Origin of the sequence: Desulforegula conservatrix Mb1Pa (genome assembly GCF_000426225.1) — a bacterium.
Lineage (GTDB): Bacteria > Desulfobacterota > Desulfobacteria > Desulfobacterales > Desulforegulaceae > Desulforegula > Desulforegula conservatrix.
In genome coordinates this window covers 1-57,671 of sequence record NZ_AUEY01000013.1, presented here as the reverse complement: position 1 = coordinate 57,671, position 57,671 = coordinate 1, and the positions used below count along the sequence as shown (strand labels likewise).

54 protein-coding genes and 2 tRNA genes (1 of these 56 running past the window's edge) are annotated in these 57,671 nt (G+C 42.7%); 15 read left to right on the top strand and 41 right to left on the bottom strand.

Annotation, left to right across the window (positions count from 1 at the left end):
• Positions 1–2,028: the 5' portion of a DNA internalization-related competence protein ComEC/Rec2 gene (locus K245_RS0107230; protein WP_232223807.1), read on the bottom strand. Its footprint begins 303 nt before the window's first position; 2,028 of the gene's 2,331 nt are visible here — the first part of the coding sequence; the start codon lies at positions 2,026–2,028; its stop codon lies beyond the left edge, outside the window.
• On the opposite strand from K245_RS0107230, the gene K245_RS28030 reads away from it, so the two are divergent.
• Entirely contained in the window at positions 1,991–2,191 is a 201-nt protein-coding gene (locus K245_RS28030; protein ID WP_027358748.1) for a hypothetical protein, read from the top strand. The genes K245_RS0107230 and K245_RS28030 overlap by 38 nt on opposite strands.
• A 442-nt stretch (positions 2,192–2,633) precedes the next feature.
• Here K245_RS28030 and murA read toward each other — a convergent pair whose 3' ends face one another.
• Genes murA through K245_RS23500 form a run of 3 tightly spaced genes read right to left on the bottom strand, consistent with a single transcriptional unit; the run spans position 2,634 to position 6,349 of the window.
• Entirely contained in the window at positions 2,634–3,893 is a 1,260-nt protein-coding gene (gene murA, locus K245_RS0107220; protein ID WP_027358747.1) for a UDP-N-acetylglucosamine 1-carboxyvinyltransferase, read from the bottom strand.
• Between the two features lie 28 nt (positions 3,894–3,921).
• Positions 3,922–4,941, bottom strand: coding sequence for a c-type cytochrome biogenesis protein CcsB (ccsB, locus tag K245_RS23505; RefSeq protein WP_035276711.1), 1,020 nt, complete (start codon positions 4,939–4,941; stop codon positions 3,922–3,924).
• Positions 4,942–4,987: 46 nt separating this feature from the next.
• Positions 4,988–6,349 (bottom strand): cytochrome c biogenesis protein ResB, encoded by a 1,362-nt coding sequence (locus tag K245_RS23500; RefSeq protein WP_051283956.1) that lies wholly within the window; start codon positions 6,347–6,349, stop codon positions 4,988–4,990.
• 1,136 nt (positions 6,350–7,485) lie between these two features.
• On the opposite strand from K245_RS23500, the gene K245_RS0107200 reads away from it, so the two are divergent.
• From K245_RS0107200 to K245_RS0107190, 3 genes are all read left to right on the top strand, one after another.
• Positions 7,486–8,772 (top strand): Nramp family divalent metal transporter, encoded by a 1,287-nt coding sequence (locus K245_RS0107200; protein WP_027358746.1) that lies wholly within the window; start codon positions 7,486–7,488, stop codon positions 8,770–8,772.
• A 2-nt stretch (positions 8,773–8,774) separates the two neighbouring features.
• The gene (locus K245_RS0107195; RefSeq protein ID WP_027358745.1) at positions 8,775–9,683 is read left to right on the top strand and encodes a universal stress protein; all 909 of its coding nucleotides are present in this window, start codon (positions 8,775–8,777) and stop codon (positions 9,681–9,683) included.
• A 71-nt stretch (positions 9,684–9,754) separates the two neighbouring features.
• Complete coding sequence (locus K245_RS0107190; RefSeq protein WP_027358744.1) at positions 9,755–10,600, top strand: hypothetical protein; 846 nt, start codon at positions 9,755–9,757, stop codon at positions 10,598–10,600.
• A gap of 211 nt (positions 10,601–10,811) precedes the next feature.
• Here K245_RS0107190 and K245_RS0107185 read toward each other — a convergent pair whose 3' ends face one another.
• From K245_RS0107185 to K245_RS0107140, 8 genes are all read right to left on the bottom strand, one after another.
• On the bottom strand, positions 10,812–11,993 hold the full coding sequence (locus K245_RS0107185; protein WP_027358743.1) for a BaiN/RdsA family NAD(P)/FAD-dependent oxidoreductase: 1,182 nt from the start codon (positions 11,991–11,993) through the stop codon (positions 10,812–10,814).
• A 286-nt stretch (positions 11,994–12,279) separates the two neighbouring features.
• Positions 12,280–12,732 carry a hypothetical protein gene (locus K245_RS0107175; protein WP_027358741.1) on the bottom strand — a complete coding sequence of 151 codons (453 nt, stop codon included), beginning with the start codon at positions 12,730–12,732 and terminating at the stop codon, positions 12,280–12,282.
• Positions 12,733–13,125: 393 nt separating this feature from the next.
• Complete coding sequence (gene cobA / locus K245_RS0107165) at positions 13,126–14,652, bottom strand: uroporphyrinogen-III C-methyltransferase (RefSeq protein ID WP_027358739.1); 1,527 nt, start codon at positions 14,650–14,652, stop codon at positions 13,126–13,128.
• On the bottom strand, positions 14,649–15,578 hold the full coding sequence (gene hemC / locus K245_RS0107160) for a hydroxymethylbilane synthase (protein WP_027358738.1): 930 nt from the start codon (positions 15,576–15,578) through the stop codon (positions 14,649–14,651). Before hemC ends, cobA begins: the two co-directional genes overlap by 4 nt.
• A complete protein-coding gene (locus K245_RS0107155) occupies positions 15,578–15,820 on the bottom strand; it encodes an FmdB family zinc ribbon protein (protein WP_027358737.1) in 243 nt (80 codons plus the stop codon). The genes hemC and K245_RS0107155 overlap by 1 nt, the downstream gene beginning before the upstream one ends.
• A 339-nt stretch (positions 15,821–16,159) precedes the next feature.
• On the bottom strand, positions 16,160–17,458 hold the full coding sequence (locus K245_RS0107150) for a tetratricopeptide repeat protein (protein WP_027358736.1): 1,299 nt from the start codon (positions 17,456–17,458) through the stop codon (positions 16,160–16,162).
• Positions 17,451–18,890, bottom strand: coding sequence for an L-seryl-tRNA(Sec) selenium transferase (gene selA / locus K245_RS0107145; protein ID WP_027358735.1), 1,440 nt, complete (start codon positions 18,888–18,890; stop codon positions 17,451–17,453). The genes K245_RS0107150 and selA overlap by 8 nt, the downstream gene beginning before the upstream one ends.
• A 19-nt stretch (positions 18,891–18,909) precedes the next feature.
• Positions 18,910–20,259, bottom strand: a complete 1,350-nt coding sequence (locus K245_RS0107140; RefSeq protein ID WP_027358734.1) for an HDOD domain-containing protein — start codon at positions 20,257–20,259, stop codon at positions 18,910–18,912.
• A 224-nt stretch (positions 20,260–20,483) separates the two neighbouring features.
• On the opposite strand from K245_RS0107140, the gene pyrF reads away from it, so the two are divergent.
• Both pyrF and K245_RS0107125 read left to right on the top strand, forming a co-directional pair.
• The gene (gene pyrF, locus K245_RS0107130) at positions 20,484–21,194 is read left to right on the top strand and encodes an orotidine-5'-phosphate decarboxylase (RefSeq protein WP_027358733.1); all 711 of its coding nucleotides are present in this window, start codon (positions 20,484–20,486) and stop codon (positions 21,192–21,194) included.
• Positions 21,195–21,376: 182 nt separating this feature from the next.
• Positions 21,377–22,075: a DUF1344 domain-containing protein gene (locus K245_RS0107125; protein ID WP_027358732.1), complete on the top strand. Its 699-nt coding sequence runs from the start codon at positions 21,377–21,379 to the stop codon at positions 22,073–22,075.
• A gap of 512 nt (positions 22,076–22,587) precedes the next feature.
• Here K245_RS0107125 and K245_RS0107120 read toward each other — a convergent pair.
• From K245_RS0107120 to K245_RS0107090, 7 genes are all read right to left on the bottom strand, one after another.
• Positions 22,588–23,817 (bottom strand): aspartate kinase, encoded by a 1,230-nt coding sequence (locus tag K245_RS0107120; RefSeq protein ID WP_027358731.1) that lies wholly within the window; start codon positions 23,815–23,817, stop codon positions 22,588–22,590.
• Positions 23,808–24,341: a tRNA (adenosine(37)-N6)-threonylcarbamoyltransferase complex ATPase subunit type 1 TsaE gene (gene tsaE / locus K245_RS23495; protein WP_051283955.1), complete on the bottom strand. Its 534-nt coding sequence runs from the start codon at positions 24,339–24,341 to the stop codon at positions 23,808–23,810. The genes K245_RS0107120 and tsaE overlap by 10 nt, the downstream gene beginning before the upstream one ends.
• A complete protein-coding gene (locus K245_RS23490; RefSeq protein ID WP_051283954.1) occupies positions 24,342–25,955 on the bottom strand; it encodes a bifunctional ADP-dependent NAD(P)H-hydrate dehydratase/NAD(P)H-hydrate epimerase in 1,614 nt (537 codons plus the stop codon).
• 1 nt (position 25,956) lies between these two features.
• Positions 25,957–26,676: a pyridoxine 5'-phosphate synthase gene (locus K245_RS0107105; RefSeq protein WP_027358730.1), complete on the bottom strand. Its 720-nt coding sequence runs from the start codon at positions 26,674–26,676 to the stop codon at positions 25,957–25,959.
• Between the two features lie 357 nt (positions 26,677–27,033).
• Entirely contained in the window at positions 27,034–27,411 is a 378-nt protein-coding gene (gene ybeY / locus K245_RS23485; RefSeq protein WP_232223806.1) for an rRNA maturation RNase YbeY, read from the bottom strand.
• Positions 27,398–29,779 (bottom strand): HD family phosphohydrolase, encoded by a 2,382-nt coding sequence (locus K245_RS23480; RefSeq protein ID WP_035276708.1) that lies wholly within the window; start codon positions 29,777–29,779, stop codon positions 27,398–27,400. Before K245_RS23480 ends, ybeY begins: the two co-directional genes overlap by 14 nt.
• A 25-nt stretch (positions 29,780–29,804) precedes the next feature.
• On the bottom strand, positions 29,805–30,806 hold the full coding sequence (locus K245_RS0107090; RefSeq protein WP_027358729.1) for a PhoH family protein: 1,002 nt from the start codon (positions 30,804–30,806) through the stop codon (positions 29,805–29,807).
• Positions 30,807–31,143: 337 nt separating this feature from the next.
• Here K245_RS0107090 and K245_RS0107080 point away from each other — a divergent pair, with 337 nt between their 5' ends.
• The 4 genes from K245_RS0107080 to hisF are packed head-to-tail and all read left to right on the top strand — an operon-like array spanning position 31,144 to position 33,876.
• On the top strand, positions 31,144–31,683 hold the full coding sequence (locus K245_RS0107080) for a CvpA family protein (protein WP_051283952.1): 540 nt from the start codon (positions 31,144–31,146) through the stop codon (positions 31,681–31,683).
• Positions 31,662–32,462 (top strand): nucleoside triphosphate pyrophosphohydrolase, encoded by an 801-nt coding sequence (gene mazG / locus K245_RS0107075; protein ID WP_027358727.1) that lies wholly within the window; start codon positions 31,662–31,664, stop codon positions 32,460–32,462. Before K245_RS0107080 ends, mazG begins: the two co-directional genes overlap by 22 nt.
• 11 nt (positions 32,463–32,473) lie before the next feature.
• Complete coding sequence (hisH, locus tag K245_RS0107070; RefSeq protein ID WP_027358726.1) at positions 32,474–33,103, top strand: imidazole glycerol phosphate synthase subunit HisH; 630 nt, start codon at positions 32,474–32,476, stop codon at positions 33,101–33,103.
• Entirely contained in the window at positions 33,097–33,876 is a 780-nt protein-coding gene (gene hisF, locus K245_RS0107065) for an imidazole glycerol phosphate synthase subunit HisF (RefSeq protein ID WP_027358725.1), read from the top strand. The genes hisH and hisF overlap by 7 nt, the downstream gene beginning before the upstream one ends.
• A gap of 149 nt (positions 33,877–34,025) precedes the next feature.
• Here hisF and K245_RS0107060 read toward each other — a convergent pair whose 3' ends face one another.
• The 22 genes from K245_RS0107060 to kdsA form a co-directional block, all read right to left on the bottom strand.
• Positions 34,026–34,508: a hypothetical protein gene (locus K245_RS0107060; protein WP_027358724.1), complete on the bottom strand. Its 483-nt coding sequence runs from the start codon at positions 34,506–34,508 to the stop codon at positions 34,026–34,028.
• A gap of 175 nt (positions 34,509–34,683) precedes the next feature.
• A complete protein-coding gene (locus tag K245_RS0107055; protein WP_027358723.1) occupies positions 34,684–35,004 on the bottom strand; it encodes a flagellar biosynthesis anti-sigma factor FlgM in 321 nt (106 codons plus the stop codon).
• 10 nt (positions 35,005–35,014) lie between these two features.
• Entirely contained in the window at positions 35,015–35,443 is a 429-nt protein-coding gene (locus K245_RS0107050; RefSeq protein WP_027358722.1) for a DVU0524 family FlgM-associated protein, read from the bottom strand.
• Between the two features lie 227 nt (positions 35,444–35,670).
• Positions 35,671–36,204, bottom strand: coding sequence for an NUDIX hydrolase (locus K245_RS0107045; protein ID WP_051283951.1), 534 nt, complete (start codon positions 36,202–36,204; stop codon positions 35,671–35,673).
• A complete protein-coding gene (locus K245_RS0107040) occupies positions 36,194–37,477 on the bottom strand; it encodes a class II fructose-bisphosphate aldolase (protein ID WP_027358720.1) in 1,284 nt (427 codons plus the stop codon). The genes K245_RS0107045 and K245_RS0107040 overlap by 11 nt, the downstream gene beginning before the upstream one ends.
• A gap of 214 nt (positions 37,478–37,691) precedes the next feature.
• A complete protein-coding gene (locus K245_RS26455; RefSeq protein WP_198013847.1) occupies positions 37,692–39,665 on the bottom strand; it encodes a PAS domain-containing sensor histidine kinase in 1,974 nt (657 codons plus the stop codon).
• A 914-nt stretch (positions 39,666–40,579) separates the two neighbouring features.
• Positions 40,580–40,664, bottom strand: a tRNA-Leu gene (locus K245_RS0107025).
• Between the two features lie 112 nt (positions 40,665–40,776).
• Positions 40,777–40,861, bottom strand: a tRNA-Leu gene (locus K245_RS0107020).
• Between the two features lie 5 nt (positions 40,862–40,866).
• Positions 40,867–41,310, bottom strand: coding sequence for a preprotein translocase subunit SecG (secG, locus tag K245_RS27175; protein ID WP_232223805.1), 444 nt, complete (start codon positions 41,308–41,310; stop codon positions 40,867–40,869).
• Positions 41,307–42,074 carry a triose-phosphate isomerase gene (gene tpiA / locus K245_RS0107010; RefSeq protein ID WP_027358718.1) on the bottom strand — a complete coding sequence of 256 codons (768 nt, stop codon included), beginning with the start codon at positions 42,072–42,074 and terminating at the stop codon, positions 41,307–41,309. Before tpiA ends, secG begins: the two co-directional genes overlap by 4 nt.
• Positions 42,075–42,091: 17 nt before the next feature.
• Positions 42,092–43,096, bottom strand: a complete 1,005-nt coding sequence (gene gap / locus K245_RS0107005) for a type I glyceraldehyde-3-phosphate dehydrogenase (RefSeq protein WP_027358717.1) — start codon at positions 43,094–43,096, stop codon at positions 42,092–42,094.
• 47 nt (positions 43,097–43,143) lie between these two features.
• Positions 43,144–43,602, bottom strand: a complete 459-nt coding sequence (gene rimI / locus K245_RS0107000; RefSeq protein WP_027358716.1) for a ribosomal protein S18-alanine N-acetyltransferase — start codon at positions 43,600–43,602, stop codon at positions 43,144–43,146.
• 1 nt (position 43,603) lies between these two features.
• Complete coding sequence (locus K245_RS0106995; protein ID WP_027358715.1) at positions 43,604–44,020, bottom strand: PTS sugar transporter subunit IIA; 417 nt, start codon at positions 44,018–44,020, stop codon at positions 43,604–43,606.
• A gap of 42 nt (positions 44,021–44,062) precedes the next feature.
• Positions 44,063–44,944, bottom strand: coding sequence for an RNase adapter RapZ (gene rapZ / locus K245_RS0106990; protein ID WP_027358714.1), 882 nt, complete (start codon positions 44,942–44,944; stop codon positions 44,063–44,065).
• Positions 44,945–44,961: 17 nt separating this feature from the next.
• Positions 44,962–45,420, bottom strand: coding sequence for a PTS sugar transporter subunit IIA (locus tag K245_RS0106985; protein WP_027358713.1), 459 nt, complete (start codon positions 45,418–45,420; stop codon positions 44,962–44,964).
• Between the two features lie 167 nt (positions 45,421–45,587).
• Complete coding sequence (gene hpf / locus K245_RS0106980) at positions 45,588–45,953, bottom strand: ribosome hibernation-promoting factor, HPF/YfiA family (protein ID WP_027358712.1); 366 nt, start codon at positions 45,951–45,953, stop codon at positions 45,588–45,590.
• A gap of 11 nt (positions 45,954–45,964) precedes the next feature.
• Positions 45,965–47,413 (bottom strand): RNA polymerase factor sigma-54, encoded by a 1,449-nt coding sequence (rpoN, locus tag K245_RS0106975; protein ID WP_332248658.1) that lies wholly within the window; start codon positions 47,411–47,413, stop codon positions 45,965–45,967.
• 9 nt (positions 47,414–47,422) lie between these two features.
• Positions 47,423–48,145 (bottom strand): LPS export ABC transporter ATP-binding protein, encoded by a 723-nt coding sequence (gene lptB, locus K245_RS0106970; RefSeq protein WP_027358710.1) that lies wholly within the window; start codon positions 48,143–48,145, stop codon positions 47,423–47,425.
• 4 nt (positions 48,146–48,149) lie between these two features.
• On the bottom strand, positions 48,150–48,716 hold the full coding sequence (locus K245_RS0106965; RefSeq protein WP_027358709.1) for an LptA/OstA family protein: 567 nt from the start codon (positions 48,714–48,716) through the stop codon (positions 48,150–48,152).
• Positions 48,691–49,275 (bottom strand): LPS export ABC transporter periplasmic protein LptC, encoded by a 585-nt coding sequence (gene lptC, locus K245_RS0106960; RefSeq protein WP_027358708.1) that lies wholly within the window; start codon positions 49,273–49,275, stop codon positions 48,691–48,693. The genes K245_RS0106965 and lptC overlap by 26 nt, the downstream gene beginning before the upstream one ends.
• 228 nt (positions 49,276–49,503) lie before the next feature.
• A complete protein-coding gene (locus K245_RS0106955) occupies positions 49,504–50,019 on the bottom strand; it encodes a KdsC family phosphatase (RefSeq protein ID WP_027358707.1) in 516 nt (171 codons plus the stop codon).
• A gap of 12 nt (positions 50,020–50,031) precedes the next feature.
• Positions 50,032–50,856: a 3-deoxy-8-phosphooctulonate synthase gene (kdsA, locus tag K245_RS0106950; RefSeq protein WP_027358706.1), complete on the bottom strand. Its 825-nt coding sequence runs from the start codon at positions 50,854–50,856 to the stop codon at positions 50,032–50,034.
• 450 nt (positions 50,857–51,306) lie between these two features.
• Here kdsA and K245_RS0106945 point away from each other — a divergent pair, with 450 nt between their 5' ends.
• The 5 genes from K245_RS0106945 (at position 51,307) to K245_RS0106925 (ending at position 56,998) form a co-directional block, all read left to right on the top strand.
• Positions 51,307–52,677, top strand: coding sequence for a M23 family metallopeptidase (locus K245_RS0106945; RefSeq protein ID WP_051283949.1), 1,371 nt, complete (start codon positions 51,307–51,309; stop codon positions 52,675–52,677).
• A 32-nt stretch (positions 52,678–52,709) separates the two neighbouring features.
• Entirely contained in the window at positions 52,710–53,876 is a 1,167-nt protein-coding gene (locus K245_RS0106940) for a homocysteine biosynthesis protein (RefSeq protein WP_027358704.1), read from the top strand.
• Between the two features lie 30 nt (positions 53,877–53,906).
• Complete coding sequence (lepB, locus tag K245_RS0106935; RefSeq protein WP_027358703.1) at positions 53,907–54,605, top strand: signal peptidase I; 699 nt, start codon at positions 53,907–53,909, stop codon at positions 54,603–54,605.
• A gap of 190 nt (positions 54,606–54,795) precedes the next feature.
• The gene (locus K245_RS0106930) at positions 54,796–55,734 is read left to right on the top strand and encodes an aspartate carbamoyltransferase catalytic subunit (RefSeq protein ID WP_027358702.1); all 939 of its coding nucleotides are present in this window, start codon (positions 54,796–54,798) and stop codon (positions 55,732–55,734) included.
• Positions 55,718–56,998, top strand: coding sequence for a dihydroorotase (locus K245_RS0106925; protein WP_027358701.1), 1,281 nt, complete (start codon positions 55,718–55,720; stop codon positions 56,996–56,998). The genes K245_RS0106930 and K245_RS0106925 overlap by 17 nt, the downstream gene beginning before the upstream one ends.
• Positions 56,999–57,671 lie beyond the last annotated feature (673 nt).

Below are 57,671 nucleotides of genomic sequence, written 5' to 3'. Positions count from 1 at the left end.
ACCGGTAAAAAGAAATGCCTTGTCCTTGAAATTAAGCTTCAGGACAAGAGACTCATCATTTGTGGATTCTCTTTTCTGATCTTCTCCGTTATTTTTTGATGGATTCAGAAATTCTATTTTTACGTCATTAATACTCCTGTTTTCATCGCTATCAGTGAGTTCAATGATTTTTGTGCCATTTTCTTTGAGAATTTCCATCAGCCTTATATAATCTGGCGAATCACTCTTGTCCGGGCCTTTCCAGAATTCTTCAGGACTGAAATTCTCAGCAATATGCAAAAGCCCTTTAATATGGTCGGTGTCTGGATGGGTCAGTACCATATAATCAATATTGAGGATTTTTTTACGCTTCAGAAACGGAGTGATTATATCTTTGCCTGTATCAAGTCCGCCTTTTCCCTGAAAACCACCTCCATCAATCAGCATGGTTTTCCCTCCAGGAAGTTCCGCAAGAGCCGAATTCCCGTGTCCAACATCGAGTATGCTTATATATAGATCCTTATTGAAAAATCTTTGTTTAATGCAGATTCCAGCGTCAATAAGCATAAGGAAACAGGATAATACAAAAATATGGATAATGGCTCTGTTCTTGAAGTCTGTGGTTGGAGTCTTTTTTATCCGGTTATTCAATACGACTAAGCCTGATAAGAGTATTGCATATAATAGAAAGACCTCAAAAATATCAGGAAAGATTGTCTGAAAAGATGAATATTTGAATTCTGCCAGATATTCAATAATGACCGTTCCAATTCTTACAGGCAGAGCCGCAATTTTAATTAGAAAGATGAAAGCAGACTCTGAAAAAGGCAGAAAAAGAACCGCCAAAAGGCCTGGTGCTACTGCCACGGCTCCGAAAAGAGGTACAAGTATAAGATTTGCAAGAATTCCAACCGGAGAAAAATTGCCGAAATAGTGCATTACGAAAGGGGCTGTTCCAAGTGTGGCAAACACAGAAACCGTCAGAGAAAGAAGTGTCCATGATATTATTTTCCCAGACTTTCCTGAGTTCGAGAATTTTTGTCTGATCATTTCTGAAACCGGAGCAGAAAGAATCAGAAAAAGTACGGCCATATATGACAGTATGAATGAAATACTGAAGAGGCTGCCAGGCATCACTGCAAGAATCATAAATGCTGATGCTGCGATTGAATTAAGAATATCGCTTTCCCTTGAGAATACGCCAGCTGAAAGAATTACCGAAGCCATTATTACCGCCCGTAAAGCTGACGGCTCAAGACCAGAAATGAGCCCGTAAAAAATAACTGGAAATATCGCAGCAAATGAGGCGCATCTGATAAGTATTCCTTTTTTAAGAATGAATGGCCAGAAGGACAGAAAATATCTTGCCGTAAAAAAAGAAACTGCCGCAATTATTCCGATATTCAGTCCTGAAATTGCTATCAGATGACCAGCGCCTGTTCTGTTAAAAGCATACCTGAGTTTAGATGATATCCCTGAAGTATCACCCGTGATGAGCGCTTTTACAACCGCAGAATCATCTGGAATAGCATTATCCATTGCTTTTCCGGCTTTCAGTCTGAACCTGTCGGCCATGATCATGGCGCTTCTTTTTTCAGGCTCAAGAAAACCGATCGACCCAGCCTTTACGCTGCATCTTGTCTTAATGCCTTCAAAAAGCATGTGCCTTGCATAATCATAGCATCCAGGATTTTTGAAGCTTCTTATCTTCCCTATTGTTGAAATGAACGAGATTCTGTTCCCAGGGGAAGGCGGTATGGATGTTCCATCCAGCGAGACCTGGATCTGCCCCTTGATTTTCTGTGTATTGCTGTTTGCCTCAATTTTTTCAACATTCATTATGAAGCTTGAGCCATCATCATAAACCCTTGGGAGCGAATCTACATATCCTGTTATTCTTTTTTTTTCACCATCAGCATGGTTGATAAGATCTTCAGGATTATTTGAATCAAACTTAATATACTGGGATGCTGAAATATAACCTAGGGAAGTGAAAAGGATCAGAGGGGCTATGAATGTTTTTCTGTTTTTATCTGAACCAGCGAGAATAAGCAGGATAAATGAGAAACAGCAAGCCGTGAAAATCCATGCAGTAAAAGTTTGGCCAGGAATATATTCTGCTGAAACTATGCCCGCCGCAAATGAAAAAAGAACCGGAATAAATGGCCTGGAGATTTTTATTCTTGGGGATTCGTTACAGCTATTCAGCTAAAATTGCCTCCAGCGGGCCGTTTTTTTTAAGCTCCGCAAAAATTTTTAGATATTATGACATAGCATAGGCAAAACACAGAGCCGTCTGCGCTTAAATAATAAAAAACTGGTAAAATTCAACTTGCTATACTTATCCTTGGAAAACCCTTTTCCCTCAAACCCTTCGGATGTTGGTATCTATCTCCTGTTCAGGATATGTGCTGCAATTTATGACACTATCTTGCTGGTTGAAGATGTAGTAGAGCATCCCATAAAAACCATAAGTTTTTTGCCAAGCTTTTTTTCAAAAAAGTGACCTTTCATAAAAAAAATCGCTTTAAAATTCTGGTGAACGGTTACAAAAAATGAAGTTTTTGAGGGGGTAGGGGAACTTTTTACAAAAAGTTCCCCAAACTAAAACGCCTATAAACTGAATTGGGTAAGATGACGAATCAACAATCTGTCTATTCTCTTACCCTTCTTATCGCAGCTCCCAGACCTTCAAACTTGCTTTCAATCTTCTCATATCCTCTGTCCAGATGATAGACTCGGTTGACTTCTGTTTCTCCGGAAGCGACAAGTCCAGCGAGAATAAGTGAGGCGCTTGCTCTTAAGTCTGATGCCATGACAGGGGCTCCTGAAAGTCCGGGTACTCCTTTGACTACAGCAGTGCTGCCTGATGTTATTGTTATGTCTGCCCCAAGCCTTTTTAGCTCGCTGACGTGTATGAATCTGTTTTCAAATATTGTTTCTGTTATTACGCTGCGACCGTCCGCAACAGACATTAAAACCATGAACTGGGCCTGCATGTCTGTAGGAAATCCCGGATACGGCACGGTTTTGATGTCTATGCTTTTGATATGCCCGTTTCCGTTGATTCTGACGGCACTGTCTCCGACAACATCAACTTTTATTCCTGTCTGCCTGAGCTTATCCATGACGCTCATCATATGATGAGGATTGCAGCCAGTAACAGTCACATCACCTCCTGTTAGAGCGGCTGCCACCATATATGTTCCGACTTCGATGCGGTCAGGAATAATGGAAGCTTTTACAGGAGAAAGTGAGGCCTTTCCGCGAATTCTTATTTCCGGAGTTCCAGCGCCTTCTATATCAGCTCCCATTCCTTTAAGAACATCTGCAAGCGCAACAACTTCAGGCTCCATGGCAGCATTCTGGAGAATTGTCTCGCCTTCTGCGAGTACGGCCGCCATCATGAGGTTCTCTGTGCCTGTCACTGTGACAGTGTCAAGGTATATGACAGCACCCTTGAGCTTGGGTGCAATGGCATCTATATATCCATGTTCGATCTTGATTTCAGCGCCGAGCAGCTCAAGACCCTTGAGATGCAGATCAACAGGACGTGCGCCTATCGCGCATCCGCCCGGAAGCGAAACCCTTGCTCTTCCCATGCGTGCGACAAGAGGCCCAAGAACAAGAACCGAAGCCCTCATCTTTCTTACAAGTTCATAGCTTGCTTCGTGTTTGAAAATTCCTTTTGCGTCAATCTGAACTTTGCTGCCTGAAGTTTCGACCTTAGCTCCGAGATCTTCGAGCAGCAGACAAATGCTTTCTATATCCTTTAAGGCTGGTACGTTGTCATAAACGCATGGCCCGTCAGTCAGCATAGATGAAACAAGAATCGGAAGCGCCGCATTCTTGGCTCCGCTTGCCCTTACTTCTCCGGAAAGCCTTCTTCCGCCTTCCACTATAATTCTATCCATTTAAAACAAATCCTTATACTAATTATATCTATGAATAACTGTGCAGACCCGGAAGCAGATTAACGCCGAAATATGTGAAAATCACTGCCATGAAGCCTAATATGGAGAGCCAGGCTATTCTTTCTCCTGCCCATCCTGCCATGAGTCTTGTGTGAATAAGCCCTGCATATACGAACCATGTAATGAGTGACCAGGTTTCCTTTGGATCCCAGCTCCAGTATGAACCCCATGCCGAGTTAGCCCATACTGATCCTGTTATGATTCCTGCAGTCAGGAAAAGAAAGCCGAAGGCAATCACCCTGTATGTCAGGACATCAAGATTCTTAATATCTGGAAGACTCGAAAGCATATCAACAATTTTTGAACCAGAAATCTTTATTATGAAGATAATAATGACCCCTGATCCTAATCCGGCCCATGCGGCAAGGAGTCCTGCTTTGAGAGATGAGCCAACAAAAGCCAGAAAAAGCCCTGACGAAAGAGGAAGACAGAGGAACAAAAACATTTTCATTATTGCATCTGCATTTATGCTTTCCACTGTTTTTATATATGTCTTCATAAGATAAATGGTGCTGAGCCCAAATGCTATTGCAAACGCAGCATACCCGATGAAACATGAAATGACATGGGCAATTAGCCAGTCACTTTTAAGGGCAGGCAGAAGCGGTTTTATTTCTCCTGAAACATTTGGAGACAGTTCAGCGTACATTATTATGAAAAAGCACATGGGCAGGGCAATAGCGCCGAAAGCCCTGATTTTCATCCTGTTTTCATAAATAAGGTAAACAACTGCAAGGGCAAATGAAAAGAAAACCAGGGATTCATACATATTTGAAAGGGGAGCATGGCCCATTCCCATTTTATATGATTCGTGCCATCTTATCCCTATTCCCGCCGCGTTTGTAATTGCGCCTGAAATTGCCGCAAGCATGGCCGGAATATAGAGGCGGGGTTTTTTGAAAACCCAGGCCGCAAGATATATAAGGCCGGCAAAACCGAATACGTAACCTGAAATTGATATGATCAGGGTATTTATGCTGTTATCCATGTCTATTTCCTTGTATGTTCATTCGGCCTTAAATGCCGCTTATAGTCTAGTTAATATCGGTGCCGCCTAATTTTTCAGCCATATTTTTTATTATTTCTTCAAAAAGCGGGTTTTTTCTTGATGAAACACCGCATATGCATACCTCGCACCCTGAATCCTTGGGTTTTACAAAAATTCCGAACTGCCTGTGGGCCATGAAAAAAGAAACTATGCAGCCTGCAATCATGAGCAAAAAGCCTGCATATACGAGGGGGACTCCAGGATCTTTTGTTACCTGAAGACCGGTATACCATATTTTATTGTATTCCTTGACGTTGATGTAAAAGTCCTTGCCCCTCATCTTGTCGAATCCTGGCATGCTCGCCGGAATTATGAAAACATCGGATGGCTGGCCATTTTCCACCATGAAGCATGTGAAAACCTCTTTGAGAGCATGACCCCTGACCTGGAAAGTATCTTCAAACCCTGATACCGTGAACTGGCCTAATCCTTCGGGGAGCTCGACCGTTTCACCTATGTTGGCGGTCTTTTCAAATTTGTTTCCTGTCTTGGTGGTGATTTCGAATTTTATGTCAGAAGCTCCGGCAACTCCGTATGATGACTGAAAAAAACTGAGTCCCTTATATCTTAATGGCGTATTCACAAGAACGTCTTTTTTCAGAATTTCTTTGCCGTTTTCGATGAGTGCTATTTTTGATCTGAATTCCTTGGGCATGCCTGATTCATAAAATGAAACGTCGAAATCATCACATTTTATCATGAAGGGGATATTGATCTGCTTCCCTGAGTCGAGCATCACCTCGTCGCTCTGCTCACCTTCAGTTATATTCATATTGCCCCTGAATCCGTATATAGACCCGATAAGGCCTCCTGTAAGAAGGAGAAGGACGCTTGCGTGGACTATATAAACTCCGAGTCTTGTCCATCTGCCGGATTCTGCGAATATAAAGGATTCATCTCCAATCTGTTTTGCTTCTGATCTTCCTTTGCCTGATGCAAGCAGAATTTGTGCTGCTTTGACCATTTCTTCCATGGATGAGGAAGATTCGAATCTGATGATATCCTTGGCTTTTCTGATTCTTTCCGGATTAACCCCTTTTTTGCCTGGAAATATGATTCTCCATGTTCTTGACAATCTGTCTATTGAACAGACAATTATATTCACGCAAAGAACGAGCAGCATTCCTCTGAACCACCACGAAGAATACAGATGATGCATGTCCAGTCCCAGAATGAGCTTTCCTGCTGAGGGGTATTTATGGATGTAGAATTCGGCCGGATTGCCCTGGGGGATGAAAGTCCCTGTGACGGAAAATGCGGCAAGCAGAAAAAGTGTAACAACAGAAAGTTTTATGGATGCAAAGAACCGCCACGCCGGATTGCCGGTTTTTTTGGGAGGATGAGACATTTTAAATCCTTAAAAATATTATTGATTCCGGTATGCATATATTGCTTCAAGATTTGGCTTTAAAGTATGCACACTGGAATATTAGAGTCTTATTCATTCGAAAGCTTACTTAACAAATCAGGTTGACTGAATCAACATCTATAAACGGAATAAATATTCAGAATAAGACCTTTTATTGCCTGACCATACTCAACAATGCCACAGCTTGAACATTTGAAATTAGTCAGGCAGTTTAAATGGCAAGGCTGTTGTTGCATCATTTCTGGAAAACCCTTTTGAAAAAGGGTTTTCCAGACCTTTCCCAAAACTTTTTATGGTTTTTTTATTACGAGTTGATAACATCTGTTTTTCAAGCAAAAGAATCTATAATAGAAAAGTTTTTGTGGTTATGCTCAATTCTCAGTAACATTTGAAAGTTAATGGGCTTAACATTTTTAAAACTCTAAAAATATCAGTTTTTTGCCTACTAAAAAAACCATAAAGTTTTTGCGGAGCTTTTTACAAAAAGCGACCCGCTCGAGGCACTCCCCCTAGCAACTTCAAAACAGCCGAAAGAATACGCTTCGTCTGACTTTGGTCTATTGGGTTATAAAGCCTCGCCGGAGGCACTCGGCTTAACGTCGGATTACGGACAAAGGGTGTCCTAATCCGACGCATCACCCTTTTTTGATGGCAAATTAACCATAAAAGGCACTTCTTAACTGAAAATCAGGCAGAGCCACAAAAGTTTTTGCCAAGCTTTTTTCAAAAAGCGGCCTTTGACCTTTCATCTAACAGAAGGGTTCAATTTATGACGACCTGAAGTATAATAGTTTTCATGAAAGTGCTTTTGGAGATGTCTCATTTATGGATCTTGTTATGCCCTGTTATTCAACAATTTCAGTAGTTGCTGTGACAATTTCTTCATGATTTGTAGCTCTTTGCAAATAAGATTGTCATGTGCTATTAATTGCCTGTCAAAAAAAATCCGTTTTTTTATCATTGGCTGCGTAGGTGATGATTTTTTAAGCCATTGATCGATCCTTCTTTAGTACACAGCTTCTTTTTTTATATCATTTTTTTGAATTATAATGATTTCATAAAACTCGGTAAATCGGAGTCAGTTTTGAATTCTATCTTCGTAAAAAAGAAAAATCATGAATAATAAGAATCCGGACGCAAAAACCGTGGAGTCAGCCCTTGATATCCTTGGGAGCAAAGGAAAACAGAATCGGCTGTCCAGAATGCTTCCTTTTCTTGGCCCTGCGTTCATAGCGAGTGTTGCATATATCGATCCTGGTAACTTTGCGACCAATATTCAAGGCGGCGCCAAATTCGGATACATGCTGATCTGGGTGATTGTTGCCAGTAATCTTATGGCAATGCTTATCCAGACCATGTCCGCAAAACTTGGGATCGCCACTGGACAGAACCTTGCTGAGCATTGTCGCAACCAGTTTCCTAAGCCTGTTGTCTGGCTGATGTGGTTTATAATGGAACTTGTTGCAATTGCAACTGATCTTGCTGAGTTCCTGGGCGCTGCCCTTGGTTTCTATCTCCTTTTTGGAATTCCTCTTCTGGCCGGGGCTTTTTTAACGGCAATTGCAACTCTTCTTATTCTCGGACTCGAACGATACGGTTTCAGACCACTTGAAGCCGTAATTTCAGGGATGCTTGGGATCATTGCTCTCTGCTATCTCATAGAGACCCTGATCGGTAAGCCTGATTGGGGTCAGATCGCTTATCATGCAGTAGTTCCGCAGTTTTCAGGCTCTGAAAGTGTTATTCTTGCCTCAGGAATTATCGGAGCAACCGTGATGCCGCATGTCATATTTCTCCATTCAGCATTAACTCAGAACAGGATTGTCGTAAAAAACAAGGAACAGCTCAGACGCCTTTTCAGGTTTCAGATTGCTGACGTGGTCATTGCAATGGGGATAGCCGGTCTTGTGAATATTGCCATGCTCATAATGGCTGCAACCGCATTTTACAAGACAGGTCTGACCCATATAGCTTCAATAGAAGAGGCTCATCGGACGTTGGAACCTCTTTTTGGCAAGGCCGCAAAATGGATTTTCGGAGTCTCTCTTCTTGTGGCAGGGCTCTCTTCTTCGACAGTGGGAACCAGCGCTGGCCAGGTAATAATGCAGGGCTTTCTGCAAAGACATATTCCTGTATGGGTCAGGCGGCTGGTTACAATCGCTCCTTCCCTTCTTGTTATAGGCTTGGGACTTGATCCAACAAGTACGCTTGTGGTCAGTCAGGTTGTTTTGAGTTTCGGGCTTCCTTTTGCAATCATTCCTCTTGTTATGTTTACAAGCAGAAAAGACATAATGGGTGACCTGACTAACAGAGCTCTGACAACTGTTGTTGTTTCAATGATTGCTGCTCTTATTATTGCTCTTAACATTTATCTTATTTATCAGACAGTTTTTGAGGGATAATCATGTTTAATCATATTCTTGTCCCGTTAGACGGATCAGGGCTTGCCGAATCTTCTTTGCCAGCAGCAGTATTTCTGGCTGAAAAATTGAAAGCAAGGGTGACCCTAATCCATATAATAGAAAAGAATCCTCCTTCTGAGGTTCATGGCCAGCATCATATCAAAAATGCGGTGGAGGCCTCGGCGTATCTTGAGAAAATATCCAAATCATGGTTTAGGGAAAATTTGGTGGTTGAATGCCATGTTCATACCTCTGAAGTTGATGATGTGGCGGAAAGTATTGTCGAGCATCGTTGTGAATTTAAGCATGATCTTGTAATAATGTGTTCCCACGGGCGGGGCAGGGCGCTTCATCTTCTTTTGGGCTGCATAGCACAGAATGTAATAGCCATTGGAACAGTTCCGGTTCTTCTTATTCAGCCTGATGAAACAAAAAATATCAGGGAATTCTCATGCAGATCTATTTTGGTGCCTCTTGACGGAGATCCTGCCCATGGCGGTGCCCTTCCTGTTTCCGAGGAAATTGCCGGGTTATGCGGTTCGACTCTTCATCTTTTGATGGTAATACCCGTTTTTACCAGCATCCCAGGTAAAATGGCCGTTCAAAGCAGATTTCAGCCAGCCGCTACTTCAAGAATGCTGGATATTTTAAAACAGAATGCTGACGAGTACCTTGGAGAGCGTCTTGCTGATCTGAAGGAAAGAGGATTTCAGGCCAGCGCACATGTACTGAGGGGCGATCCCGCCGATCTTGTGGCTGAATCTGTAAGTAAGTCTGGCGTAGATCTAATCGTTCTTGCAACACATGGAAAATCAGGGATGCAGGCCATTTGGGCCGGAAGTATGGCCCATAAAATATGCAGTCTTTGCAGGGCGCCACTGCTGCTTGTTCCTGTGGAGAAGAAAGAGTGAAACTCATGCTGTCGGAAATATTTTATTACGCAGCTTATCATTATTAACATTTTTAGAGGGCAGGGATGATTATGCTTAAAAAGAATAGATCTGGTTTATGTCTTATTATGTTGCTGGCTTTATGCTTTGTCCCGGTTTTTTCAAAGGTTTATGCAGATGGTGATGGGAAGGGTATTGCTGTTTCTCATCCGGTTGATCTTTACCCCGGAGGTGTCCCTGTCAGTGAAGAATCCACAAAGCATGGTAATGATCTTACAAAAGATAATATAAATGAGGTTAGATCTTTTTTTGAATCCAAGAAAAAAACTGAAGATAAGCTGGAACCATACTCAGAAGTTGATCAGAAGGGCAGTCAGCTTGTGACGGAAACAATGGGCAAGAGGTTCCAGCTTGTGACAATGATGGTTAGAACAAAAGCAGATACCCATGTTGCCAATGCTTTTGGCCAGCTCAAAGCAATGGCAATGAGAGGGATGCATTCCGAGTCAGAATTGCAGGCCATAGAAAACTCCTACTCGGATCTTAAATCAGCATATTTCAGGAGGGTTAAATCACCCGACGGAAATAATAGAAGCGAATCGGAAATAATATACAAAAAATATCTTCAGACTGCCAATCCAGAGCTTTCAAAGTCTTCTTCCCATTCTGATGATTCCGCAGAGTATCAGGCAGGAAAAGCAAAAGCTGCGGATATGAGAAAACAGATGCAGGAAATGAAAGCAAAGGGTGATATTGCCGGAATAATGAACATGGCTCAGAAAAACAAAACAGGGCCAGGGATCCCAAAAGATGCTCAGAAATATGTCGATGAAATGAACAAAGACACCTGGAGCACCTGGGTGCAGTGCCTTGATGAGATGAAAAGCGCGGCTTTTCATACTTCAATTTCTTATAAATCAGGCATAACTGGTGAATGATATTTGAATTGGACTGGGCATTTTGGGAAAACACCCTTCAAAAGGTGTTTCCCAAAAGCATTCAAGTATCTACTTTGTCAGCATAAAAAATGATTGATGAGTTGAACTTGCGGCATTATAAAAGTTTTTTGCGGAGCTTTTTTTCAAAAAAGCGACTCGCCGAAGGCAAATTTTAAATATTGGCAAAGATCAAAATGGCATGATTTAAGTTCTAAACATACTGCCCTGCACACCATCCAGAAGACCATGCCCATTGCAGATTGTATCCGCCAAGCCATCCTGTCACATCAAGAACTTCACCAGTGAAAAAAAGGCCGGGATGTTCCTTGCTCTCCATGGTTTTAGAAGAAATGGCATTGCAGTCAACTCCTCCGCAGGTCACCTCAGCTGTCCTATATCCTTCAGTGCCATTAGGTTTGACATTCCATTCATGAATATGGGCGGCTATTTCAGTAAATATTTTATGGGAAATTTCTTGGAGAGGCTTTTCTATAGTTTCATCATGAATAATGGTTGCCACAAGGCGTTTTGGAAGATATTCGCCAAGAAATGTTTTAAGTTTTAGCTGGGATCTCTGCTTCTGGGCATTTTTCAATTCTTCGTTCAGATTGATGTCTGGCAGCAAATTGACGGTTATAATATCTCCTGGCTGCCAATATGATGATATCTGTAAAATTGCGGGGCCGCTCAGTCCTCTGTGGGTGAATAATACATTTTCTCTGAAGCTTTTTAATTTGTTAGAAACTATGCACTCAACAGCTATGCCTGATAAAGGCGACAGTTTTTCCTTGTCATCCGGCCTTAAAGTTAATGGAACCAGACCTGCTGCTGTGGGCCAGATTCTTATTCCAAACTGTTCGGCAGTTTTATAACCAAAAGGACTTGCCCCAGAAGTAGGGATTGATAACCCACCTGTTGCAACAACCAGAGATTCGCATGAGAAAATGTTTTGATTTGATTCAATTATGAAAAAGCCGTCATCGCTGCGTTTAATTTTTTTAATGACTGTATTCAGTCTGATCGACACTTTGGTTTTCTTGCATTCAGAAAGGAGCATATCAAGAATGTCTTTAGAACTGTTGTCGCAGAACAGCTGGCCGTGCTCTCTTTCATGAAACGGTATTTTGTATTTTTGAATAAGATCCAGAAAATTCCATTGATTAAATCTGCTCAAGGCTGATTTACAGAAGTTGGGATTGCGGGAAATATAATTTGCAGGGCTTATATCGTTATTCGTAAAATTGCAGCGACCTCCGCCTGACATCAGGATTTTCTTACCCGGCTTGTCAGCATGATCAAGTATAATAACTCTTCTGCCGCGTTTGCCTGCCTCAATTGCGCACATGAGACCCGAAGCTCCTGCTCCGATGACGATTACATCGGTCTTTTCCATCTTTTTGCTCCAATAAATATTAAAAGATGAAAACCATTTATCATGAAAGGATTAAAGGCCGGAAAGAAAAAATAGAATAGGGGAATTCTTGTATTTGGATGGGCCTGCCCAGGAAAAAAATCTGTGCAGGCCACTTATAATCTGACAAGGTCGCAAAAAGTCTGATTTCGGTCATTCCGGCGCAGGCCGGAATCCAGAACTGGCTGATAATACAAAGATGCCTGATCAAGTCCGGCATGACACTAAAGCCATTTTTTGTTTTTTTGCGAGTCCATCATAATCTGAATCACTTCTTTTTTATGTCGAGCCTGTCCAGACCGTGATTGTCAAATTCTTCCGCCCATTTTTCTTCATATTTAAGCATGAGAGTGAATCTTTCATCATCGGACATTTTTTTGACTTTTTCAGGGCTGACATCTTTCAGAGCGTCTCTGCCTGCAAGTGAGCTGATGAGTTTTTCCCAGAAAGTGTTTTCTTCATATTCTGCTATGTAGTCCTGAACTTCTGATTCTTCGAACTCAGGAGTTTCATGATAAAGATTCAGCTCAGGGGTGTGTTCAATCAGCTCTCCAAGACCAAAATCTTTGGCAAAGGAGTATATCTTCTGGACTATTGCCTTGTATTTTTCTTTTTCAGGGTTACTCTCTTCGGCAGTCTCATAGGCACTCAAAACCCAGTCACCAAGAAAGACAATATCCAGAAGACCTCTGAATTCTTCTTTTGTAAGATCCATTTTCATTTGTTGATTTTCCTTTGATTAAAAACTGATTATTATTTTTTTATTACTTTGCATACTGGCATTTTTTAAACAGAATAAAAAGGAATTAAAGGTTGATGGAGTCGTAAAAAAACAAAAAATGGCTTTAGCGTCATGCCGGACTTGATACGGCATCTTTGTAATTTCAGCCACTTCTGGATTCCAGCCTGCGCCGGAATGACGGAAATCGGACTTTTTGGGGACTTGTCAAGATTAAGATTTGGTTCAAAAATAATGAAACAGGATGAAGCAAAAAAATAGAAGGTTTTCAGAAGAGGTCTGGAAAACATCTTTTTTAAAAGATGCTTTCCAGACTTTATATAAAAAAGACGCGTGCAAATGATGGCACGCGTCTTTATCCTCATTTTTTTGTTTTTATTCGTTGTAGAATTTCAGGATTGCGTCACAAAGGCCCGGGATGGTGAAAACGTCTGCTTCTATGTCAATTCCAAGGCCAAGGCTTTTGGCTGTTTCGCTGGTGATGGGGCCAATGCTTGCGACCTTTACATCCTTCATCAGCTCAGCAAGCCTGCCTTCAGGGATGTTTTTTACAAAATTTGAGACTGTTGACGAGCTTGTAAAAGTCACCATGTCTATTTCACCTTTTTCAAGCAGACCGGTTATTTCGGCTGATTGTTCGGTGTCTTCTACTGCTTCATAGGTTATGATCTCGTCGACAATTCCGCCCATTTCAGCAAGCTGGACAGGCAGGACGGATCTCGCGTCCTTTGCCCTTGGGAGAAGGAATTTTTTTCCTTTAACTTCTTCTGATTTGAAGGCCTCTATTACTGATTCAGCAACATAGCTTTCCGGAATAACATCAGCTCTTATCCCAAAAGAAAGCAGTCTTTCTAAGGTTGCAGGGCCGATTACGGCTGTCTTGACGCCACCAAGCGTCCTTGAGTCAAGGCCCATATCAAACAAAGTATCAAAGAAACAGGCTACTCCGTTTACGCTTGTGAAAATTAACCATTCAAAGCTTTTTAGGTTTTTAATAGCGTTTTGAAGCCTTGAATTGTCTTTAACAGGTTCTATTTTGATTGTCGGGCATTCCACGCAGTCAGCGCCAAGTTCGGAAAGTTTTTCCACAAGAGCGCTTGCCTGCTCACGGGATCTTGTGACTGCGATCCGTTTTCCGAACAGAGGGGCAGTTTCAAACCAGGCGAGTTCCTCCCTCAGGGTTACAACTTCACCCACAACGATTAATGCTGGAGCTGTTATTCCCGCCTTGTCGGCAACTTCCTTTATATTTGAAAGAATTCCTGTGACTGTTTTCTGTTTGGCTGTTGTTCCCCATCTTATGAGTGCTGCTGGCGTTTCAGGTGATCTTCCTGCCCTGACGAGATTCTCAACTATCATGGCAAGATTTTTAACGCCCATGAAAAATACAACCGTACCTGTTACAAGGCTGTTCCAGTTGATTGTAGACTGGGCTTTGGTCGGATCTTCATGGCCTGTCACAAATGTTACTGAGGTTGTGTGATCCCTGTGGGTGATCGGAATTCCAGCGTAAGCAGGGGCAGCGACAGCCGATGTAACACCAGGAACTATTTCAAAGGCAACTCCGGCTTTTTTAAGAACCTGGGCTTCTTCTCCGCCTCTTCCGAATACAAAAGGATCTCCGCCTTTGAGTCTTGCCACTTTAAGGCCTGATTTTCCTTTTTCCACAAGCAGGTTGTTGATCCCATCCTGGGAAAGGGTGTGGTTGCCGCCCATCTTTCCGACATATATTTTTTCGGCGTCTTTGCGGGCATGGCGCATCAGGCGGGGAGAAGCAAGATAATCATAAACAATTACATCAGCTTCCTGGATGCACTGAAGTCCTTTGACTGTTATAAGTCCCGGATCTCCAGGGCCTGCGCCTATCAGATATATTTTGCCTGTATTCTTATTATTTTTCATTTTTCAGAATAAATCTCATCAAGAATTTTTTTCGCGCCTTTTTCAAGAAGTGCTTCAGCCAGTTTTTTGCCGATTTGTGCAGCTTCTGAGATCTTGCCGGAAAGAGCGCTTTTGAAAATTATGGAGCCTTTGACATCAGAGACAAGGCCTTCCATTTCTACCATATCGCCGTTCACTTTGGCATGTGCCGCAATTGGAACCTGACATCCGCCTTCGAGTCTGTGAAGAAAAGCTCTTTCAGCAATGACTGCGGTTGCTGTTGTCGCATGGTTAAGGCTTTTGATAATGTCGGAAGTTTTGGGATCATTTTCCCTTGTTTCTATACAAAGTGCACCCTGACCTGATGCGGGAAGCATTATTTCAGGGTCTATGTACTGGGTGATTTTTGAAGAGAGCCCAAGCCTGTGAACTCCGGCGGCCGCAAGTACGATTGCATCGAATTCGCCTGCTTCCAGCTTTTTTATTCTTGTATCAAGGTTGCCCCTGAGCGACACTATTTCAAGATCAGGTCTTCTGGCAGAAATCTGGGACATACGTCTTAAGCTGCTTGTGCCGATTTTTGCGCCTTTGGGAAGCTCATCCAGCTTAAAGCCGTTTTTTGATATAAGCACATCAAGGGGGTTTTCCCTTTCAGGAATAGCTGCAATACAGAGTCCTTCAGGAATTTCGGCAGGCATGTCCTTCATGCTGTGAACAGCAATATCCACCCTTTTCTCAAGCAGGGCGTCTTCTATCTCCTTTACAAAAAGACCTTTGCCGCCTACTTTTGCGAGGGGAACATCAAGGATCTTATCACCTTTTGTCTTGATAATATTCAAACTTACAGTGCTTCCAGGAAATTTTCTTTCAATTTCCGACTTGACCCAGTTGGCCTGCCAAAGAGCAAGCTGGCTGCCCCTTGTTCCTATAATAAGGTTGGAAGTCATCAGATCCCGCAGCTCCCGCAATTCGTTGAAGAGCAGCCAGCGCAGCCTGACATACCAGCCGATGATTTAAATGTCGGAGCTTCACCGGGTGCTCCTGAACCTTTGCTTACAAATCCGCAGCAGGACATGAGTCTTTTTATTTCAGGGGTTCCGCATGTGGGACACGTCGGCTGGTCTGATCCTAAAACAAGCAGCTCGAAGCTTTTGTTGCAGGTATCGCATTTGTATTCGTATATAGGCATTTCAAATCTCCTGGGAAAAATTACACCGGCATTTTTAAAGTTCATGAAAATAATCATAAAATTTTTATAAAGCAAGTAACTTTATTTTTTGACAAGGCAGCAAAAAGTCAAAAAAATGCGTCGGCGTCATGCCGGACTTTATCCGGCATCTTTGTATTTTCAATTACTTCTGGATTCCAGCCTTCGCCGGAATGACGTAAATCTGACTTTTTGCGAGTCCATCATTTTTTAAAGGAAACTATTCATCCGATATTTTTAACTTGCAGCGGACATATGGCGCAGTCGTTTTGTTTTGCTATCTGCTTTTCCTTGTAATCATAAGTGCTGGCAACCTTATTATCAGGAAGCCTTTCCCATAGGTTCTTTTTCAAGAACTTCGATTTCTCCTGAAGAATCATAGCCTAATTCATGGGCTTTTTTGAATGATTCAAGGGCGAGATCAGGTTCGTTTTTCTTTAGCAAGGTTTTTCCTGTCCTGTAGTGCATGAGTCCGTTATTGGGGGACAGTGCAATGCTCTGGTTACAGAAAACAAGCGCAATTTCAAGGTTTTCCCCGGTTTCGGCAAAAAGTTCGCCCAGAGCTGAAAAAGACTGGGCATCGCATGGATTAAGCTTTACGGCTTTTTTGAAAGCTTCTATGGCCTTTTCTGCTTTACCATTTTTGAAGTATGTTTCGCCAAGATATCTGTAAGGCTCACTCTTTTCGTTATTAAGGCATATTGCCTTTTCAAGAAGTTTTTCAGCTGTCTCGGTTGCTCCTTTTTCAAGAGCAGCTTTTCCTGCCTGGAAGACTATTTTGATGTCTGTGTCATCGGTTTCCGCAGCTTTAATGAAGAGGTTTCTTGCTTTTTCGATGTCACCTGTGAATACACAGGCTACTCCTGAATTATAAATTGCAAGGTATTCTGACGGATTCATGTTCGAGGCTTTTTCAAATTCCATCAAAGCAGCCGCATAATTCTTTTCATGTGCAAGACAGACACCCAGGCTGTTCATGATATTGGTGTTGTCAGGGTTTATCTCAAGCCCTTTTTTGTATTCAAATATGGCGTTTTTTATTTCTCCTGCCTGATAAAACAGATCACCGCTGATATTGAGACTTGTGGAATCAAACTCGGCATGGCTGTCTTCACCATAAAAAAGAGCGTGATAATAGGCTTTTACCGCGTTTTCGAAAACATCTTCCCTTGAATAATCAGTAAATGGGAACATTGCAATACCAACGGTTGAATACCTGCCTGTAGCATCAAAAAGCATGCTTCTTAATCTTTGGGAGTGCTCTGCTGCTACTGCGCTGTCTTTGCCTGGGACAACGCAGAAAAACATGGAATGTCCGCCTTCGGAAATAATCCAGGCATGCTTCGAAGCTTCTGATTCAAGAATTCTTCTGAATGTATTGACTGCTTCGCCTGAAACCTGGGCAGCCAAAGAAGGCTTGATTGCAAGAACCGTGAATTCTTCAAGATTACTTATTTTGCATCTGACGTCATCATTTAAGGCCTGACCTGAAAATTCACCGATTTTGTGAGGGCAGCTTTCTCTGTTTTTCCCATTTTTGCTGAATTCTTTCCAGCCAAGTTCAAGATCTGGGATCAGTTCATCAGAGCAAGTGCAGGTATGGATGTTTTCCTTAGACATGGGGCATTCCCTTGTATTTTTGGAGGATGAGGGCTAAAGCTTCCTTTATAGTATCGAATTCATCCGGCTCTATGGTTCTTAAGTCCATGATGAACAGATCTTCTTCGATACGGCCTATCACTGGAGGGGTGTTTCCGCGCATCTCTTTTTCAATTCTGTTTGCGGACATATTTTTTATGGAAAGTCCTATTCCTTTGGACGGCAGGTTCTGAGCCGGAAGCGAACCTCCACCGGCTTTTGATGAAAGCGGAAGAATTCTGGCTTCAAGATCGGGATGGTTTAATCCATCAATTTCATTTTTTAGGGCGAGGGCTTTGGCCTCTATGGTTTCCACAGGCATGGTCAGCATTCTTAAGGTAGGGATCTTTGATACCGCATCCTTTTCCTCCCTGTAATGCCTGAGAGTAGCCTCAAGACCAGCAAGTGTCATCTTGTCTATTCTTAGTGCCCTTGTCAGAGGGTTTTTCCTGATTTCAGCTATGATTTCCTTTTTCCCCACTATGATTCCTGCCTGGGGGCCGCCTAAGAGTTTGTCTCCGCTGAATGATATTACATCTGCTCCTGAAGCCACGGATTCCTGAACCGTTGGTTCATATACCATGCCGTATTTTGAAAAATCTATGAATGTTCCGCTTCCAAGATCTTCCATGACAGGTATTCCTTGCTTTTTGCCAAGGTCTGAAAGCTCGGAAAGAGGCACGTTTGAAGTAAAGCCCATGACTGCAAAATTGCTGGTGTGCACTTTTAGTATAAGGGCCGTATTTTCATTTATTGCGGCTTCGTAGTCCCTCAAATGGGTTCTGTTTGTTGTTCCTATTTCCCTGAGGATTGCGCCGCTTTTTGTCATTACATCCGGAATTCTGAAAGAACCGCCAATTTCGACAAGCTCACCCCTTGACACAATGGCTTCTCTTCCCCTAGCAAGGGTGTCTAGGCAAAGCATCACAGCTGCGGCATTGTTGTTGACAGCCATTGCAGCCTCTGCTCCGCTTATCTCGCAGACGAGCTCCTCGACTGCTGCGTACCTGATACCTCTTTTACCGGTTGCAAGGTTGAATTCAAGATTTGAAAAACCTCTGGCAACCAGCATGATCTGGTCAAGGGCATCCCTGCATAAAGGCGATCTCCCGAGGTTTGTATGAATCACCACACCAGTTGCGTTCACTAACGGAATAAGATTTGGCTTCATGGCCTTCAGGGATTTTGCCATTATTTCATTAATGATAAAATCATGATCAATATTTTTTAAAGTAGATTCGTCCGCAGTTTCAATGATGCGCCTTCGTTCAGTCTCAATGGTTTCCCTTGCAGATTTAAGAATAACTGATCTTGGGATTGCATCAAATTCGCTGTTTTCAAGGATTTCAAGAAGAACGCCGTCAACTTTTGGCAGTTTTTTAAGAATCTCGTTTTTTAAGGAATGTTTTTTCATCTGAATAAAACCTGCTGCTTCAAAGACTCATGGCGAGTTCAGGAACTGCCCTCAGTATCCGTGTTGGTATCATGTCAACAAGTTCGACAAATTCACCAGGTGCAAGACCAATCGCATTCAGGCGGTTTTTCAAATGTTTGACATCTATGAGCTCTATTTCCATTCCAGTGTAGAATCTTGCCATAAGAAAATCCGCAATATACACAAGGTGAACCATTGGGCACCTGTTTTCCGATTTTTCAGGAATATGGTGATGGGTGATACAGCATTCAAGCGTCGCAGGAAGTCCCCATGCATTCGCCAGCCTTGCCCCTGCTTCGCAGTGGTCTATGCCTAAAATTTTTCTTTCTGCCATGACTATTCCTGATTTCTGTTCCCTCATTTTTTTATAAAAAAGAGAGGATTCAGGCGGCATATGCTGATCTATGACCACCATGCCAATGTCGTGAAGAAGTCCTGCCGTGTATGCTGACGAAGGGTGGGCAATGCCTGTTTTTGCTGCCAGTCTTTCGCATATTATTGCCGTTCCAAGGGCGTGGTGGTAAAGATCTCCCTGGCAAAGCGAATAGCTTGATTTTGACTGAACGAAGAACTGCCGCACGCATACTGAAATTACGGATTTTATGATTGCATCCTGCCCAAGTATTATTATCGCGTCCTCCAGAGAATCTATGCTGCCCCTCCTGTTAAAAAAAGCGGTATTGCATAGCTGAAGAGTCTTTGCGCTTATAATCTGGTCTTTTTTTATTTCGCTTGAAAGCTGGCGTACCTCGTATTCACCCTCGTTTATCATTCTGAGAATTTTCAGGGCCACCTGGGGTATGGGTCTGACATTAGTAATAGTATTATTGATTTCGGCAGGATCCGGCTTTATGAACTCCATGAAAGTTTTATCAGGGCCTGAAAGCGTCGGCTGTGCAGACGCCTTGCCTGTATCAAGATCAAGATCAAGCCTGCAGGCTATGAGTCCTCCGGTTTCCGCAAAATTTATCTGCATACCATCTTCGGACAGGATTTTTTTTACAACCTCAGCTGTACGACCACCAATATTGAGGGACATGTCAAGCTCGCTGATTGAGCCAACCATTGCACCTCCGGCTATGGTCACAGCCATATTCCTGTTTGTCGCGCCAAGTTCCCTGAGAGCTTCCAGAAAAACTGGCAGTCCGGTTGACGCATATTTATCCGGGTTTATGTATTCAGAAGATGATATTGGCGCTGGCAGAAGAAAATGTGCAATTCCTCCTACCTTTGCCGCCTTGTCATAAATTGCCACGCCGACGCAAGAGCCAAGAAAGGCCTGAAGCACTACCGGCTGTTTTTTCCCGCAGAAGAAGCTGCCAGAGGGTACTATTCTAATTTCATTCATAATTATTTGGTTGCCGGATTCAATTATTCTATGGTTTATATTTTTTTGGAATTCATTATTAGCGTCTGAATGCTTAAAATCAAAATAAAATCTTGTTTATGGGCTAAAAAAACTGTTTTTTTACTTCCTCGCTTTGGATATTTGGCATATCAGCTTTATAGCAGTGAAATCTTTCAAACATACGATACAGAATTTTAAGCTTTTTATGGAGTTTCATAATAAGAATGAAAAAACCTTCTGATTATATTATTTTTGCTCTGGACGTTGATTCAATGGAAAAAGCAAGCCATTTTGCTAGGCTTCTTTCAGGGACTGTCGGAATGTTCAAGATAGGTCTCGAGCTTTTCATAAGGACAGGCCCGGACATAATAAAAATGATCAGGGAAATTTCAGGCGCCGAGATCTTTTTGGATCTTAAGCTCCATGATATTCCTGAAACCGTTAAAAAGTCAGTTTCAGTAATATCAGGCCTTGATGTGCGCTTTACAACCCTGCATGCCTCAGGAGGAACAAAAATGCTTGGGGCAGCCGCAGGAGCATCGGGGAATCTGGATCTTCTCGCAGTTACTGTCCTTACAAGCACTTCAGCGTCTGATCTTGCAGAGACTGGCCATGACAAATCCATAAATACTGAGTCCCTTGTTGTGATGAGGGCTCAGCTGGCGAAAAATGCCGGATGCAGCGGAGTTGTGTGTTCGGCCCTCGAAGCGTCCATGATAAGGCAAAGGATCGGTAATGATTTTTATCTTGTCACCCCTGGAATCAGGCCTTCATGGGAGGTTGTTAAAGAAGATGACCAGTCCAGAATAATGACTCCGGCGAGGGCTGTATCAGAAGGCAGCGATTATCTTGTAATAGGAAGACCCATAAGCAGGGCATCGGACCCAAGGGCTTCGGCCTTGAGAATTGCTGATGAAATTGCTGCAGTTCTATAAAAAAGGCCATTCTTAGGTCTGATCAGAACTCCCTTTGCCTATATAAGATGTTTGATTGTCTCATTTTAAGATGGTGTATTTTCTGAATTTTTGGTAGTAAACGATGTCTTGTAAGTTGATACTTCAAGCGCCCGCCAAACTTATTATCTAAAAGTGTTTTTTAACAAAAAAGGAGATAACTGATGAAGAGAAGTAGTTGTTTTGCCGTAGCTTCAACATTGGCCATTACTTTATTGATGACAATGAATTTTGTGGCCTGCGCAAAGAAAAATGCTGATCCGGCCCCTAAAATGGAAGCAGAAGCCAAGGCAGAAGTAAAGCCGGAAGTTAAGCCAGAGCCACAGAAAGCAGTTGTGCCTGAAGAGCCTCCGGTTGTATTTGGACGGGGCGAAGTGCGTACCCTTACCGCAACTGTATCTGCCATAGATATGAAAAAAAGACTTGTTACCCTGAAGAAACCAGGTGGTGAAGAGTTTTCAATAATCGCCGATGCCAAAGTGAAGAATCTTCCCCAGGTTAAGGTTGGCGATGAAGTTACCACCAAGTATTATGAATCCATCTCAATCAGGGTATTGAAAGCTGACGAGCCGGAAATTCCTCAGGCTGCGAGCGAATCTGTGGTTGCTGCTCCTATAGGTCAGAAACCGGCTGGAATTGCGACTGCACAGGTAAAGACAACTGCAACAATAATGAACATTGACAAGAAAAAATCCAAGGCAACTCTCAAGCTTGTTGATGGAAAAAGCTATCTTGTAGATGTTAAACATCCTGAAAACCTTGATAAGGTCAAGGTAGGCGACAGAATAGAGATCATCTATACTGAATCAGTGGCTCTTCAGGTTAAAGCTGCTTCCAAGAAAAAAGATGCAAAGAAAAAATAGTAATTAATAAAGTTTCTGTTACCCTTGAAACAAATCTCAGGACGAGCAGTTACAAATAGACCGTAAAGCCTGGAGAATCGCCTTTTGAAAAAGGCGGTTTTTCAGGCTTTTTTAATGGCTATGTTCTCTTTAAGTGTGGAAAAGTATTTTATAGAATAACATTCTGATATTAATAACTAAAAAAGGGCCAAGTTGTAGGTCGGATTAGGACGCCCTTTGTCTGTAATCCGACGTTAAGCAGGGTGCCTCCGGCGGGTCGCTTTTTGGAAAAAGCTCCGCAAAAACTTTTAAATAACGAGAATCAGGAATGCTAATATATGATATCGGCCTGTTATTGCTAAATATTCATAAAGTTTTTGAGGGGAGGTGGGGCTTTTTACAAAAAAGCCCCACATATTTTTATCGCAGAAAGATTGCAGCCATGCAAAACAAGGCCGCAAAAAGTACAAATATCAGCTGATTTTCATTCATTTTTTTTATCAGCCTTATTTTGCGAGACCATCTTATTTGAATTATTCAACCTTTGCTTCTGCATCAAGGCCAAATGCTGTGTGCAATGATCTTACTGCAAGCTCCGTATATTTTTCGTCTATTATGCATGAAATTCTGATTTCCGATGTGCTTATCATGATAATATTAATGTTTTCGGTCGCAAGGGTCTGGAACATTTTTGTGGCAACACCAGAATGGTTTTTCATTCCCACGCCGATTACCGAAACCTTGGCAATATTATCGTCTCCGATAACGTCTTCGGCCCCTATCATTTTGGAAAGTTCTTTTTGAATTTCCATTGCCTGTTTAAAATCTGTTTTTGGAACAGTGAAGGTGAAATCTGTTAGGCCTGACGCCCTTGTGTTCTGGATAATCATGTCAACTACGATTCCGGCGTCAGCAACCGGCGCAAGGATTTTGGATGCAATGCCTGGCTCATCCTTAACATTTTTCAGAGTTATTCTTGCTTCATTTCTGTTGTATGTAACACCTGAAACAACCAAACGTTCCATATCTGCATCCTCATTTACGACCATTGTGCCTTCCTCTTCGTTAAACGACGAACGAACATGGACTGGCACGTTGAATTTTTTAGCAAATGCCACCGAACGGATCTGAAGAACCTTCGCTCCAAGGCTGGCCATCTCAAGCATCTCATCATAGGATACCTTTGAGAGCTTTCTGGCCTTTTTGCACATGTTAGGATCAGTTGTATATACACCATCAACGTCTGTGTATATCTCGCATATGTCTGCTCCTATTGCAGCGGCAATGGCCACGGCAGAGGTGTCTGAGCCCCCCCTTCCAAGGGTTGTTATATTGCCGAAATCATCATGGCCCTGGAAGCCCGCAACAACTGCGATTGTTCTTTCCCTGAGCATATTTCGTATGCGTTCCGCCCCTATGCTCTGTATTCTTGCGCTGCCGGACATCCTGTCTGTCCTTATGTCGGCCTGGAAGCCAAGAAGGGAATTAGCCTTGTAGCCCATGGTTTTGAGTATCATTGCAAGAATCGCAACCGTGGTCTGTTCGCCTGTGGAAAGAAGAACGTCGAGCTCTCTTTTGTCAGGCATTTCATCTATTTTTTTGGCCATGGCGATAAGACCGTCCGTTACGCCTGACATGGCCGAAAGAACAACAACGACGTCATGACCTTCGTCGTAGGTTTTGGCCACCTTTTTTGCAACGTTACGGATTCGGTCCAAATCGCCCACAGATGTGCCGCCGAATTTCTGAACGATTAGTCCCATGTTGTAATTTTCTCCTTATATTGATTTGCCAGCTCTTTTATCAGATTTGAATTTGCAAGTCCATACGCAAAAAAACTAATTTTTCTTTCTGTTATTCCGGTAACTTGAATATTAATCTCCACGTTGAAATCCGACATTTTCTGCATGATTTCAGGCCATTCTACAACAATGACCGCATTTTCAGATAGAATATCTTCAATGCCTGTATCGTAAAGCTCATCAGGGCCCGAAAGCCTGTAGAGATCAAGATGATAAAAGGCGATCCTGCCATTGTAATGATTTATTATGGAATAAGTAGGACTGGTTATGTAACTGTCTTTTGAGACGCCTGATCCAAGGGCAAGACCCTTTACAAATTCGGTTTTTCCGGCTCCGAGTTCTCCGTTCAGGCCTATGACTGTTTTGCCGTTTATAAGATTGCCAAGCATTTCAGCTAATGCTCTGGTGTGTTCAGGTGTGGCTGTCGTTACTTCGAACACGGGGGCATCCTGTCTGTTCATTTCATTCATATTACGGCTTTTCATTTAAAAAAGACTCTCAAAACTCTTTATGAATCCGAAATCATAAACGTTATTATTTAAAACCAGACCAGCAATGCAAGATGGAATGGCTGAGATTATATCTGTAGCTATAAAACCGAATGGTCCCATTGAAGCGGCAACCCTGTCAGCTGTTTTTCCGTGAATGTAAACACCAGCTGCTGCCGCATCAAGGGGTTTTAATCCCTGGGCAACAAGGCCTGCAATTATTCCGGTCAGCACATCCCCGGTTCCTGCTGTTGCAAGACCAGGATTCCCGGTTCTGTTTATCATTATTCTTCCGTCAGGAGAGGCAATCACAGTTCCGGCGCCTTTAAGAACAAGGTAAATTCCATATTCCCTTGCAAAGGATGATGCAACATTAATTCTGTCTTCCTGGATTTCAGACGTCGTTTTTTTTGCAAGCCTTGCCATTTCTCCGGGATGCGGGGTAAGAATGGCTGGAGTTTTGAGTGTTCTCAGGATATCAGGGTTTCTGGCAATTATGTTAAGAGCTCCTGCGTCAATTACGAGGGGGATTTCAGCTGTTTTGATTATTTGGGAAAGAAACTCTTTTGTCTCAGGCCCTTCATCCATTCCCGGGCCGACAGCCATGACTTGTTTGCCGTTCAATACATTATCAAGATAACTCTCTGAAATATTGGCTATACATCCTTCGGCAGTTTCAGGAATAGCTTCTGTCATTATTTCAAAAGAGGATATTTCTGCGAAAGGTCTGAGGCTGAGGGGTAGGGCAAGTGTCACGAGTCCTGCCCCGGTTCTAAGAGCAGCTACTGCGGTCATTATTGGCGCGCCTGATTTACCCGGAGACCCGCCTGCCACCAGCACGTGACCGTTTGTTCCTTTGTGGGTTTCAGGGTGTCTTTTTTTAAAAAGGCCAGAAACGTATTTTTCAGTTACAAGTTCATGAATGGGTGCAAGACTTTCAGAAATACACTTAGGTATCCCAATGTCTATAATCTCTGTTTTTCCGCAATATGAGGCTCCTGGATAAACAGCATGACCTATTTTCGGGAAACCGAAGGTCGCTGTAACCGAAGCCTTAATAGCGGTTCCAAGTGGTTTTCCTGTTTCTGAATCAAGCCCTGACGGTATATCAACGGAAAAGACGTTGGCATTTGTTTTATTCAGAAAACAAATGATATTTTCCGCAATTCCTTTAACAGGCGCATTAAGACCTGTACCGAAAATTGCGTCTATGAAAATATCCTGTCCCTTTGCTTGTGATTCAAAAAAAGACAGGTCTTTCTCCGTAAGAATTTCATTAACTGTAATACCGGTTTTTTCAAGCAGATGAAGGTTTATTCCAGCATCTCCTTGAACCAAATCCTTTGATCCCAAAAGAAATACTTTAACCGAGCCGCCTGATTCTTGTATATGAGCGGCTATATACCTGGCCATGACCAGACCGTCCCCTCCGTTATTGCCCTTTCCGCAAATCACGCAGATTTTTTTCGTTCTGAAATCAGGGAAATGATTTGAGAAAACCTCCACAGCCCCCCGGCCGGCATTTTCCATGAGAGTGTGACCAGGTACTCCGAATTCCTGTATTGTTCGGCGGTCCATTTCAGCCATTTCTGCTGGAGATACTATATACATATCAGAGTGATTCAATGAGTCTGATCATTTCACGAACAGCATTTTCCATTCCGACCATTATGGACCTGGATACTATGCTGTGACCAATGCTGAATTCGTCTATTTCTTTTATTCCTTTGAAGGCCTTTATATTTTTGTAGCAGATTCCGTGGCCGGCGTTTACTCCAAGCCCCATCTCCTTTGCAAGTTTTGCAGCGTCTATTATATCGCTCATGGCCGCAGACTGCTGCATAGGGGATTCTGCCTCGCAGAAAATTCCGGTGTGGATTTCAATCTTGTCAGCCCCCAGACTCTTTGCCAGCTCAACATGCTTCAGACTAGGATTCAGGAAAAGACTCACAGGGACTCCGGCCTGCTTCAGAGTGTCTATGGTTTCAGCTATTCTGTCTCTGTTATTTATAATGTCCAGGCCACCTTCGGTTGTGATTTCCTGTCTTTTTTCAGGAACAAGTGTGACAAGGTCTGGTATGATCTCAAGGGCTATTTTTGTCATTTCATCCGTGGCAGCCATTTCAAGAATAAGCTTGGTCTGAACCGTCTGTCTCAGCAGGTATACATCCCTGTCCTGGATGTGACGTCTGTCCTCACGCAGGTGGACGACAACTCCGTCCGCTCCTGCAAGTTCCGCTGCCGCAGCTGCAATTACAGGATCAGGATAATTTATTTTTCTGGCCTCTCTTAAAGTTGCAACATGATCCACATTCACTGCCAAACTGGCCATTAATGCCTCCTTATATAATTTTTTGTAAGCTACTATTCATCGTAACTGTCAAAAACAAGCTGTCGGTGCCCCGGTGGTGCCTTTTATGGATTCGTCGGATTAGAGAGTCCTTTGCTCGTAATTCGACATTGATCCGAATGTCGGCGGGTCGCTTTTTGGAAAAAGCTCCGCAAAAACTTTATGGTTTATCGTTAAGCCTGCCAAACATCGACTTGAATTACTGCCTGCTAATAAGATCTGAATTCATAAAATTTACGGGGGTGTGGCGAGATTTTAAAATCCCCAACGTTTCAGTTAAAAAAGGTGTTTAATGAAAAAGAATAATTAACTGGTTGTGATAGTCAAGGAGGAATTGAATTATCCTATCCATCCCTTTACAACGGTTTCAGGAAAGACTTTTGACATTATTTCATCGCTTTTTTTTTCCATAATGGCAGATTCCTCGTCACCCTGTTCATGATCATAGCCGACAAGGTGAAGGACTCCGTGGATAAGAAGTTGAAAGAGTCTGTCGTCAAATGACATGCCATACTCAGCACTTTCGGTTTGGGTAGTATCCGCTGAAATTACAACATCACCTAATATTTCAGGGTTGATTGAGTCAAAATCACCCTCATTCATGGCAAATGACAGGACATTTGTTGCTTTGTCCTTGCCTCTGTAATCTCTGTTGAGATTTCTTATTTCAGTGTCATCCACAATGGATATGGAAAGTTCGGCGTCAGGATAACCCAAGACGTTTAAGATGTCCTGAGCCCTGGTCTCCATCACTTCCATCCGGATTTGATGGTTTGTCTGGCGGTTGTCTATCAGTACCGTCATTTTTTTGTTTTCCTTCCGATGATGGTGCCGCAGGTTCAGAATATTCGATGCGACTGTGGTAGATGCCTGTCAGAATCTTGGTAAAGCTTTTTGCGATTCTGTGAAGATCCTTGAGTGTCAGATCGCATCCGTCTAACTGATGATCGGCAAATATTTTGTTTATCAGATTCAGGATAAGGCCCTGGAGCCTTGCCTGGGTCGGGTTTTCAAGTGTTCTTGAGGCAGCTTCCACAACGTCTGCCAGCATTACGATGGCGGCTTCCTTTGTCTGGGGCGATGGCCCCTGATATCTGAAATCATTCGGATTTACAGCATCATCTCCCTTGATCTGTCTTGCCTTGTCATAGAAATATCTTATCAGGCTGGTTCCGTGATGTTGTCTGATTATGTCCGTAATTGCTTTCCCAAGCTTGTATTTTTTTGAAAGATTGGCCCCATCTTTGACATGAGACGTAAGTATGAGTGCGCTCATGGACGGAGCGAGCTTGTCATGTTTGTTTTTCATGTTTCTGATGTTTTCAATGAAATAGAAAGGCTTATTGATCTTGCCAATATCATGATAATATCCGCCGACTCTTGCAAGAAGGGGGTTAGCGTCAATTTCGGAAGCTGCCGCTTCTGCCAGAGTACCAACTATCATTGAATGATTGTATGTTCCCGGAGCTTCCAGCATAAGCTTCCTTAGTATCGGCTGATCAGGGTTGGCCAGTTCCAGCAGTTTTATGTCCGTGGTGTAGTTAAACGCAACTTCTATGAGAGGGACAATCCCTGAAGTCGCAATGCCTGCAAGAAATCCGCCTGAAAAACCTGCGGCAAGGCTTATTAATAGCTTCTGGGGCGAAAGAAATGCAATGTGCATTGATGTCGCAGCTGCAAGGAGCATATTAAGAAGACCGAGTTTAAGGGCGGCTTTTATGAACACCTTTCTTTCCCTGCAGTCCCTTACCCAGAATGCTCCCATGGCTCCGCTTAAGAGATAGAATATGAATATTTCCATATTGTTTGAAAAAATGATCGATGAAAGAAGTGAGAGCACCAGAGCAAAGGGAAGAGCGTTGCTTAAACCGAAAAAGAGACAGACTATCATTGGGCCTGCCGCCATTGGCAGACCGAAGTAAATCGCAGCGGAGTCCATTGAAAAATATGCCGCTCCAGTGAAATAGCTTGACCACGACAAAAACAGCTTGGCTAGGATAAGAAATGACAGCAGGATGGTGGCCATGAAAAGCAGGGTCTTATTATGCTGTCTTGATTCTGCCTCTGTTTTTGGAATGTGAAGTCTGTAAAAAATCAGAAACATTATTATTATGGTAAGACCTGTGCCGACTGAATTGGAGAGCATGTTTTCTCGTTTTGTCTGATCCTGAAGTGTTCTTAGCTTCATGATATGATCAGGGCTGACTCGCTCTCCTTCCCTTAGAAGCATTTCGCCCGTTTTTATCTGATATAGCACAGGTTTGACACTGTCAGCCGCGTCTTTGATTCTTTTTTCGGATTCACTTCTGTTTGGAGTAATATTTGGAGAAATCAGCTTAAGAGTCATTTCAATTACTGCGTTTGCGGAGCTTGCAGGTATTTCTTTCAGATAGCTGTGGCCAATGCTTGTTATCATTTCCTTTGCTTTTTCTGGCCAATAGAACTTTTGTGGAGGATCAATAATTTTTTCAACCCCGGTTTTAAGATTGATCAGAATAAGGCTTTTTTCTGTCTGGGATTTTATATATTCCTGGTTGGAAATTACGCCGGTTTTTAGTAATTCGGCCAGTATATTTATTGCTGCGTTTGCCGCTTCTTTGGAAAAACCGCTTTTGACAAAAGCTTCGTAAGTGGCGTCACTGACTTCTATTCCAAGTATTCTTTCAAACTCCGGTTTTTTTTCAAGAGCTGCTTGTTCATAGTTAGGTTGTTCCTGGAGAGCCTCGCCTGACTGAGCAGGATCTGAGCTGTTTTTGAATATTGCTGCGCCCATTGCAAATGAAGCGTTAATTTTTTCGATTGTTAAAGGAAGCAGTTCCTCGTCAAGATCAAATACTGCGAGGGCAGATTCAATAGCAAGCTTCCTGTTTGCTTCAGTGGCTGCGCTGTCTTCAATAAAAAAGTCAACAGGAGCCTTGATATTCCTGGTTGCTATGTCTCCGGGCCTGTACTCCGGGGCGACCACTGTGAGGCTTGGATAAAGGAAGATTGTGAAGATCAGGGTTATCACAAGTGCCAAAGCGATTCTGATGCACCTGTTGGTTCCCATAAAAATCCAGAAGGTTCTTTTGTCTATTTTAAACATGGCTTAAAATTATTGCTTCTCCATATTATTCGGATTCGTTTCTCTGCTGGGATTTTTTCAGTTGATCCTTTACTTCATAAGCAGATATTATTTTGTGAACCAGTCGATGCCTAACAACATCTTTTTTGGAGAAATATACAAATTCTATACCATCTATGCCCTGGAGGATTTCTTTTGCTTCAACAAGTCCTGATATTCTGCCCGGCTTAAGATCTATCTGGGTGATGTCCCCGGTAATGATGGCCTTTGAGTTGAATCCTATTCTTGTCAGAAACATTTTCATCTGTTCGCTCGTCGTGTTCTGTGCCTCGTCAAGGATTATGAACGCGTCATTAAGGGTTCTGCCCCTCATGAAAGCAAGTGGGGCCACTTCAATAACACCCTGCTGAAGAAGCGCGCTTGCTTTTTCAAATTTCATCATGTCATGAAGCGCGTCGTAAAGTGGTCTTAGGTATGGATCAACCTTTTCAGCCAGATCTCCCGGAAGAAATCCGAGGCTTTCTCCTGCCTCTACAGCCGGCCTTGTCAGAATTATTCTGCTTACCAGCCCCTTGGTCAGAGCCGAGACTGCTATGGCCATGGCAAGGTAGGTTTTGCCTGTGCCGGCAGGTCCTATGCCGAAAACCATGTCATTGTTTCTTGCAGCTTCAATATAAGCTTTCTGCGCCGTATTTTTTGGTGTTATGGCTCTTTTTTTTGCGGTGATATAGACTGTGTCCAGGAATATATCTTTTAGGTTGACTTTGTTGTCTCCGCTCAGGGTTCGTATGGCAAAGTCTATGTCATTGGGGTATATGGGATATTGTTCTTTGAGAAGGGCGTAAAGCTGATTCAGTATGTTGTCAGCAAGTTTTGTACTTATGCTGTCGCCTTCGATGTGTACAGTGTTGCCCCTCGCCTGGATATTTATCTCAAGTGTGTCAGCCACTTTTTTAAGGTTGCTGTTTTGTTCCCCGAAAAGCTGGCGAGCGAGGTTTATATCCTCAAAAACCAGGGTTTCCCTTATCATTTCTGAATATGAAGCCATAATCCGGATTTATACCTTGGTATTAATCCGTTCCTCCTTAAAAAAAAATTTAATTACGCAATCAGCTGCAAAAGCCCGTGACACCTAATTTATAAACACTCAAGGTGATTGGGCCTTATTATTTTTTTTGAATATTTTCAGCATTTACGCTGATGCTGATTCATAGCACACTTTATTTTTTTTTGGCAAATCTATTCCAACTATGTTTGTACCCGTAAAAGCCTGAAAAAACTTGCGCAAAAAAAGCCGCTTTGTTATTCAAAATCTTTCGCTCATATTTATTTAAGAGTTTGATACAAATCTGTTTTGCCGAACCCAAAAAGGAAACGCCTTTATTATGGAAACCATGAATCTGTTCGATGTTGTTTCTCTTTCCATACTTTCATATTGTGTGCTCAGGGGGATTTTCAGAGGGATAATAAAAGAAGCTTCTGCAATCATAGGTGTAATAGCTGGTTTCTACTGCTCTTATACCTATTATGGCCTGGCAGCAAAAAAGCTTGCGCTTTATATTACAACCCCGGCGTATGCAAATATTGCCGGCTTTCTGCTCGTGTTCTCGGTAGTTTTCGGTGTTATAAATCTCATCGGCACCGGGATCAGGTATGTTCTTAACATAGCTCTGCTCGGATGGGCAGATCGTCTTTCAGGAGCTGTTTTTGGCGGAATAAAGGCAATCATGATATCTTCCGTTATTCTTATTGCCCTTACTACATTTCTGCCTTCAGACAGCCCTACTCTGGCCGGTTCAAAAACAGCCCCGTATATTACCTCTCTATCAGAAACCATGATAAGGGTTGTCCCCCAGGAATTTAAGACAGAATTCAGAAACAAAATTAAGGGAGTGAGGAAAATTTGGGACTTGAGGAAAGATTAGCGCCGTCAGGCGTCGAAAGAATAAGGGACATCATAAGGCTCCTTAGGAGTGAAAACGGATGCCCATGGGATCGTGTACAGACTGAACACAGCATGATGTCCTGTCTTCTTGAGGAAACTTACGAGCTTGCCGAAGGTATTGAAAAAAACGACATAGAAAACATTGTAGAGGAAATTGGCGATGTTCTTTTCCAGCTTCTTTTCATTGCTGTTCTTTATGACGAAAAAAAGATTTTTGCCTTTGAAGATATAATTAAGGCAAGCGCTGAAAAAATGATAAGAAGACATCCACACGTCTTTGGAGAAGGCTTTTGCGCTACTGCCGAAGAAGCAGTTGCACAGTGGGGCAAAATTAAAAAGGGCGAGAAAGATCCCAATGAAAAGCGTTCGGTTTTAGACAGGATTCCCAAAAACATGCCAGCTCTTTTAAGGGCTTTTCAGGTTTCAGAAAAGGCGGCAAAATGCAATTTTGACTGGCCTGATCTCCCATCTGTCATGAATAAAACGGCAGAGGAATGGTCTGAATTTGGTCAGGCCCTTAAAGAAGGCGATAAGGAATCCGCAAAAATGGAGTTCGGGGACATTCTTTTCACTCTTGTAAATGTTGCAAGATGGGCGGAATTTGATCCTGAAATAGCTCTTGTTTCTTCGACTGCTAAATTCGAATCAAGATTCAGAAAAATGGAAGATATTGTCCATGAAAAAGGCCTGACCTTAGAAGATATCCCAAGGGATGAAGTTGAAAGCCTTTGGGATTCTGTCAAGATCCATGAGAAATAGGGATTTTTTTAATGATAACAATAATAGATTATGAAGCTGGTAACCTGACAAGTGTTGCAAGGGCGATATCAAATATTGGCGAGTCTTTTGAAATAACGCGGGAACCATCTAAAATAATGGACGCCGAAAGGGTCATATTCCCTGGAGTCGGAGCCGCAGGTTCTGCCATGGAAAGCCTGATTAAATTAGGTCTTGATTCGGCCATTCGGGATTTTCTGTCAACAGGAAGGCCTTTGATGGGAATATGCCTTGGTACCCAGATAATCACCGAATACAGCGAGGAAAATGATACCCCTTGTCTTGGTCTTATAAAGGGAAGGGTGACAAGATTTCCTGGCGACATGCCTTCTGAGAACGGGGGCGTTCTTAAAGTTCCTCAGATGGGCTGGAACAAAATAAAAATAAAGAAAGCCCATCCTGTCCTTGAAGGTCTTAATGCTGATGACGAGTTTTATTTTGTTCACGGATATTATCCCCAGGCTGCGGACCCTTCCCATGTTCTTGCCGAGACAGAATATGGAATAGTTTTTTCGTCTGTGATGGGTTTTGAAAATCTTGTGGCGACCCAGTTTCATCCTGAAAAGAGCGGACGGCCTGGGCTTAGAATACTTAAGAATTTCTGCGGGTGGAAACCATGCTAAGCAAAAGAATCATACCGTGTCTTGATGTGAGGGAAGGCAGGACAACCAAGGGCATCAAGTTCATGAACAACGTGGACATAGGCGATCCCGTCGACATGGCGCGTATGTATTATGAAGAAGGCGCCGACGAGATTGTGTTTTATGATATAACCGCTTCCCATGAAAAACGCGGCATAATGATAGATGTGGTAAGACGTGTCGCTGAGACAATATTTATTCCTTTTTCAGTAGGCGGAGGAATACGTACAGTTTCGGACATGCGCGACGTACTTCTTGCCGGAGCTGAAAAAGTTAGTGTTAATTCTGCGGCAGTTCTTAATCCTGATATCATTTCTGAAGGAGCTGATGCTTTCGGTAACCAGTGCATAGTTCTTGGTATGGATGTGAAAAATGTTAGCAAGAGCGAGAAATTTCCTTCAGGATATGAGGTTGTAATAAACGGTGGCAGAAAGCATATGGGCATGGATGCCCTGGAATGGGCTCTGCGGGGAGAATTTCTCGGGGCAGGGGAGATCTGTCTCAACTCCATAGATGCAGATGGCATGAAAACCGGGTATGATCTTGAGATTACTTCCCTTATTTCAAGAAGTGTACGCATTCCTGTAATTGCTTCAGGAGGCGCCGGGATTCCCCAGCATCTTGCGGAAGTTCTTACTGAAGGCTCTGCTGATGCTGCTCTTATAGCTTCTATGGTTCATTACGGCGATTATACTGTCCCGCAGATAAAAAATTATCTGGATGAGAAGGGTGTAAGAGTACGCAGGAACTGGTAGTGTTTTTTTTGGGGGGGGAAAGGTAGCTCTTTGTGTCAGGAGCCCTGTTTTTTTAAGCTTACAGTATTAGGGCTCCGGCCTGACGAATTTGAATAAAAGATCTTAAAAGGGCTTATGGCTGGGATCTGTTGAATTTATATGGAACCCAGCTATGCATAATCTCCGCGTTTAAATCTGAAGTATTCCGCATTTGCCGCTATGGCAAACTCCCTCACGACTTTCTTAATCCCTGAACCTTCGGGAAGCTTTTTTTCAGCGTCAGCATTCAGGGCATCGGCATCCTTTTTGATTGAGTCGATAACCGGCTCCATATCCTTCAGGGTGCTTGAAGGATCCTCCAGCAGTTTGGCATAATCGTCGAGTCTTGTCAGTAGCTGGTCTGTCTGGCTCATCACCTCGGATATCGTGGTTGAATCATTGAGCCTCATGAAAGAAGGATTTATACCAGTCGATTTTAAAACTGGCCCTGTAGCTTCAGGAGTAATTTCCGATGATGTTTCTGGCACTTTGGTACCGGACATTACATCTCTAAGTGCCTTACTGAAAGCATCGCTGCTGTTCTGTGTATTGCTAACGGCAGCTTTTTGTCTGATGGCTGCTAATTGTTCAGGTATATTATTTATCTTTGTCATGGCACCCCTCCGTTTCTGTTATTTGCAAATAATTAAAGCAAGAAACGGGCCAGATTGAAAAATTGGAGATTCCGGTTTATTGGCTATTAAAATTTTGCTTTAGGGCATTTTCTTCCTTAACTTTTTTCCCTTTGCCGCTTTTATAAGGAATTTTTTTCCTTAGCAAGAACGATCTTTAAACAATCTCACTCAGGTGGGTACCTATGAGCTTTTCGGCAATTTTATCAGGCTCAACCTTATACTGGTCGCTAAGATACATGGTCCGCAGCTTGGATACTTTTTCTTCGCGCGCAGGATCGGCTACAGGAGTCATATCAGCCGCACTCACGGCTTCCCTTGCGACAAGCATGTCTCTTGAGTCGCTTGACAGGCTTACCGTGTCAGTTTTTGAAGATTCTTTAGGAGTATCAGAGGTCTTTTTTCTGACACCATCTGAATATTTTGATCCTGACAGATCCTTTAGAAATATTTTTTCGCCTATGTTGTTAATAGCCATGGGACTCTCCTTACGAAGGCGATTCCATATTCTTGTCAACAGACTTCTTGGCAAGCTCTTCCAGTTTTTTCAGAACAAATCCTGTATCTTCTATGGACAGTTTTCCGGTGGTCTTATTGTTTTCTTTGTCAATTATATTGAAAACAAATTCACCGGTTGATTCTGTTCCGAAAGAAAGCTTCTGGCCAATTTCCTCTTCAAGTCTGTCGACAATTTCTCTTTCCTCAGGATTACTCGGACCGTGTCTTGCGATTCTGTCAACGATACTCGTTGCCACACGGTCGATTATTTCCTGCCTTCTGCCTTCAGAGGAAAGAGTTATTTTATCCATGGAAGAAGGTCTGTAGGCATCTATACCCCGGCCAATAAATTTGCCCTGGCTTATCTGCCTGCTGTATACCTTCATTACATTATGTATTTGGTATGATGGTATATCCATAGACCCTCTTCTCCTTGAGCCTCATATCGTCAACTGTATTAAAAAACTTTAGACGAAAAAACGTATAACGTAAAAAAAAACAATTATTTTCCTGTTTAGGCAAACCCATCATGAACTTCAAGGCCTGTCTTGCTCACTAATGGCCGATGAAGGGCCAAGATCAAAATAATAAAAAATAGAAAATAGGGGCAGCCTGTACTTATTATCGTCATTATAATGAAAACTATTCAGTTCTGGAACGGACTTGAAACATAAGCCGAATAAAATGATCTTATAAAAAAAAGATGGCTGTCAAATGCAAGTTCTGGCAATTCTTCCATAGAAAAAAATCTGGCATCCGAAGCATCGTCACCTGGATTCATTTTCCCCTCCAGGCAGCCAGCAATAAAGCCTACTACAAGAATACTGCCATATCTCGGGCTTTTGTGCGTGACAATTCCGATAAGTCTTTCGATCTTGCCCTTAAGACCCGTTTCTTCATGAAATTCTCTTAATGCCGCTTCTTCAGGTGTTTCCCCAATTTCCATGAAACCGCCGGGAAGACACCAGAATCCTTTTTTAGGCTCTTCATTTCTTTTTACAAGAAGGATTCTGCTTTTTTCATCACATGCAATTACGCATGCAGCAGGTACCGGGTTTTCATAAATTGGAACAGAACATTCTTCACAAAAGAGCCGGTCGCGGCCCTCGAAATATTTTTTCGAAAGCCGCGAGCCGCAAAAATGGCAGAATTGTTTTTGGGGGACCTTGTCAGTCGTCAAAATTGCCGTCCGGTCCTTTGTCTGTGCTCAACAGAGCCGCTTTCTGGATGATTTTTTCTTTTGTCCAGTCGGCAGGAGACTCAATTCTTGAGGCTTTCGCGCCAGGATCATGGGAAAGAGCCCTGTTGATTTCTGCAATGGCCATATCAGCTGTGTCTGTGGCATTAAAGACATTAGCCAGAAGGTTATAGCTGAATTCCTCAATTCTTTTTTCCATTCTGTCTCTTACGGCTTTGGGCTGGGAAAGAACCTTGTTTTCAAAAGGAAGATTCAGCTTTTTGTAATCATTGCCCTTTATTTTTTTGGATTCAGCGAATTCGAGCATTTCAGCCCATAGTTCTTCGGTCAGGCCTTCTCCCTTGATCTTCTTGAGATTTCCGTTCTCATCCTGATTGGCATTTCCATAATCATTTATGTCTATGCCCCATCCGGCCATCTGAAGAGCTGTGGCGACATTTGCCTTGGTTGTATTTGTTTCAGACGCTATTCTGCGAAGTCTTTCGCTGCTGTTTCCGGATGTTCCGTGCTGAGCGCCTGAAACTTTGTATTTTGCAATTGCCTGATGAATTTTTGCTGTCAGCTCAATCTGGATGCCAAGCTCATTAACTTCAATGCCGTGGGTCGTTCCATTGTTAAGGGCTATCCAGTTCGGGAAAATATCATGGGCGTTAAGGCCCTGTATCAGGAAAAGGGCCTCTTCAGGGTTTGAAAGTCCCTGATTGCCCTTGATCTCTCCAATCTCAGTTTCAAGACCGGCCCAGGCAGGAATACATGCCTTGCATATTTCTATATTGGCGAGAAGATTTTTATCATCCGGCATATGCGAGGCATCTATGGCTATCGAGGTGATTCCGGCTTCGAAAATTGTGGGGATTTCGATTAATGCCCTTGGAAGATCTGACTCCTTTTTAATGCCAAAGTGGTCTGCGTGTATTGCCACAGGAACAGTAATTCCTAATTCATTACATATTGCATCCACCTGACGGGCCATGTTCCAGAGGCTTACCGGGCAATAAGCGTCAATGCCGCCCTCTGATCGTGCAATTTCAATTATTATGGCAGAGTTTGCTCTCTGGGCTGCTTTAAGTACGCCTCTTATGACTATGTTACTGCGCGCATTGGCAGCAATTGTCATTGCTTTGCCTTTTGCGATCATTGCATTGTCGATATATTTGCCGCTGACTATTAATGCCTTTGAATTTGGGAACAGACTTTTTATGTTAGGCGGTCTTCCTACTTCAATCGCCCTGTTAAAGTCAGAAATGTTTGCCATATTGAGATACACTCCTTGTCAATGTATTTTATTCATTTAAATTATCCACTTATATCGATTAGCATTTGTAGTCAAGTAAACTAGGTGGGTTGAAATGCCTATGAAACGTAATCATATGTAATTTCAGTTATTAATGTCTTTTTATGAGCTGAAAAATATATCTAATGACGCTTGCTTTTTTTAGATGTCACATGATTTTTAATCATTGTGGAATCTACAGGCTAATGCTTTCCGATATTGTAAAACAATTGCTTAAATCCTTATCTTCGGCCGCAGATATAGGTACTTCTATAATAACCTTCGTGCCTTCACCGCGTCTTGATATTATCTTCATCCTTCCCCCCAGCATCCTTGCTCTTTCGTGCATGCCCTGAAGTCCCATTCTTTTTTCATTTATGGCCTCCTGGGATCTTGTGTCGACATTAAAGCCTTTTCCGTCGTCTTCAACTCTGAGTATGATGTTTGGATGTGATGATACTAGTTTTACATTGATATTTTTGGCGCCGGAATGCTTTTTGACATTGCTCAATGCCTCCTGAAGGAGTCTGTACAGATTTATCTGAGTGTCAGAAGACAGTTTAAGCCCTTCAATGCCCCATGACTGGAAATCCGCCTTGATTTTATATGCTGCGGTAAACTCTGAACATAATTGGGACAGGGTTTTGATTATTCCGAGCTGGTCGATTCCAGGAGGTCTCAGATTGTAAGCAAGTTCTCTGACAGAATCAATGCCGCCTTTAAGGAGAACGGAAAAATTTTTGAAGCGCATTATTGTCTGATCAGAAATGCCCGGCTCCTGATCAAGGATCGTATCACAGGCTATTTTGAGGGATGCTAGGGTCTGGGCTACGTTGTCATGGAGGTCAAGAGCTATGCGGTTTCTCTCAAGCTCCTGTGCCTTTATTATTTCCTGAGTCAAAGTCTGAATTGTCATGTGAGCCTTTTTAAGAGGCGTTATATCCCTTGCCGTGCTTAAGACGGTCTCGACCCGGCCTGACGATCCTTTTTCCGGTATAAGGCGAAGGTCAAAATATACCTCTCCTGTCCCCCAGTCATTGTAGAATTCAGTTTCAATTGGCTCTCCAGTCTCAAAAACCTTTAAAACCTTTTCTTCAAGAATTTCGAGTATCTGTTTGGGATATTTTGTTTCCTGGCAGGTCTTGCCAAGAAAATTTTCAACTGCCATGCCGGTCAAGCCAGTTATCGCGTAGTTAGCGTAAATATGCCTGAGTTGTCTGTCAAATCTGATTATTATGTCTGTTGAATTCTCTGATAGTGTCTGGAATTTGTCTTTTGGTCCAGCCTGCTGGTGGGGGAACGTGCCTTTATTTCTATGAAGAGGTTTGGCTATGCCGATAACTGAAGGGATCGATTCTATTATGATCGGCATTGTCATTATCAGCAGTCTTGTTTTTTTACCGTTTTTAAGCTCAAAATAGAACTCATCCGGGCCTGACGGGAGACCATCCATGTTCTTTTTAATCAGACTGTATGCTTTATTTTGATGCGTTACAGGAAGGGCGTATTTGTCAAAAATACTGAAACCTGCAAGTTCTTCGGGTCTTGTGTCGAAAAAAGATGCAAACTGGCTGCTTGCGTTGATTATTGTTCCTTCCCGGTTGGCTATAAAAATACCTTCTTCCAGGGAGTTAAGAAATCCGAACAACTGGCTGTCTGTGTTTTTGTTCGGATCAGGAAGCAGTGGAGAAAGATAAGGGAAAGGCAGCACGTACGAAGATTTATCAGCCCTTGGATCATCGTCTGCAAATTTTATTGCCTGAAGGCCGGTGAAAAGAAGCAATGGCTGGATTATGTACGCAAGTATTTCGGCCATATTAATAGAGAATGATCCATTAATCATTGATGATGACAAGGTGCCCAGTATAAAGAGTGATACTGTCGCGGCTGTGATCAGCGCAGTATCAGGCTTATTGGATTTCAGGGATGAATCATAGGGTATTATGAATAGAAACCAGATAAAAGCGGTTGGCTTATCACCCGACAATAAAAGAAGGAATGCAGTTAAAGCCATGAAAGCAGTAATCGCATACGCTTCTTTTTTATTAATATTTTTTTTGTCATAAAAAAAGAAAGCGGCAATTGCGGCAATTAAAATGACAGCTGGTAACAAAATATGTCTGCTCACGCTTTTCATGCATAATAGGGCATAAGGTGTTACTGCAGCCATGAAAAAAAATATGTTTCTAACCAGGTGTCCGGTTGTTTTTTGTTTGATCAGGGGATTCATTATGTTTGAAAGTCTTTTGTTCACTATAGAGAAAAAATGAAAATAGTATTTTTTTTATACCGTATATTTAAATTTCAGCATGGCCGTTCTGCCATATATTTGTTCAAAACCAAGGAGTTGAATATTGATGGCTTCGCAATAAGTCCAAAAAGGTATCTGCGTCATGCATGGCATGATCCGGCATCCAGTTTTTCAGGTACTTCTGGATGCAGGCTATAGCCGGAATGGCGGAAATTGGACTGTCTTTGACCTTTTTCTAAAAGCAACCCGCATTAGGCCGCATTTTTATTAAAAGTATTAATTAGATACAGGAATAATAACGTATTCCACACTTAACTTGAACAGAGCCATTTTTTAAGATTAAAACCAATTCCAAATCAAAGCGATAGCTAATTATATGGGTTGGTTTGGCATCGTCGTCAGCTCCTGGAGCGTAAAAACACCGTACGATTGCGTAGCGCCCTCCTCCTTGCTGTCTTGATTTCATCTTTGATTTGACAATGGTATAAGACGTTTATTTATAAAAAAGTTATAACAATTTCAAAGTATTTTTTTATAAATTCATATGATCGATTTTTAAGAGCGCTCTGGCGGACTGCTTTTTGAAAAATGCGTCACAGAAATTTTCATGATTTGGAATCCATTAATCAGTAGAAGGACAAGTATACAATACTTTTTCAAAAAGGTTTCCAGAAATCAAATCTGAAATACAAAAAATGATATTTTGAAACAGAAATGGAATAAGAGGATGGTTTATAGGATTCGTTGAATTTTATTGAAGGTTTGCTTTAAAAAAATGCTGGTGTATGGACTTGATAGTCTTGATGTCTGGCTATACGATGGTTTTGATTTTATGGTGCCGAAGGTCGGACTCGAACCGACACGGAATTACCCGCTACCCCCTCAAGATAGTGTGTCTACCAATTTCACCACTTCGGCAATAAAATTTTTTATACGCTTTATTATACGGCTGTGCTGAATGTACTTCAGAAAAAAAAAGACCCCTGATTTTTTCAGAGGTCTTTGACAGTATTTAAGCTGTCTTTATTTATGGTGCCGAAGGTCGGACTCGAACCGACACGGAGTTACCCGCTACCCCCTCAAGATAGTGTGTCTACCAATTTCACCACTTCGGCATTTATTACTTTTTATCAGCTTCGCTACTTGGCTGAGTAGCTTCTTTTGCTACCGGAGCTTCCTGGGTTGTCGCTTCAGCTTTTGGAGCTGCAGTGTGCTCTGGTTTTGTTGCTTCTTGCGCCGGAGTCTGCGTAGCAGGTGTTTCGGCTTTCTTTTCACCTTCAGCTGTCTGTGTCTTAACCGGCATGGATTTATCCATCACAGACTTGCTTTTAGGATGCCCTGACATATATGCTAATGAAAGGGATGTCAACATAAAAATTATTGCAATCGCAGTTGTTATTTTCCCTATCATCGGGGTTTCGCCGGAAGAACCAAGCAGTGCCTGGCTTGAACCTCCACCGAAGGAAACTCCCATTTCTGCGCCTTTGCCTGCCTGTAAGAGAACTATAAGGATAAGTGCTACACAGGCAAATACATGAATTGCTATTATTATTGCTGAAATCATAATTTATTATATCTTAAAATGCTGAAAAAGCTTTCAGGTTCAAGGCTGGCTCCACCCACAAGTACACCATCTAAATCAGGGAGTTGCATCAGTCCAGATATATTGTCAGGTTTAACGCTACCTCCATATATGATTCTGACTGATTTGGCAAGAGCTTCGCCGTACTTTTTTTCCAGAAAGCTTCGAATCCAAGCGTGAACCTTCTGGGCTGTCTCCGGGGTCGCAGTTTTACCTGTTCCAATTGCCCAAACAGGTTCATAAGCAATCACAATCGAATTAACCCCTGAAACGGGAACATCTTTTAGTCCATTCTCGAGTTGTCTGTCAAGAACAAAAAATGTTTTGCCGTTTTCTTTTTCAGAATCAGTCTCACCTATACAGAAAACAGGTGCCAGACCAGCCTCAATGGAAGCCCTAATTTTGCTGTTAATGTCGGTATCGGTCTCCCCGAATATCTGACGCCTTTCAGAGTGACCAATGATGACGTATTCGCAGCCAGCGCTTTTTAGCATTTTGGCCGATATTTCTCCGGTATAAGCACCTTCTTTGGCCCAGTAAACGTTTTGACCTGCCAGTTTGATTCCTGTACCAGTCAGGCAGCTGCTTAAAGGGTAGAGAGCTGTGAAAGGCGGGGCTATCATTATCTCTCTGTCAGAATAAACACCGGAGCAGAGAGCCTTCAGCTTTTCAGCAGATGCGATAGCTTCTACGCAGTCCTTATGCATTTTCCAGTTTCCGGCTATTAGCGGGACACGAGAATTCATTTATAAAGCCTCCTGGTTTAAATCTTTTTGCCTATAAAGGCCGCAAGATCCACCATGCGGTTTGAATACCCTGATTCGTTGTCATACCAGGCCAGGACTTTCACCATATTGCCCATGACATCCGTGGTTGGGCCATCAACTATTGAAGAGAATCTGGAACCGTTGAAATCAGATGAAACAAGTTCAAGTTCGCAGAATGAAAGAATACCCTTAAGACTTGTCTCCGAGGCTTCTTTAAGTGCCTGATTGACCTCTTCGGCTGTAATTCCCTGTTTTTCAACAGTTGCTACAAGATCCACAATCGATACGTTTGGAGTAGGGACTCTTATTGAAAGACCGTTCAGTTTGCCTTTCAGCTCCGGTATGACAAGCGCAACCGCTTTAGCGGCACCGGTTGTGGTCGGGATCATTGAAAGTGCTGCAGCTCTTGCTCTTCTTAAGTCCTTGTGGGGCAGGTCAAGAATTCTCTGGTCATTTGTATACGAATGAACAGTTGTCATCATGCCATTTATGAAACCAAATTTTTCTTTGATTACTTTGACCACAGGTGCGAGACAGTTTGTTGTGCAAGAAGCATTTGAAATTATGTGATGCGATGCAGGGTCATATGTGTTTTCATTAACGCCGAGAACTATTGTCGCGTCTGGATTTTTGGCTGGAGCAGAAATGATGACCTTTTTAGCTCCTGCAGCCATATGTTTGGCAGCACTCTCTCTGTCCCTGAATGCACCAGTACACTCCGCTGCGATATCCACTCCGAATTCTTTCCATCTAAGTTTTTCAGGCTCTCTGATTGACGTAACAGGGATGATACGGCCGTTAATTTCAATCGCCCCGTCTTTTGCCCTGACTTCGGCATTGATTTTTCCATGTACGGAATCATATGTAATGAGATGAGCCAGAGTGGCCGGATCTGTCAGATCGTTTATAGCTGCAATTTCAACATCTGGATTATTAAGAGATGCACGCAGCATCATGCGGCCGATTCTTCCAAGTCCGTTTATACCTACCTTAACACTCATTTTTCCTCCCAAGAGCATCACCAGCGTATTTTTTTGGTTTGCGAATTCTACAAGGCATGCCTTGAACCAAGGATCAGTTCCATGTTGAGGGCATCCTCTTCTCCGTAGTATTTATATCTTCTTCCAGTCTCGACGAATCCGGTCGTTTTATAAAGGCTGATTGCGGGCATGTTGACAGCACTTACTTCAAGATAGATTACATAGGCATTTTTCGAAGTAGAAACTTTCAAGAGTTTCTCCATAAGATTCATGCCTGTGCCAAGTCTTCTTTGATCGCTTTTGACGGCAATTTTCAGAAGATGTATTTCATCAAGAAGGAGCCTGAAAACAATATAGCCTGCCACATTGTCAGATTCATCAAGCGCCAAAAAATTAAAAGAGCCCGGTATTTCAAGCTCTTCTGTAAAACCTTTTTCGACCCAGGGTACAGAAAAAGAACTATTTTCAATTTCCATAACCTGGTCAATGTATTTGGTGTCAAATTCGGAGATCCTTGTTTTACCCAATTCAGACGCTCCGTTTGTTGCCTTTCAGGATTGAACTTGCAAGAGATATGCTTTTCTTCCCCTGTTCTTCAAGCTTTATTGCCATTTCAGCCAACGTTAATTTTTTTCTGAGATTGATTGCTTTCAGTACAATAGGCAGGTTGACTCCTGAAAGTACTTCGATTTTGCCATCCTCGAGAAAAGAATAGCTAAGATTCGATGGCGTTCCCCCAAACATGTCCGTCAGTATCAGGACGCCATTTTCGCTTTTCGCCTTTTTTACGGCTTTGTCGATGAGATTTCTGAGATTATCAACATCGTCAGTAAGGTTTATGGAAACGGCAGCCGAATTCTCTATTTTCTCACCGAGTATTGCCTCGGCGGTTTCAAGAAGGGCGTGCCCTAACTGTGCATGGGTTACTATTACTATTCCGATCATGTTCTTCCCCGCAGTTCCGGTGAAGTTGGACGTTGCAGGCATTTATGAACCGGGTTTTTTTTCCCTGTCCAGATCCCTGTGGGTGACATACACTTGAGCCGAATACTCTCTTATATGCTTGGCAATTTCATCTGCAACCGCCACGCTTCTGTGTCTGCCTCCAGTACAACCTATTGCTATTGTTAAATAGACTTTCCCCTCTCTTTTATACAAAGGGATCAAATAGTCAAGCATGTCAGTATATTTTTTCATGAAAGTCAGGGTTTCGGGAGAATTAAGTACAAAATTTCTTACCTCTTCATCCTTACCGCTGAAATCCTTAAGCTCTGCGACGAAATAAGGATTGGACAGAAATCTTACATCCATAAGCAAATCAATGCCCTGTGGCAGGCCATATTTGAAGCCGAATGAAAGAATGCTTATCTGCAGCAGATCTGTCTTTATATGCCTTCTGGCAATGGCTGTTACTATGCTTTTCAGCTCGTGGACATTTGTGTTTGTGGTGTCAATCACATTGTCCGAAATATTTCTGAGACTTTCGAGTTTGCTTTTTTCCTCTGTGATTCCATCCATAAGACTTGAGTCGTGGGTCAGTGGATGGTGCCGTCTCGTTTGACTGAATCTCTGAACAAGTATTTTTTTATCTGCCTCAAGAAAAATTATTTCAAAATCGAGTCCGTTTTCTTTCAGATAGTTGAAAACTGACTGGCATTTTGAAGGAAATCCTTTTTCCCTGAGATCCATTACAAATGCAAAACCATTGATTTCAGTATTGCTTTCCATTGGAAGTTCAAGAAATTTGGGCAGCAGATCCACAGGCATGTTGTCTACGCAGTAGAAGCCGGAGTCTTCAAAAGCATCAAGGGCTGTACTTTTCCCGGAACCGGAAAGTCCGGTTATTATGCAGATTCTGTTTATCGGCATTCTCTGGTTCCTTTAGCCTATGAATCTTCATCCTCATCTCTTATGGCTGAAATGATATCATTCAGTTCCCTTGCATGAAGAAGCTTTTCTTTTACTGCCTCGTTTTTGAGCATTCTCGATATTCTTGCAAGGAATTTAAGATACAGTCCTGTTGCATGCTCAGGCGTTATCAGCACAAAAAAAATGTGCGCGGGTTTTCCGTCCAAGGAATCGAACTGAGCACCCTTGCGACTAAGGCCAAAACCAATAACGAGGTCATTTATCCCTGAAAGCCTTCCATGCGGTATGGCTATCCCTTTGCCTATTCCAGTGCTCCCCATCTGTTCCCGTTCAATGAGGACTTTTACGAGGTCTTCGTGTTTGACCTTGAGAATTCGGGCTATAGGCTTTGAAATTTCTTCCAGCACCTCTTTTTTGGTTCTGGACTGCAGATCAATCAGGATTGCATCCGGATGCAGGGCGTCTAATACTTTCATTTTTTTATCGACCTGTACTGGCCGGGCTTAAGCTAAAGCAATCTTTACATAGCTGATAAATATTTGCCCGGCCATTTTCAGAGTTTTTGACCACCATCAGTGGATTGTCTGTGGTTTGAAAATGCTAACCACTTCATACATCCATCGGCTTATTTACATGAATCCGATTAGCTTTCTGATTCCATATCTTCGTCCTCAATACCAGCTTCTGTACTGTCGGACTTGATACCATTTTTAGAAACCGGCCTTCTTTCGCGTACTTTTTCCTTGGACTTTTTGATCTGAGCCTTGATTTTGTCTGCGGCCATGTCGATTGAAGAATACATGCTTTCACTTTCTTCCGTAGCATGAAGGCTAAGCTTGTCACCAACCAGGGTAACTTCAGCAATGTGCCTGATCTTTTCAACGCAAAGAACCACATTCGCCTCTACCGGCGCATCAAGAAGTTTATCAAGTTTTTCAAGTCTGGTTTGTACATAGGACCTTAAAGCTTCGGAGGAGTCGAAGTTTTTGAAGGTTACGGATATCTGCATGATCTACCTCCTTAGTATTGTTTGCGTTTGTTGGAAGGCAAGATTTTCATCATTTCCCGATATTTTGCTACTGTTCTACGGGCTATGTCCACATTTGCCTCTGTTTTTAGAAGTTGAGCTATTCTGTCGTCGCTGTACGGATTCTTGGGGTCCTCGCTTTCTATTATCTGTTTTATTTTTTCAAGTACCGCAGCCGAAGCTATTGCCTCGCCATGCACCCTGTTTATGGAACTGTTGAAAAAATACTTAAGTTCAAATATGCCCTGTGGTGTATTGGCATATTTGTTTGATGTCACCCTGCTTATTGTTGACTCATGCATGTTTATATCAAGAGCCACATCCCTTAGCACCATGGGTTTCAGATATGCAACCCCTTTTTCAAAAAATTCCCTCTGAAATTTGATTATGCTCTCCATTACGCTGTAAATGGTTTTTTGGCGTTGCTGGATGCTTTTGATGAGCCAGGCGGCCGAGCGTATCTTTTCCTGGAGGTATTCTTTGGTGCTGCTTGTCATATCTCCGCCCCTTGAGGCGGCCTGTCTGTAATACGAATTGATGTGCAGTCTCGGCATGCCGTCATCGTTCATCATAATAATGAAATCATCATCATGCTTGTAAACATAGATGTCCGGAACAATGTAGATTGGATCTTCATCATTGAAGCCTCTGCCAGGCTTGGGCTCCAGGGATTTAATGATGCTTATGGCCTCAACCACCTCTTCAATTTCTACCTTGAGTGCTTTTGCAATTGCTTTAAGATTTCTGTTTTCGAGATTCTTGAGATGGTCTTTGATGATGGCTTCCACAAGCTCATCTTCAATATTCAGGTGTCTTAGCTGGGTCATCAGGCATTCGGTCAGATCCCTTGATGCTACGCCCACAGGGTCGAATGCCTGTATTTTTTTTAAAACAATTTCAGTTTCTTCAATGGTCACCCCGGCGATTTTTGAAATCTCTTCAATATTTGCCTCGAGATAGCCGTCTTTGTTCAGGCTGCCGATTATTGCGCTTCCTATCCTCTCTTCTATTTCATCAGGAGCAGACATGAGCAGCTGCCAAAGCAGATGATCTTCTAACGAGTCCTTTTTTGCGATAAAAGATTCATATTTTGGAGCTTCTTTTTCCTCGCCTTCGTTTCTTGTCTTGCCGGATCCGCCATAATCGTCAAAGTATGCTTCCCATTCAGTATAATCATCCTTGAGTTTTTCCTCGATTTTTACTTCTTCGAGGGGGGCGTCCATGGAAGCCTTGGCAAGCTCTTCTGCCTGTTCAAGTCTTGCGTCTCCGCTCATGTCAAGGGACGGCTCCTGCAATTCCTCCAAAGTAGGATTTTCTTCAAGCTCCTGACGGATATGGTCAATCAGCTCAAGCTGTGGAAGCTGAAGCAGTTTGATGGCCATCTGTAACTGTGGCGTCATCACAAGCTGCTGTGCAAGTTTTAATTGTTGCCTTAATTCCATTGCCATAATTTATAGTTTGAACGTGTCGCCTAAATAGTTCTTTTTGGCTATCTCGCTGGTTGCTATTTTTTCGGGAGAACCCGACTCAATGACTCTTCCATTACTCATAATATAAGCATTGTCACATACACTGAGCGTTTCCCTTACATTATGATCTGATATCAGAACTCCAATGCCCTTGTCTGTGAGATGGGATATAATCTGTCTGATATCGATTACAGCAAGCGGATCTACCCCTGCAAAGGGTTCATCAAAGAGCACAAACTCAGGATTTGTCGCAAGCACCCTCGTGATCTCGAGTCTTCTTCTTTCTCCGCCCGAAAGAACCGAAGCCCTGCTTTCCGAAAGATGCCTTATTCCAAGTTCATTCATGAGATCTTCGGCCCTTGTTTCCATTTCTGCATTGGTGAGCGGAAGGGTCTCAAGGATGAGCATTATATTGTTTTTGACGCTCAGCTTTCTGAAAATTGAAGCGTCCTGGGGGAGATATCCAATCCCTTTTCTTGCCCTTATATGTATCGGGTAAGGTGTTATATCCTCATCTCCGAGAATCACTCTGCCTGATTCGGGCCTTATCAGTCCAGCCGCCATATAGAATGTCGTGGTCTTGCCAGCTCCGTTTGGCCCTAAAAGGCCAACCACCTTGCGGCTTTCCACCTCTATATCGACACTGTCTACAACTGTTCTGCCATTATAGGTCTTTACAAGCTTTTGAAGCGAAAGCACAGACATTTTATCAAAACCCGCTTTTGTCAGAAAAAATAAGCCCCGAAGCCCTTGATTTGCCGCTGCCTATACATTCCGAAATAGATGTGTTCTGGTCAATAACTATTTTATTGCAGGTTAATTTTCCTTCTGGCCCAGTTACTGTCGAGTCCTTGCCAGTAAGAATTATTTTCTTGTCATCGGCTGTAAAAACTGCCTTTTCAGTTATGGCCAGACGTTTTCCCATGCTTATGTTTACATTGCCAGTGGCCGTTACTTTTTTAATCTGCTGGGTTTCGGTTGGTTCTTTTTTAGATTCGCCCTGTTTTGTATCAGGTTTTGAGCCTGAGAAATCTATTTCAATCTGGTCTGCGCTGATCTGTTTGTCTTCCTGGAAAATAACGGCTTTTCCTATAAGATTTACAATTTTCTGGTTGAGGTTGGTCGTCACTTTGTCTGCAGAGAAGGAGATTGGAACGCCTGGTTTGGATTCCGGCAGTTTCTGCTGTGATGATGCATCGCCCTGACAGGCCAGAAATATGATAGTTGCTAAAGTTATAATGATTCCGGTTTTATGGTTGTTTGAAATAAAGGTCATTAATAATCCCTTTTACATGTCCGGAGCATATGATTTCGCTTCCGTTCAGATCCAGGCTGAACCCGTCAGCCGTCATATTCAGTCTCGATCCTGTTACTTTGACCTTTTCTTTGGATTCTATTATATGCTGTTTGCTTTCATAATTCAACTTGGCAGTTGTTATTGTATGGTCAAAATATGTAAGGGAGACATCACCCTCTGCTTCGATTGCGCCGGTTTCAGCACTTATTCTGCATTTTTGAGCTGACAGCCCTGCTTCTTTCCCGTCTTTATTAAAAAAAGATGCCTTTGCTCCGGTGAATACGGCTATTTTGCCTGCTTCGAAATAATCAACCCGGTCTGCCTGAAGGCCCCACTGCTTAATTCCGTCCTTGATCGATTCATGCTTTATACTAGATGCGGAAAGAGTTGCTTCAGGATTGATGTTTGACGAGTCCGGTTTTTTTGCAGGCGTTTTAAAACGTGAAAAAACAAAGGACATGATGACTGCGGCAAGCACAATTAATGCCGCTATAGCCAGTATTCTTCTGATTGTCCTGTTATCCATGCCTATTGTCATAATTACGCTATATTAAATATGATGGTCTCTCAAAAAGTCAAAAATGGGCGGTGTCGTCACGCCGGACTTGATACGGCATCCAGTAATTACAAATAGTTCTGGATTCCGGCTCCCGATTTTCACAGGGACAGGCCCCGCCGGAATGACGGTAATCGGACTTTTTGCGACTTTGTCAAATATCACGCCTGTTTTTAGTCAGATTTATTATATTCACCATCTGAATAGGCTTTATTTAAAGAACTTTTCTGTGGCAGCTTCCCAAAGCCCCTGGGACTTAAGGATTGCTTCACAAATTTCTCTGACAGCGCCTTTGCCGCCGTTTTTACTACTTGCAAAAGCAGCAATCTTTTTTACCTCATCTACTGAATCAGCAACAGTCAGGGGTATTCCCACTCTTTTTAAAAGAGGGATGTCCGGAAGATCATCCCCTATAAATGCAATCTCTTCGGCTGCAAATCCAGTATCCTTGCATATTCTTTCAAGAATCTTGCCTTTGTCTGAGACACCATCGAATATGGTTTCGATTCCGAGATCCTTGCATCTTTTAATGAGAGCTTCTGATTTTCTTGCAGTTACTATACCGACCATTACGCCTGAGGTCATCAGAAGCCTTATCCCAAGACCGTCCCTGACACTGAATTTTTTTATTTCAGTATCGCTTCCATAGATTATTTCTCCCTCGGTTAGCACTCCGTCCACGTCCAGCAGAAGCATTTTTATCTTTTTAAAAATGGCGTCATTCATATTGAGGCTGTCCTATTTGATTACAATGTCACGGATCATTGCAAGCTGGGCTATTATCTTTTCAGCATCATCGAGTCTCAGGGAATTTGGGCCATCGCATAAAGCCTTGTCAGGATCGGGATGGATTTCCATGAATACAGCGTCGGCTCCTGCTGCAACCGCTGCCCTTGCAAGCACAGGCGCAAATTCTCTGTTTCCTCCGGAGCTGTCTCCCTGACCACCTGGCAGCTGTACGCTGTGTGTGGCGTCAAAAACAACAGGGCATCCTGTTTTCTGCATTATTGGTATTGATCTCATATCAGAAACCAGGTTGTTATAGCCGAAGGACGCTCCTCTTTCTGTTATTAGAAGATTTTTGTTGCCCGTTGATTCAGCTTTTTTGATCACATTGGCCATATCCCATGGTGCAAGGAACTGCCCTTTTTTTATGTTGACAGGTTTACCTGTTCTGGCTGCTGCGAGTATGAAGTCGGTCTGCCTGCACAAAAAAGCAGGGATTTGAATAAGATCAAGTACTTTTGACGCTTTTTCTGCTTCTTCCATCAAATGGATATCAGAAGTTACAGGAACCCCCACTTCTTTTTTGATGCTGTTTAGAATTTCGAGGCCTTCGTCTATACCCGGGCCCCTGAAGGATGAAATGGAGGTTCTGTTGGCTTTGTCGTATGACGCCTTGAATATAAAAGGTAGTCCGAGTCTGGTGGTAATGTCCTTGAGTGTTTTTGCTATTTTCAGTGTAATCGAATATTCCTCGATTACACATGGGCCTGCTATAATGCATAAGGGGAGGCCGCTGCCTATTTCAGTACCTTCACAAATTGTTACTTTGTTGTTCATATTGCTGCACCGTATTATTATGGAAAATATGTTTTAGAGAATCCGAATTATTTAGACTATTTCGAATTATACCCGACAAGGTCGCAAAAAGTCGATTTTCCTCATCACGGCGCAGGCCGGAATTCAGAAGTATTTAAAAATACAAAGATGCCGGATCAGGTTCGTAATGACGCTGACGCTTTTATTTGCCTTTTTGCAGGCCCATCATAAATTAATTAGTTTTCATGAAAATCCGTCTGCCATGCTGATCTTTATCAATAAATTGGGCAGACCCTTATTTCTTTACCATCCTCTTTAAGAGTTTTAACAACCCTTACCCCAAGCCAGCAAAGCTAACCCGCGTCTGTTTAAAAGTCAAGCTGTGAAAAACGGCTTGCCTGCCATGATCTAAGTTGTTAATAACATGGTTTGGCAAAAAACATAATTAAATAGGAATTGGAGTTTACGAAGTTGCAGCTCAATAGAAAAAGAAGCAAAATCGGCACTTTGTTGGGGTTTTTATTTTTTTTGCTGGTCGCGGCCATTTTTGTCGGGCTGTTTATCAGATTTGAATGGGAAAAACCTGTACTTGAATTAACTATGGCCTCGGATTCTATTGGTTCGGATCAGGGAGTGAAGGGAACAATATCCGATGAAAAGAGCGGGCTGAGAAAGCTTAAAGCTGTCCTTATCAAAGATGGCAAGGAAATGGTGCTTCTTGAAAAGGATTATTCAAATGGCGCTTTCTGGTCAAACAGCGGAGTCAATTCAGACAGTTTCGAGATAAAAATACAGCTTAAAGATCTAAATATCCAGGATGGTGCTGCTGTTCTGAGGGTAACAGGTTGGGACTGCTCATGGAATGGCTGGTTCCACGGCAATAAAGTCGAGTATGAAAAAAATGTTCTTATTGATACAAAACCCCCTGTGGTCACGGTACTCAATACACAGATTTATCTGAATCAGGGAGGAACCGGTTTTGTTGTATACAAGACCAGTGAGCCATGCAGTAAAACAGGCGTAAATATTGGAGGTCGTTTTTTTAAAGGATATCCAGGTTATTTTGATGGCAGACAAGATGTTCATATCTGCTTTTTTGCTGCCAGCCATGAACCTGTGCCTTTGGGAGAAATTAATGCAGAAGCATTTGACCAGGCTGGGAATAAGGGGAAATCAGCTTTCCGGGTTATTTTTAAAAAGAAGGTTTTCAAAGTTGATACTCTTGTTTTAACTGATCGTTTTTTTGAAACCAGGCTTTCTGAGTTCCCTGTGGAGGGTAAAACTCTGCTGGACAAGTTTCTGGTTATAAACAGAGATTTAAGAGCAAAAAATGCTGCGCAGATTTTTGCATCTGGTCAGAATTCAGAGAGTTCAATGCTTTGGAAAGGCCCTTTCATGAGGCTGCCTGATGCTGCTCCACGTGCTGGTTTCGCTGATGAGAGAATATATACTTATAATGGTAATAATGTTGACAGGCAGTTCCATTTAGGCGCTGATCTAGCGTCTCTTGCAAAATCAAAGGTTCCGGCAGCCAATAATGGAAAAGTTGTTTTAACAGAAAATATTGGTATTTACGGCAACAGCGTAGTAATTGACCACGGGTTTGGAATTTTAAGCCTTTATTCCCATCTGAGCCAGATTGACGTTCAGGTCGGCCAGAGCGTGGAAAAAGGGCAGGGAATAGGTCTTACTGGGGAAACAGGACTAGTGCAGGGAGATCATCTGCATTTTTCGATGATTGTCCAGGATATGTTTGTAAACCCGATTGAGTGGTGGGATCCTCACTGGATTCAGGATAATGTGAAACTTAAAATTGATGAGGCCCGAGGTCTTATCAAATAGGTTTTAAAATAATTCAGGGAAAATCGGAAAATATGAGTAAATATAAGGTAAATAAAACCTTTCAGGAAATAAATGAAAAAATCAGATCCGGAAAGGCCGTGGTTGTAACTGCCGAGGAAATAATCGGGATCGTGAAGGAGAAAGGGCCGGAACAGGCCGCTAGGGAGGTGGATGTTGTTACCACAGGAACCTTCGCTCCAATGTGTTCTTCAGGCGCTTTTATTAATTTTGGCCATTCCCAGCCAGGGATAAAAGCTTCCCAGGTCTGGATAAATAATGTGCCTGCATATGGAGGCCTTGCTGCAGTTGACTGCTATATTGGTGCTACCGAACCATCTGTGGATGATCCTCTTAATAAGGTACGGCCAGGTCTCTTTAATTACGGCGGTGGTCATGTCATTGAAGATCTTGTTGCCGGCCGCAAGGTGCGCATCAGGGCAACCGGATATGGAACAGACTGCTATCCCAAACGTGAGATAGAAAAAGAGGTTACGCTTGAGGAAATTCCCCAGGCGACTCTTTGCAATCCCAGGAACGCATACCAGAATTACAACTGTGCTGTGAACGTCTCTAACAAGACTGTATACACCTATATGGGAACTTTAAAGCCCAAGATGGGGAACGCATCCTATTGTTCCGCCGGCCAGCTCAGTCCTTTATTCAATGATCCTTATTATATGACAATAGGTCTCGGAACCAGGATTTTTCTGGGTGGTGGCATCGGATATGTTACATGGAGCGGCACCCAGCATCGTCCTTCAGTTCAGAGAACTGAAATAGGAATGCCTGTTTCGCCTGCCGGTACGTTATGGGTAATGGGCGATATGAAGCAGATGTCAGATAAATGGCTTAAAGGCGCAAGCCTAAGAGGATACGGCACTTCTCTCTTTGTTGGCATCGGGGTTCCAATTCCTTTGCTTAATGAGGAGATCGCTATGTATGCCGGTGTTTCTGACGATGATATTTTCACCCAGGTTGTGGATTATGGTGAGGATTATCCTACAGGAAAGGCAAGGAGTCTCGCCCAGGTAAGCTACTCCCAGCTTAAAAGCGGATCTATAATTGTTGATGGAAAGGAGATTCCGACTGTACCTCTTTCTAGCTATTCCAAGGCAAAGGAGATATCAGTCATCTTGAAGGACTGGATAAAGGGTGGCAGATTTTTGCTGGGCGAACCCCAGTTTACTCTGCCTGTATAAAGAACAAAAAACACAGAAAGGAGTTTCCTTTTGGAAACCTCGAAGAAAAAAATTAAAAGCCGCTTGCAGGAAAACATCGAGGCTGTTGTAATAGCACTTGTACTTGCACTCTTCATAAGAACATTCATTGTTCAGGCCTTTAAGATCCCATCGGGGTCGATGCTAAACACCCTCCTGATCGGAGACCATATCCTGGTAAGCAAATTCATCTATGGTGTAAAAATACCTTTTACAGGGAAAACGATATTACCTCTTTCTGATCCTAAAAAGGACGACATTATCGTGTTCAGCTACCCTGTAGACCCTTCCAAGGATTTCATCAAAAGGGTTGTGGCAGTGGCAGGAGATACGATAGAGATTAAAGACAGGCTTATTTATATCAATGGCCAGTGGGAAGGTGAAAAAACATTTACCCGCTTCGATGATGATTCGCCAAAGCCAGGAGCTATTCCTCCGAGTGCTTTTGAAAAGTGGTGGCTCAATCAGATCCAGCTGAACAGAGAAGTCAATGTTGATCCAAGAATGATCAAAGATAATTTCGGCCCCATCAAGGTTCCTGCTGATAGCGTTTTTGTCATGGGGGACAACAGGGATAACAGCCATGACAGCAGATTCTGGGGCTTTGTGAATCTCAAGGAAGTTAAAGGCAAGGCATTCATTATTTACTGGTCATGGGACAGTGAAAACTTTGGGGTAAGATTTAACAGAATCGGCAAGCTGGTCAGTTGATTTATTGCAAGATATGATTTACTGATTTTTTGAAATTTTTCAGTTACAAAAATTAAAGATCCATCCGCAAAAAATAAGTTTCGGGATATCCTGGATGTAAAAGACAGGGGTTAATCGAATTTATGACCTGCTGATGGATTTTTTGCGAGATAACCTTACTAATGACGGCAGCGTTAACCACAGGGGGATCATGCAGCTTTCAGGAAAAGATATATTGGATATTTCATCACTCAGCATGGACGAGATAAATCTTATTCTCGATACGGCTGAAAGGATGAAAGAAATAAACCAGCGGCCGGTAAAAAAAGTTCCGCCACTCAAAGGCAAGACCATAGTTCTTTTTTTTCATGAACCAAGCACCAGAACAAAGCTTTCATTTGATATTGCTGCAAAGAGGCTTAGCGCAGACAGTATTTCAATGGCAGCAAGCTCAAGCAGTATGGTAAAGGGTGAAACTCTTCTGGATACGGCGAAGACTCTTGAGGCAATGAATCCTGATATTATTGTTATCAGGCATTCTTCTTCAGGCGCTCCGCATTTTATAGCAAAGCATCTTAAGGCTTCTGTGATTAACGGAGGAGACGGCATGCATGCCCATCCTACCCAGGCTCTCCTTGATATGATGAGTGTCCGTCAGAAAAAAGGCCGGCTTGATGGCCTTAAAATTGCTGTTATAGGCGATATAGCCCATAGCAGAGTCGCAAGGTCAAATATAGAGGGATTTACTAAAATGGGTTCTGAAGTAGTTGTTGCAGGGCCTCCCACGATGATTCCAATTGGCATAGAATCCATGGGCGCAAGGGTCGCCTATTCGACTGACGAAGCAGTTAAAGGCGCAGATGTTGTCATGATGCTGAGGATTCAGAAAGAAAGACAGGGCGATTTTCTTTTTCCAAGTGAAAGAGAATATGCCAGAGAGTTCGGACTCAATCCCAAAAGACTTGAAAAAGCGGCTCCTGACGCTATTGTTATGCACCCGGGGCCTATGAACCGTGGGGTTGAAATTTCTTCTGATATAGCTGACTGCGGCAGATCTGTAATTCTTGAGCAGGTCTCAAACGGGGTTGCTCTCAGAATGGCTCTTTTCCTCTTACTTTCAGGCGGGGTGAAAAATGTTGACGAAGATTAGTGGCGGTCATGTGATTGACCCTGGATATATAAATGCAAGAATGGATATCTGGATTAAGGACGGATCCATATTTGAAGTCTGTGAAGAAGGCAAGGGCACTCTGGAATCTTCTTCGCCTGACAGAATCATTAATGCTGCCGGAAAGATCGTTGTTCCTGGCCTTATTGATATGCATGTCCATTTGAGGGAACCTGGTCATGAATATAAGGAAACCATTGAGACTGGACTTAAGGCAGCGGTGGCAGGAGGTTTTACTGCTGTTTGCTGTATGCCGAACACAAAACCTGTAAACGACAACGCCCAGATAACTTCATTCATACTTGAAAAAGCAAGGCAGGCCGGGCTTGCAAAGGTTTATCCGGTCGCTGCCATAAGCCTCGGTCTTAAAGGAGACTCACTCGCTGAGTATGCCGAATTAAAGACAGCCGGAGCAATTGCGGTTTCTGATGACGGAATGCCTGTATCAAGTGGAAGACTGATGAGGAACGCCATGGAATATGCCAGCTGTTTCGGGCTTCTCACTATAGCTCATTGCGAGGATCATGAACTTGCCTGTAACGGGTGCATGAATGAAGGCTCTGTATCCACAAGGCTCGGGCTCCGCGGGATTCCCAATATTTCAGAGAGTATAATGGTCATGAGGGACATTGAGCTTTCAGATCTCACGGGTGTTCCTGTTCATATTGCCCATGTCAGCGCAAGGGAGTCTGTAAATGCAATACGTGAAGGGAAGAAAAGGGGAATCAAGGTAACCGCAGAGACAGCACCTCACTATTTTACTCTCACTGATGAGGCGGTCGGCAATTACGATACAAATGCAAAGATGAATCCTCCTTTAAGAACAGAGACTGACAGGCTTGCGGTGATAAAGGGACTTGAAGACGGGACGCTTGATATCATTGCCACTGATCACGCACCGCATTCTGTGCTTGAGAAAGAGCTTGAATTTGACAAAGCCGCAAATGGCATCTGTGGCCTTGAAACCTCCCTTGGACTCAGCATGAAGCTTGTTCATGACGGTATAATCGGCATGGAAAGCCTTGTCAGGCTAATGTCTACAAGGCCGGCCGAAATTCTTGGAAAGGATAATCACCTAAAGCCAGGAAATAACGCAGACATTGCAATTATTGATCCTGATGCCGAATGGAAAGTTGATTCTTCGAAATTTCAAGGAAAGAGCAAGAATACCCCTTTTAACGGATGGGATCTGAAGGGCAGGGCTGTCATGACCATTGTTGATGGCAGGATTGTTTTTGAGCTGTGATCTATAAGTTACTATGAATATTGTCTAATACTGTACTTTTTGTTCAGGCCCCGATCTTTAAAAATCAGTGGGGAACTGATTTAAAAAAACTCCCCGCACTTCTTAAAAAAAATTCTAACTATTCAGCTTAACATTTTTATTCTTGGAAAACCCTTTTTGTAAAAAGTGTTTTCCAAAACTTTCCCAAAAACTTTTCAGTTTATTTGGCCATTGTGCTTTCAAGTAAGGCAAGGCAGAGAAATATTGAGCGTTAGCTGGGCACAAGGCCAATCACCAACAAACCCAAAAGTTTTTGTGGTTATGCTCAATTCTCAGTAACACTTGAAAGTTCATGGGCTTAATATTTTTGAAAATCTAAAAATATCGGTTTTTTGCCTACTAACAAAACCGTAAAGTTTTTGCGGAGCTTTTTACAAAAAGCGACCCGCCGGAGGCACTCGGCTTAACGTCGGATTACGGACAAAGGGCGTCCTAATCCGACCTGATATGGTTGTCACCAGTCAAGAGAATAATAATCTCCCATCCACTTTTTTAGTGGTGGCAATGGACATTATGCCCAGAGCATAGGCAGAGGCGAAACAGGTTAAGCGACGATTGATCAACCTGATATACGCGGGTTGGATACCGCATGACAAGACTTCATCGCGGAGCTGCCTCATTCTACGAACGGGAG

What these genes read in the sequence shown, in the direction of transcription:
- K245_RS28030 (WP_027358748.1), top strand. Translation starts at nt 1,991, where the DNA reads ATGAATGTTTTTCTGTTTTTATCTGAACCAGCGAGAATAAGCAGGATA.
- murA (WP_027358747.1), bottom strand. Translation starts at nt 3,893, where the DNA reads ATGGATAGAATTATAGTGGAAGGCGGAAGAAGGCTTTCCGGAGAAGTA.
- ccsB (WP_035276711.1), bottom strand. Translation starts at nt 4,941, where the DNA reads ATGGATAACAGCATAAATACCCTGATCATATCAATTTCAGGTTACGTA.
- K245_RS23500 (WP_051283956.1), bottom strand. Translation starts at nt 6,349, where the DNA reads ATGTCTCATCCTCCCAAAAAAACCGGCAATCCGGCGTGGCGGTTCTTT.
- K245_RS0107200 (WP_027358746.1), top strand. Translation starts at nt 7,486, where the DNA reads ATGAATAATAAGAATCCGGACGCAAAAACCGTGGAGTCAGCCCTTGAT.
- K245_RS0107195 (WP_027358745.1), top strand. Translation starts at nt 8,775, where the DNA reads ATGTTTAATCATATTCTTGTCCCGTTAGACGGATCAGGGCTTGCCGAA.
- K245_RS0107190 (WP_027358744.1), top strand. Translation starts at nt 9,755, where the DNA reads ATGCTTAAAAAGAATAGATCTGGTTTATGTCTTATTATGTTGCTGGCT.
- K245_RS0107185 (WP_027358743.1), bottom strand. Translation starts at nt 11,993, where the DNA reads ATGGAAAAGACCGATGTAATCGTCATCGGAGCAGGAGCTTCGGGTCTC.
- K245_RS0107175 (WP_027358741.1), bottom strand. Translation starts at nt 12,732, where the DNA reads ATGAAAATGGATCTTACAAAAGAAGAATTCAGAGGTCTTCTGGATATT.
- cobA (WP_027358739.1), bottom strand. Translation starts at nt 14,652, where the DNA reads ATGAAAAATAATAAGAATACAGGCAAAATATATCTGATAGGCGCAGGC.
- hemC (WP_027358738.1), bottom strand. Translation starts at nt 15,578, where the DNA reads ATGACTTCCAACCTTATTATAGGAACAAGGGGCAGCCAGCTTGCTCTT.
- K245_RS0107155 (WP_027358737.1), bottom strand. Translation starts at nt 15,820, where the DNA reads ATGCCTATATACGAATACAAATGCGATACCTGCAACAAAAGCTTCGAG.
- K245_RS0107150 (WP_027358736.1), bottom strand. Translation starts at nt 17,458, where the DNA reads ATGTCTAAGGAAAACATCCATACCTGCACTTGCTCTGATGAACTGATC.
- selA (WP_027358735.1), bottom strand. Translation starts at nt 18,890, where the DNA reads ATGAAAAAACATTCCTTAAAAAACGAGATTCTTAAAAAACTGCCAAAA.
- K245_RS0107140 (WP_027358734.1), bottom strand. Translation starts at nt 20,259, where the DNA reads ATGAATGAAATTAGAATAGTACCCTCTGGCAGCTTCTTCTGCGGGAAA.
- pyrF (WP_027358733.1), top strand. Translation starts at nt 20,484, where the DNA reads ATGAAAAAACCTTCTGATTATATTATTTTTGCTCTGGACGTTGATTCA.
- K245_RS0107125 (WP_027358732.1), top strand. Translation starts at nt 21,377, where the DNA reads ATGAAGAGAAGTAGTTGTTTTGCCGTAGCTTCAACATTGGCCATTACT.
- K245_RS0107120 (WP_027358731.1), bottom strand. Translation starts at nt 23,817, where the DNA reads ATGGGACTAATCGTTCAGAAATTCGGCGGCACATCTGTGGGCGATTTG.
- tsaE (WP_051283955.1), bottom strand. Translation starts at nt 24,341, where the DNA reads ATGAAAAGCCGTAATATGAATGAAATGAACAGACAGGATGCCCCCGTG.
- K245_RS23490 (WP_051283954.1), bottom strand. Translation starts at nt 25,955, where the DNA reads ATGTATATAGTATCTCCAGCAGAAATGGCTGAAATGGACCGCCGAACA.
- K245_RS0107105 (WP_027358730.1), bottom strand. Translation starts at nt 26,676, where the DNA reads ATGGCCAGTTTGGCAGTGAATGTGGATCATGTTGCAACTTTAAGAGAG.
- K245_RS23480 (WP_035276708.1), bottom strand. Translation starts at nt 29,779, where the DNA reads ATGTTTAAAATAGACAAAAGAACCTTCTGGATTTTTATGGGAACCAAC.
- K245_RS0107090 (WP_027358729.1), bottom strand. Translation starts at nt 30,806, where the DNA reads ATGGCTTCATATTCAGAAATGATAAGGGAAACCCTGGTTTTTGAGGAT.
- K245_RS0107080 (WP_051283952.1), top strand. Translation starts at nt 31,144, where the DNA reads ATGGAAACCATGAATCTGTTCGATGTTGTTTCTCTTTCCATACTTTCA.
- hisH (WP_027358726.1), top strand. Translation starts at nt 32,474, where the DNA reads ATGATAACAATAATAGATTATGAAGCTGGTAACCTGACAAGTGTTGCA.
- hisF (WP_027358725.1), top strand. Translation starts at nt 33,097, where the DNA reads ATGCTAAGCAAAAGAATCATACCGTGTCTTGATGTGAGGGAAGGCAGG.
- K245_RS0107060 (WP_027358724.1), bottom strand. Translation starts at nt 34,508, where the DNA reads ATGACAAAGATAAATAATATACCTGAACAATTAGCAGCCATCAGACAA.
- K245_RS0107055 (WP_027358723.1), bottom strand. Translation starts at nt 35,004, where the DNA reads ATGGCTATTAACAACATAGGCGAAAAAATATTTCTAAAGGATCTGTCA.
- K245_RS0107050 (WP_027358722.1), bottom strand. Translation starts at nt 35,443, where the DNA reads ATGGATATACCATCATACCAAATACATAATGTAATGAAGGTATACAGC.
- K245_RS0107040 (WP_027358720.1), bottom strand. Translation starts at nt 37,477, where the DNA reads ATGGCAAACATTTCTGACTTTAACAGGGCGATTGAAGTAGGAAGACCG.
- K245_RS26455 (WP_198013847.1), bottom strand. Translation starts at nt 39,665, where the DNA reads ATGGCTGCAGTAACACCTTATGCCCTATTATGCATGAAAAGCGTGAGC.
- secG (WP_232223805.1), bottom strand. Translation starts at nt 41,310, where the DNA reads ATGATTTCAGCAATAATAATAGCAATTCATGTATTTGCCTGTGTAGCA.
- tpiA (WP_027358718.1), bottom strand. Translation starts at nt 42,074, where the DNA reads ATGAATTCTCGTGTCCCGCTAATAGCCGGAAACTGGAAAATGCATAAG.
- gap (WP_027358717.1), bottom strand. Translation starts at nt 43,096, where the DNA reads ATGAGTGTTAAGGTAGGTATAAACGGACTTGGAAGAATCGGCCGCATG.
- K245_RS0106995 (WP_027358715.1), bottom strand. Translation starts at nt 44,020, where the DNA reads ATGATCGGAATAGTAATAGTAACCCATGCACAGTTAGGGCACGCCCTT.
- rapZ (WP_027358714.1), bottom strand. Translation starts at nt 44,944, where the DNA reads ATGCCGATAAACAGAATCTGCATAATAACCGGACTTTCCGGTTCCGGG.
- K245_RS0106985 (WP_027358713.1), bottom strand. Translation starts at nt 45,420, where the DNA reads ATGAAAGTATTAGACGCCCTGCATCCGGATGCAATCCTGATTGATCTG.
- hpf (WP_027358712.1), bottom strand. Translation starts at nt 45,953, where the DNA reads ATGCAGATATCCGTAACCTTCAAAAACTTCGACTCCTCCGAAGCTTTA.
- rpoN (WP_332248658.1), bottom strand. Translation starts at nt 47,413, where the DNA reads ATGGAATTAAGGCAACAATTAAAACTTGCACAGCAGCTTGTGATGACG.
- lptB (WP_027358710.1), bottom strand. Translation starts at nt 48,145, where the DNA reads ATGTCTGTGCTTTCGCTTCAAAAGCTTGTAAAGACCTATAATGGCAGA.
- K245_RS0106965 (WP_027358709.1), bottom strand. Translation starts at nt 48,716, where the DNA reads ATGACCTTTATTTCAAACAACCATAAAACCGGAATCATTATAACTTTA.
- lptC (WP_027358708.1), bottom strand. Translation starts at nt 49,275, where the DNA reads ATGACAATAGGCATGGATAACAGGACAATCAGAAGAATACTGGCTATA.
- K245_RS0106955 (WP_027358707.1), bottom strand. Translation starts at nt 50,019, where the DNA reads ATGAATGACGCCATTTTTAAAAAGATAAAAATGCTTCTGCTGGACGTG.
- kdsA (WP_027358706.1), bottom strand. Translation starts at nt 50,856, where the DNA reads ATGAACAACAAAGTAACAATTTGTGAAGGTACTGAAATAGGCAGCGGC.
- K245_RS0106940 (WP_027358704.1), top strand. Translation starts at nt 52,710, where the DNA reads ATGAGTAAATATAAGGTAAATAAAACCTTTCAGGAAATAAATGAAAAA.
- K245_RS0106930 (WP_027358702.1), top strand. Translation starts at nt 54,796, where the DNA reads ATGCAGCTTTCAGGAAAAGATATATTGGATATTTCATCACTCAGCATG.
- K245_RS0106925 (WP_027358701.1), top strand. Translation starts at nt 55,718, where the DNA reads ATGTTGACGAAGATTAGTGGCGGTCATGTGATTGACCCTGGATATATA.